General features: G+C 71.4%; 52 protein-coding genes. 27 read left to right on the forward strand and 25 right to left on the reverse strand.

The features are described 5' to 3' along the window. Positions 1 to 800 (reverse strand): ATP-binding protein (locus ACZ607_RS13765; RefSeq protein ID WP_469734930.1); only part of this gene is annotated, 800 nt, incomplete at its 3' end. Between the two features lie 378 nt (positions 801 to 1,178). On the opposite strand from ACZ607_RS13765, the gene ACZ607_RS13770 reads away from it, so the two are divergent. Then, positions 1,179 to 1,619 carry a hypothetical protein gene (locus ACZ607_RS13770; RefSeq protein ID WP_469734931.1) on the forward strand — a complete coding sequence of 147 codons (441 nt, stop codon included), beginning with the start codon at positions 1,179 to 1,181 and terminating at the stop codon, positions 1,617 to 1,619. Positions 1,620 to 1,629: 10 nt separating this feature from the next. On the opposite strand, the gene ACZ607_RS13775 is transcribed toward ACZ607_RS13770, so the two are convergent. The 4 genes from ACZ607_RS13775 to ACZ607_RS13790 all read right to left on the reverse strand — a co-directional run bounded on the left by ACZ607_RS13775 (position 1,630) and on the right by ACZ607_RS13790 (position 4,283). Continuing rightward, positions 1,630 to 2,241, reverse strand: a complete 612-nt coding sequence (locus tag ACZ607_RS13775) for a Maf family protein (RefSeq protein ID WP_469734932.1) — start codon at positions 2,239 to 2,241, stop codon at positions 1,630 to 1,632. Between the two features lie 31 nt (positions 2,242 to 2,272). Continuing rightward, positions 2,273 to 2,401 carry a morphogenic membrane protein MmpB gene (mmpB, locus tag ACZ607_RS13780; protein WP_099174806.1) on the reverse strand — a complete coding sequence of 43 codons (129 nt, stop codon included), beginning with the start codon at positions 2,399 to 2,401 and terminating at the stop codon, positions 2,273 to 2,275. Positions 2,402 to 2,471: 70 nt separating this feature from the next. After that, a complete protein-coding gene (locus tag ACZ607_RS13785) occupies positions 2,472 to 2,678 on the reverse strand; it encodes an acyl-CoA carboxylase subunit epsilon (protein WP_099174805.1) in 207 nt (68 codons plus the stop codon). Positions 2,679 to 2,693: 15 nt separating this feature from the next. Then, the gene (locus ACZ607_RS13790) at positions 2,694 to 4,283 is read right to left on the reverse strand and encodes an acyl-CoA carboxylase subunit beta (protein WP_469734933.1); all 1,590 of its coding nucleotides are present in this window, start codon (positions 4,281 to 4,283) and stop codon (positions 2,694 to 2,696) included. A 166-nt stretch (positions 4,284 to 4,449) separates the two neighbouring features. Between ACZ607_RS13790 and ACZ607_RS13795 the strand changes: the two genes are divergently transcribed. From ACZ607_RS13795 to hutH, 5 genes are all read left to right on the forward strand, one after another. After that, positions 4,450 to 5,319, forward strand: coding sequence for a biotin--[acetyl-CoA-carboxylase] ligase (locus tag ACZ607_RS13795; protein ID WP_469734934.1), 870 nt, complete (start codon positions 4,450 to 4,452; stop codon positions 5,317 to 5,319). A gap of 165 nt (positions 5,320 to 5,484) precedes the next feature. Next, positions 5,485 to 6,675 (forward strand): adenylate/guanylate cyclase domain-containing protein, encoded by a 1,191-nt coding sequence (locus tag ACZ607_RS13800; RefSeq protein WP_469734935.1) that lies wholly within the window; start codon positions 5,485 to 5,487, stop codon positions 6,673 to 6,675. Positions 6,676 to 6,743: 68 nt separating this feature from the next. Next, positions 6,744 to 7,556 (forward strand): enoyl-CoA hydratase/isomerase family protein, encoded by an 813-nt coding sequence (locus ACZ607_RS13805; protein ID WP_469734936.1) that lies wholly within the window; start codon positions 6,744 to 6,746, stop codon positions 7,554 to 7,556. A gap of 73 nt (positions 7,557 to 7,629) precedes the next feature. Continuing rightward, positions 7,630 to 8,796 carry a GGDEF domain-containing protein gene (locus tag ACZ607_RS13810; RefSeq protein WP_469734937.1) on the forward strand — a complete coding sequence of 389 codons (1,167 nt, stop codon included), beginning with the start codon at positions 7,630 to 7,632 and terminating at the stop codon, positions 8,794 to 8,796. Positions 8,797 to 8,854: 58 nt separating this feature from the next. Then, positions 8,855 to 10,405, forward strand: a complete 1,551-nt coding sequence (gene hutH, locus ACZ607_RS13815) for a histidine ammonia-lyase (protein WP_469734938.1) — start codon at positions 8,855 to 8,857, stop codon at positions 10,403 to 10,405. A 63-nt stretch (positions 10,406 to 10,468) separates the two neighbouring features. On the opposite strand, the gene ACZ607_RS13820 is transcribed toward hutH, so the two are convergent. Beyond that, on the reverse strand, positions 10,469 to 10,789 hold the full coding sequence (locus ACZ607_RS13820; protein WP_469734939.1) for a hypothetical protein: 321 nt from the start codon (positions 10,787 to 10,789) through the stop codon (positions 10,469 to 10,471). A gap of 146 nt (positions 10,790 to 10,935) precedes the next feature. Between ACZ607_RS13820 and ACZ607_RS13825 the strand changes: the two genes are divergently transcribed. The 6 genes from ACZ607_RS13825 (at position 10,936) to ACZ607_RS13850 (ending at position 17,362) form a co-directional block, all read left to right on the forward strand. After that, the gene (locus ACZ607_RS13825) at positions 10,936 to 11,337 is read left to right on the forward strand and encodes a hypothetical protein (protein ID WP_469734940.1); all 402 of its coding nucleotides are present in this window, start codon (positions 10,936 to 10,938) and stop codon (positions 11,335 to 11,337) included. 181 nt (positions 11,338 to 11,518) lie between these two features. After that, a complete protein-coding gene (locus ACZ607_RS13830; RefSeq protein WP_469734941.1) occupies positions 11,519 to 12,787 on the forward strand; it encodes a L,D-transpeptidase in 1,269 nt (422 codons plus the stop codon). Between the two features lie 149 nt (positions 12,788 to 12,936). Continuing rightward, a complete protein-coding gene (locus tag ACZ607_RS13835; RefSeq protein ID WP_469734942.1) occupies positions 12,937 to 14,406 on the forward strand; it encodes an ABC transporter permease in 1,470 nt (489 codons plus the stop codon). A gap of 40 nt (positions 14,407 to 14,446) precedes the next feature. Then, positions 14,447 to 15,130, forward strand: a complete 684-nt coding sequence (locus ACZ607_RS13840) for an ABC transporter ATP-binding protein (protein ID WP_469734943.1) — start codon at positions 14,447 to 14,449, stop codon at positions 15,128 to 15,130. Between the two features lie 293 nt (positions 15,131 to 15,423). After that, on the forward strand, positions 15,424 to 16,803 hold the full coding sequence (gdhA, locus tag ACZ607_RS13845; RefSeq protein WP_469734944.1) for an NADP-specific glutamate dehydrogenase: 1,380 nt from the start codon (positions 15,424 to 15,426) through the stop codon (positions 16,801 to 16,803). Between the two features lie 190 nt (positions 16,804 to 16,993). After that, positions 16,994 to 17,362 carry a helix-turn-helix domain-containing protein gene (locus ACZ607_RS13850; protein ID WP_469734945.1) on the forward strand — a complete coding sequence of 123 codons (369 nt, stop codon included), beginning with the start codon at positions 16,994 to 16,996 and terminating at the stop codon, positions 17,360 to 17,362. Positions 17,363 to 17,410: 48 nt separating this feature from the next. Here the strand turns inward: ACZ607_RS13850 and ACZ607_RS13855 are convergent, their stop codons facing one another. The 5 genes from ACZ607_RS13855 to ACZ607_RS13875 all read right to left on the reverse strand — a co-directional run bounded on the left by ACZ607_RS13855 (position 17,411) and on the right by ACZ607_RS13875 (position 20,860). Further along, positions 17,411 to 18,016, reverse strand: coding sequence for a ClpP family protease (locus tag ACZ607_RS13855; protein WP_469734946.1), 606 nt, complete (start codon positions 18,014 to 18,016; stop codon positions 17,411 to 17,413). A gap of 1 nt (position 18,017) precedes the next feature. Further along, positions 18,018 to 18,656 (reverse strand): ClpP family protease, encoded by a 639-nt coding sequence (locus ACZ607_RS13860; RefSeq protein ID WP_469734947.1) that lies wholly within the window; start codon positions 18,654 to 18,656, stop codon positions 18,018 to 18,020. A 118-nt stretch (positions 18,657 to 18,774) separates the two neighbouring features. Further along, positions 18,775 to 19,485, reverse strand: a complete 711-nt coding sequence (msrA, locus tag ACZ607_RS13865; protein ID WP_469734948.1) for a peptide-methionine (S)-S-oxide reductase MsrA — start codon at positions 19,483 to 19,485, stop codon at positions 18,775 to 18,777. A gap of 67 nt (positions 19,486 to 19,552) precedes the next feature. After that, positions 19,553 to 19,711: a hypothetical protein gene (locus ACZ607_RS13870; RefSeq protein WP_469734949.1), complete on the reverse strand. Its 159-nt coding sequence runs from the start codon at positions 19,709 to 19,711 to the stop codon at positions 19,553 to 19,555. Positions 19,712 to 19,756: 45 nt separating this feature from the next. Then, a complete protein-coding gene (locus ACZ607_RS13875) occupies positions 19,757 to 20,860 on the reverse strand; it encodes a hypothetical protein (RefSeq protein ID WP_469734950.1) in 1,104 nt (367 codons plus the stop codon). A gap of 79 nt (positions 20,861 to 20,939) precedes the next feature. On the opposite strand from ACZ607_RS13875, the gene ACZ607_RS13880 reads away from it, so the two are divergent. Next, positions 20,940 to 22,085, forward strand: a complete 1,146-nt coding sequence (locus ACZ607_RS13880) for a cystathionine gamma-synthase (protein ID WP_469734951.1) — start codon at positions 20,940 to 20,942, stop codon at positions 22,083 to 22,085. A gap of 59 nt (positions 22,086 to 22,144) precedes the next feature. Here the strand turns inward: ACZ607_RS13880 and ACZ607_RS13885 are convergent, their stop codons facing one another. Both ACZ607_RS13885 and ACZ607_RS13890 read right to left on the reverse strand, forming a co-directional pair. After that, complete coding sequence (locus ACZ607_RS13885; RefSeq protein WP_469734952.1) at positions 22,145 to 22,336, reverse strand: DUF1059 domain-containing protein; 192 nt, start codon at positions 22,334 to 22,336, stop codon at positions 22,145 to 22,147. An 81-nt stretch (positions 22,337 to 22,417) separates the two neighbouring features. Further along, positions 22,418 to 22,948 carry a MarR family winged helix-turn-helix transcriptional regulator gene (locus ACZ607_RS13890; protein WP_129265204.1) on the reverse strand — a complete coding sequence of 177 codons (531 nt, stop codon included), beginning with the start codon at positions 22,946 to 22,948 and terminating at the stop codon, positions 22,418 to 22,420. Positions 22,949 to 23,105: 157 nt separating this feature from the next. Between ACZ607_RS13890 and ilvA the strand changes: the two genes are divergently transcribed. The 3 genes from ilvA to ACZ607_RS13905 all read left to right on the forward strand — a co-directional run bounded on the left by ilvA (position 23,106) and on the right by ACZ607_RS13905 (position 26,342). Beyond that, positions 23,106 to 24,335, forward strand: a complete 1,230-nt coding sequence (ilvA, locus tag ACZ607_RS13895; protein ID WP_469734953.1) for a threonine ammonia-lyase — start codon at positions 23,106 to 23,108, stop codon at positions 24,333 to 24,335. A gap of 148 nt (positions 24,336 to 24,483) precedes the next feature. Then, positions 24,484 to 25,488 carry an ATP-binding cassette domain-containing protein gene (locus tag ACZ607_RS13900; RefSeq protein ID WP_469734954.1) on the forward strand — a complete coding sequence of 335 codons (1,005 nt, stop codon included), beginning with the start codon at positions 24,484 to 24,486 and terminating at the stop codon, positions 25,486 to 25,488. After that, complete coding sequence (locus ACZ607_RS13905) at positions 25,485 to 26,342, forward strand: ABC transporter permease (protein WP_469734955.1); 858 nt, start codon at positions 25,485 to 25,487, stop codon at positions 26,340 to 26,342. The genes ACZ607_RS13900 and ACZ607_RS13905 overlap by 4 nt, the downstream gene beginning before the upstream one ends. A gap of 66 nt (positions 26,343 to 26,408) precedes the next feature. On the opposite strand, the gene greA is transcribed toward ACZ607_RS13905, so the two are convergent. After that, complete coding sequence (greA, locus tag ACZ607_RS13910) at positions 26,409 to 26,906, reverse strand: transcription elongation factor GreA (RefSeq protein WP_403998705.1); 498 nt, start codon at positions 26,904 to 26,906, stop codon at positions 26,409 to 26,411. Between the two features lie 214 nt (positions 26,907 to 27,120). Continuing rightward, entirely contained in the window at positions 27,121 to 27,525 is a 405-nt protein-coding gene (locus tag ACZ607_RS13915; RefSeq protein ID WP_469734956.1) for a DUF4307 domain-containing protein, read from the reverse strand. A 97-nt stretch (positions 27,526 to 27,622) separates the two neighbouring features. Here ACZ607_RS13915 and mca point away from each other — a divergent pair, with 97 nt between their 5' ends. After that, complete coding sequence (gene mca / locus ACZ607_RS13920; protein ID WP_469734957.1) at positions 27,623 to 28,504, forward strand: mycothiol conjugate amidase Mca; 882 nt, start codon at positions 27,623 to 27,625, stop codon at positions 28,502 to 28,504. Between the two features lies 1 nt (position 28,505). Further along, positions 28,506 to 28,805: a hypothetical protein gene (locus tag ACZ607_RS13925; protein WP_469734958.1), complete on the forward strand. Its 300-nt coding sequence runs from the start codon at positions 28,506 to 28,508 to the stop codon at positions 28,803 to 28,805. A gap of 72 nt (positions 28,806 to 28,877) precedes the next feature. On the opposite strand, the gene ACZ607_RS13930 is transcribed toward ACZ607_RS13925, so the two are convergent. Continuing rightward, positions 28,878 to 32,141, reverse strand: coding sequence for a tetratricopeptide repeat protein (locus tag ACZ607_RS13930; RefSeq protein ID WP_469734959.1), 3,264 nt, complete (start codon positions 32,139 to 32,141; stop codon positions 28,878 to 28,880). A gap of 420 nt (positions 32,142 to 32,561) precedes the next feature. Here ACZ607_RS13930 and ACZ607_RS13935 point away from each other — a divergent pair, with 420 nt between their 5' ends. Then, positions 32,562 to 34,586 (forward strand): thioredoxin domain-containing protein, encoded by a 2,025-nt coding sequence (locus tag ACZ607_RS13935; RefSeq protein ID WP_469734960.1) that lies wholly within the window; start codon positions 32,562 to 32,564, stop codon positions 34,584 to 34,586. Positions 34,587 to 34,648: 62 nt separating this feature from the next. On the opposite strand, the gene trhA is transcribed toward ACZ607_RS13935, so the two are convergent. Next, positions 34,649 to 35,332 carry a PAQR family membrane homeostasis protein TrhA gene (gene trhA, locus ACZ607_RS13940; RefSeq protein WP_469734961.1) on the reverse strand — a complete coding sequence of 228 codons (684 nt, stop codon included), beginning with the start codon at positions 35,330 to 35,332 and terminating at the stop codon, positions 34,649 to 34,651. Between the two features lie 207 nt (positions 35,333 to 35,539). Here trhA and ACZ607_RS13945 point away from each other — a divergent pair, with 207 nt between their 5' ends. Next, positions 35,540 to 37,375 (forward strand): phosphoenolpyruvate carboxykinase (GTP), encoded by a 1,836-nt coding sequence (locus ACZ607_RS13945; RefSeq protein WP_469734962.1) that lies wholly within the window; start codon positions 35,540 to 35,542, stop codon positions 37,373 to 37,375. Positions 37,376 to 37,573: 198 nt separating this feature from the next. Here ACZ607_RS13945 and ACZ607_RS13950 read toward each other — a convergent pair whose 3' ends face one another. From ACZ607_RS13950 to ACZ607_RS13960, 3 genes are all read right to left on the reverse strand, one after another. Continuing rightward, entirely contained in the window at positions 37,574 to 37,972 is a 399-nt protein-coding gene (locus tag ACZ607_RS13950; protein ID WP_469734963.1) for an SCO4983 family protein, read from the reverse strand. Between the two features lie 82 nt (positions 37,973 to 38,054). Beyond that, positions 38,055 to 39,266, reverse strand: a complete 1,212-nt coding sequence (locus ACZ607_RS13955) for a pyridoxal phosphate-dependent aminotransferase (protein ID WP_469734964.1) — start codon at positions 39,264 to 39,266, stop codon at positions 38,055 to 38,057. 248 nt (positions 39,267 to 39,514) lie between these two features. After that, positions 39,515 to 40,333 (reverse strand): arylamine N-acetyltransferase family protein, encoded by an 819-nt coding sequence (locus ACZ607_RS13960; protein ID WP_469734965.1) that lies wholly within the window; start codon positions 40,331 to 40,333, stop codon positions 39,515 to 39,517. 229 nt (positions 40,334 to 40,562) lie between these two features. Between ACZ607_RS13960 and ACZ607_RS13965 the strand changes: the two genes are divergently transcribed. Together ACZ607_RS13965 and ACZ607_RS13970 are read left to right on the forward strand one after the other, a co-directional pair. Further along, on the forward strand, positions 40,563 to 41,402 hold the full coding sequence (locus ACZ607_RS13965; RefSeq protein WP_469734966.1) for a S1 family peptidase: 840 nt from the start codon (positions 40,563 to 40,565) through the stop codon (positions 41,400 to 41,402). A 181-nt stretch (positions 41,403 to 41,583) separates the two neighbouring features. Next, positions 41,584 to 41,796, forward strand: a complete 213-nt coding sequence (locus ACZ607_RS13970; RefSeq protein ID WP_469734967.1) for a hypothetical protein — start codon at positions 41,584 to 41,586, stop codon at positions 41,794 to 41,796. 80 nt (positions 41,797 to 41,876) lie between these two features. On the opposite strand, the gene ACZ607_RS13975 is transcribed toward ACZ607_RS13970, so the two are convergent. The 3 genes from ACZ607_RS13975 to ACZ607_RS13985 form a co-directional block, all read right to left on the reverse strand. Continuing rightward, the gene (locus ACZ607_RS13975) at positions 41,877 to 42,884 is read right to left on the reverse strand and encodes a helix-turn-helix transcriptional regulator (RefSeq protein ID WP_469734968.1); all 1,008 of its coding nucleotides are present in this window, start codon (positions 42,882 to 42,884) and stop codon (positions 41,877 to 41,879) included. A 224-nt stretch (positions 42,885 to 43,108) separates the two neighbouring features. Beyond that, a complete protein-coding gene (locus ACZ607_RS13980; RefSeq protein ID WP_469734969.1) occupies positions 43,109 to 44,731 on the reverse strand; it encodes an N-acyl-D-amino-acid deacylase family protein in 1,623 nt (540 codons plus the stop codon). Between the two features lie 40 nt (positions 44,732 to 44,771). Then, on the reverse strand, positions 44,772 to 46,103 hold the full coding sequence (locus ACZ607_RS13985; RefSeq protein ID WP_469734970.1) for an alanine racemase: 1,332 nt from the start codon (positions 46,101 to 46,103) through the stop codon (positions 44,772 to 44,774). Between the two features lie 107 nt (positions 46,104 to 46,210). Between ACZ607_RS13985 and ACZ607_RS13990 the strand changes: the two genes are divergently transcribed. The 4 genes from ACZ607_RS13990 (at position 46,211) to ACZ607_RS14005 (ending at position 50,068) form a co-directional block, all read left to right on the forward strand. Beyond that, positions 46,211 to 47,269: a sugar kinase gene (locus ACZ607_RS13990; RefSeq protein WP_469734971.1), complete on the forward strand. Its 1,059-nt coding sequence runs from the start codon at positions 46,211 to 46,213 to the stop codon at positions 47,267 to 47,269. Beyond that, on the forward strand, positions 47,266 to 48,024 hold the full coding sequence (locus tag ACZ607_RS13995; protein ID WP_469734972.1) for an IclR family transcriptional regulator: 759 nt from the start codon (positions 47,266 to 47,268) through the stop codon (positions 48,022 to 48,024). The genes ACZ607_RS13990 and ACZ607_RS13995 overlap by 4 nt, the downstream gene beginning before the upstream one ends. Positions 48,025 to 48,030: 6 nt before the next feature. Continuing rightward, positions 48,031 to 48,441: a RidA family protein gene (locus tag ACZ607_RS14000; protein ID WP_099174748.1), complete on the forward strand. Its 411-nt coding sequence runs from the start codon at positions 48,031 to 48,033 to the stop codon at positions 48,439 to 48,441. Between the two features lie 154 nt (positions 48,442 to 48,595). Continuing rightward, a complete protein-coding gene (locus tag ACZ607_RS14005; RefSeq protein ID WP_469734973.1) occupies positions 48,596 to 50,068 on the forward strand; it encodes a GntP family permease in 1,473 nt (490 codons plus the stop codon). Between the two features lie 49 nt (positions 50,069 to 50,117). On the opposite strand, the gene ACZ607_RS14010 is transcribed toward ACZ607_RS14005, so the two are convergent. Next, positions 50,118 to 52,085 (reverse strand): serine/threonine protein kinase, encoded by a 1,968-nt coding sequence (locus tag ACZ607_RS14010; protein WP_469734974.1) that lies wholly within the window; start codon positions 52,083 to 52,085, stop codon positions 50,118 to 50,120. A 179-nt stretch (positions 52,086 to 52,264) separates the two neighbouring features. On the opposite strand from ACZ607_RS14010, the gene ACZ607_RS14015 reads away from it, so the two are divergent. Beyond that, complete coding sequence (locus ACZ607_RS14015; RefSeq protein ID WP_469734975.1) at positions 52,265 to 53,584, forward strand: Nramp family divalent metal transporter; 1,320 nt, start codon at positions 52,265 to 52,267, stop codon at positions 53,582 to 53,584. 90 nt (positions 53,585 to 53,674) lie between these two features. Here ACZ607_RS14015 and ACZ607_RS14020 read toward each other — a convergent pair whose 3' ends face one another. Further along, positions 53,675 to 55,405 carry a chitinase gene (locus ACZ607_RS14020; RefSeq protein WP_469734976.1) on the reverse strand — a complete coding sequence of 577 codons (1,731 nt, stop codon included), beginning with the start codon at positions 55,403 to 55,405 and terminating at the stop codon, positions 53,675 to 53,677. Positions 55,406 to 55,875 lie beyond the last annotated feature (470 nt).

The raw sequence follows: 55,875 nt of genomic DNA on the forward strand, positions 1-55,875 counted from the left end.
TAGCCGGCTTCCTTCAGGATCGCCTTCGACGCCGCGTAGAGCTGCTCGTTCTGCTCCGCGGACAGGAACGGGGCCGGCGCCTCCTCCACCAGCTTCTGATGACGGCGCTGGAGCGAGCAGTCACGGGTGGAGACCACCACCACATTGCCGTGGGTGTCCGCCAGGCACTGCGTCTCCACATGGCGGGGCTTGTCGAGGTAGCGCTCCACGAAGCACTCACCGCGGCCGAACGCCGCGACGGCCTCACGGACCGCCGAGTCGTACAGCTCCGGGATCTCCTCCATGGTGCGGGCCACCTTCAACCCACGCCCGCCCCCACCGAACGCCGCCTTGATCGCGATCGGCAGACCGTTCTTCTCCGCGAACTCCACGACCTCCGCCGACCCCGACACCGGATCCGGCGTACCGGCCACCAAAGGGGCCCCGGCCCGCTGCGCGATATGACGCGCGGCGACCTTGTCACCCAGATCCCGGATCGCGTGCGGCGGCGGACCGATCCACGTCAGACCCGCATCCAGCACCGCCTGCGCGAACTCCGCGTTCTCCGACAGGAAGCCATACCCCGGATGCACCGCGTCCGCACCCGAATCCTTCGCCGCCCCCAACACCTTGGCGATGTCCAGATAGCTCGCCGCCGGAGTGTCACCGCCCAGAGCGAACGCCTCGTCCGCCGCGCGCACATGCAGAGCATCCCGGTCCGGATCGGCGTAGACAGCAACGCTCCCGATCCCGGCATCCCGGCAAGCCCGAGCAACACGGACAGCGATTTCACCACGGTTGGCGATGAGCACCTTGCGCACGATGACTCCCTCCTTGAGAACAAGCTGAGTTTAGGGACTACCGACACGGCCGTACGACCCGTCCCCAATAGTGAACTTGCCCACACGGAGTGTGATCCGAGGCTAGCTCGGGTCGCGAAATCCCTTGTCGCACCACGGTACGCCGCGATCCTCAACCGCACAGTAGCCACGAGGTGTGGCCCAAGTCTCTGTTCGTACGGTCAACGCCGCGCGGCGTTTCTTTGTGGAGTCCCTACGAACGGACGAGGGAATCTTTGCCGCCGCGCCGAAGCGGCGGTACGGGCGTGCGAAGTGTGCGCGAACTCTTGTCCCTGCCATTACCGGTTAGTAGGGTCCGCGCTGTACCGGACGTACTACAGGTAACAAGGGGTGGGTGCCGTGGTGCGCAGACCAGTGGCCTTCGTGACCGCGATCGTTCTGTTCGTGGAAGCCGTGGGCATCGTGCTCGTCAACGGCGTCCTCGCGACGGTCGCCGACAACCAGAGCATGTCCCTGGCCGGGATGGACCCGGACGCCATGGTCACCGGCACCTGGGTGATGGGCGGCGTCTCCGGCGTCCTGCTGGTGCTCTGCGGGCTGATACCGCTGCTGGCGGGGATACGCGACCGGTCGCCGGGCCGCTTCGGCAGGATCGCCCTGATCGCCTGCGCGGTCGTCCACGGGGTGCTGGGTGCCCTGGCGGTGGGACTGATCGGCTGGGCGGCGTTCGCGTTCCTGATGGTCGTCCTGGCGCTGATCGTGCTGACCCTCGTCGCCTTCGACCGGCGTGAGCCGGAAGCGGAGAAGCCCGGCGCGGGGGAGGCCCCCGCACCGGCGTGACCCCGGCCGCTCAGACCCACAAGTCGGTGACCGAGACGCCCAGTTCGCCGAGGAGCCGGCGCAGCAGCGGCAGCGAGAGCCCGATGACGTTGCCGTGATCGCCCTCGATCGACTCGACGAACGGTGCCGAGCGGCCGTCCAGGGTGAACGCCCCGGCGACGTGCAGCGGCTCACCCGAGGCGACGTAGGCCGCCACCTCGGCGTCCGTGGGCTCGCCGAACCTGACGACGGTGGACGCGGTCGCCGACGCCGTGCGGCCGGTGGCCGTGTCGATGACGCTGTGCCCCGTCTGCAGGATCCCCGACCGGCCGCGCATGGACTTCCAGCGGGCGGTGGCCTCCTCGCTGTCGGCGGGCTTGCCGAGCGCCTCGCCGTCCAGCTCCAGCACCGAGTCGCAGCCGATGACGAGCGCGCCCGAGGCCTCCGGACGGCCCGCCACCGTGGCGGCCTTCGCCTCGGCCAGGACGAGCGCCAGCTCACCCGGGGTCGGAGCGGTCAGCGCGTCCTCGTCCACCCCGCTGACGATCACCTCGGGGGCGAATCCGGCCTGCCGCAGGAGGCCGAGACGGGCGGGGGAGGCGGAGGCGAGCACGAGGCGGCGCTGATCAGTCATACCCGCCATCGTAGGCGCGGCCGGAGGGGCTCCCGCGCCCTCAGCGGGTGCCCAGGACGAACATCGCGACGACCATGGCCAGCGCGAGCAGCAGCCCCGCGCGGCGCATCATGTCCTGGGCGTCGCGCAGTTCCTTGGGCGGCTTGTTCTCGGGGTCGGACCACAGCATGCTTCCGATGGTGCTCCGGGGACGGCTGCGGCGCCTGAGTACGCGTACTCAAGCGCCGCCGGGCCCGCTCTCAGGAGGGCCAGTACGTCCGTGCCCACGAGCGGGGCCCCGGCCGGAGCGCGCCCCTGCGGGCGATCCGACCCGGGTCCGACCACTGCTCGGGCGGCAGCGGGGCCCCGGACGGCTCGGCGGTCACCGCCGCCGCGCGGGCCCGGACCACGGCGAGGGCCGCGGCGAGCTCCTCCGGCGTCGGGTTGCCCCGTACGACCTTGATCATGGTGGCTCCCGGTGGTTAGAGGGGGATGTTGCCGTGCTTCTTCGGCGGCAGCGACTCGCGCTTCGTACGGAGCTGGCGCAGGCCCTTCACGAGGTGCGCCCGGGTGTCGGACGGCATGATCACCGCGTCGACGTAGCCCCGCTCGGCCGCGACGTACGGGTTGAGGAGCGCGTCCTCGTAGTCCGCCATCAGTTCGGCCCGGGTGGCGTCGCGCTCGTCGGCATCCGCAACGGCGGCGATCGTGCGCCGGTGCAGGATGTTGACCGCGCCCTGCGCGCCCATCACGGCGATCTGCGCGGTCGGCCAGGCCAGGTTCAGGTCGGCGCCCAGGTGCTTGGACCCCATGACGTCGTACGCCCCGCCGAACGCCTTGCGCGTGATCACCGTGATCAGCGGGACGGTCGCCTCCGCGTACGCGTAGATCAGCTTGGCGCCGCGCCGGATGATGCCGCCGTACTCCTGGTCGACGCCCGGCAGGAAACCCGGCACGTCGACGAAGGTGAGGACCGGCACGTTGAACGCGTCGCACGTACGGACGAAGCGTGAGGCCTTCTCGCTCGCGTCGATGTCCAGACAGCCGGCGAGCTGCATCGGCTGGTTGGCGACGATGCCGACCGGGTGGCCCTCGATGCGTCCGAAGCCGGTGAGGATGTTCGGCGCGAACAGGGCCTGGGTCTCCAGGAACTCACCGTCGTCGAGCACGTGCTCGATGGCGGTGTGCATGTCGTACGGCTGGTTCGCCGAGTCCGGGATGAGGGTGTCGAGCTCGCGGTCCTCGTCCGTGGTCTCCAGGTCGGCCTCCTCCGGGAAGGCCGGGGCCTCGGAGAGGTTGTTCGACGGGAGGTAGGACAGCAGGGACTTGACGTACTCGATGGCGTCCTTCTCGTCGCCCGCCATGTGGTGGGCCACGCCGGACGTGGTGTTGTGCGTACGGGCGCCGCCCAGCTCCTCGAAGCCGACGTCCTCACCGGTGACCGTCTTGATGACGTCCGGGCCGGTGATGAACATGTGCGAGGTCTGGTCGACCATGACCGTGAAGTCGGTGATCGCGGGGGAGTAGACCGCGCCGCCCGCGCAGGGCCCGACGATCAGGGAGATCTGGGGGATGACACCCGAGGCGTGGACGTTGCGGCGGAAGATCTCCGCGAACAGCCCGAGGGCGGCCACACCCTCCTGGATACGCGCGCCGCCGCCGTCGTTGATGCCGATGACCGGGCAGCCGGTCTTCATCGCGAAGTCCATGACCTTGACGATCTTCTCGCCGTAGACCTCGCCGAGCGAGCCGCCGAAGATCGTGAAGTCCTGCGAGTACACGCAGACGGGGCGGCCGTCGACCGTGCCGTAGCCGGTGACCACGCCGTCCCCGTAAGGGCGGTTCTTCTCGATGCCGAAATTGGTGGACCGGTGCCGTGCGAACTCGTCGAGCTCCACGAAGGAACCTTCGTCGAGCAGGAGATCGACCCGCTCCCGGGCGGTCAACTTGCCCTTGGCGTGCTGCTTTTCGACGGCACGGGCGGAACCTGCGTGTGTGGCCTCTTCGATACGGCGCTGCAGGTCCGCGATCTTGCCCGCGGTGGTGTGGATGTCGCTCTGCGGCTCGGACATCGGGTGGCGGCTCCCTGCCTGGTCACGGGGACGGCTGGTACATCTGGTACATCCGGTGGACGCTCGACGGCTGTCCGCTCGTCGGCCCTGGTTGCTACTGATCCGTAGCGTATCGGCGCGGATACGGTTCGGCAGTGCGTCGTTGGACACACCTAATGTGGGTTGCATGACACCTCCGGATGCGCCGCACAACCGCTGGTCGGACCTCGACAGGCCGCCCCTGAACGTCGCCGCGCTGCGTCGCGGGCTCCTGAAGCCCGAGAGCCTGTGGACCTCGCTCGACGTCGTCGAGGCGACCGGTTCCACCAACTCCGACCTCGCGGCACTGGCCTCCGGCGGCGGCCTTGCCGAGGGCGCCGTGCTCGTCGCGGAGGAGCAGACCGCGGGCCGCGGGCGGCTCGACCGGAGCTGGACGGCTCCGCCCCGCTCGGGCCTCTTCCTCTCCGTCTACCTCACCCCCGGCGACGTACCCGCCGAGCGGTGGGGCTGGCTGCCGCTGCTGACCGGCGTCGCCGCCGCCACCGGCCTCGCGCAGTCGGCGGGCGTGGACATGGCACTGAAATGGCCCAACGACCTCCTGGTGACCATCGGCGGCGCCGAGCGCAAGACCGGCGGCATCCTCGCCGAGCGCGCCGGCGACGGGGTCGTCATCGGCATCGGCCTCAACGTGTCGCTGCGCGCGGCCGAGCTGCCCGCCCCGCACGCCGGTTCGCTGGCGCTCGCCGGAGCCGTCTCCACCGATCGCGAGACCTTGCTCCGGGCCGTCCTGCGTTCACTGGAACAGTGGTACGGGCAGTGGCGCGACGCGAACGGCGACGCCGCCGAGAGCGGCCTCCAGGCCGCCTACGCGGCGGGCTGCGCCACGCTCGACCGGACCGTGCGGGCCCAGCTGCCCGGCGACCGCTCCCTCGTCGGCGAGGCCGTGGCGATCGACGGAGACGGGCGGCTCGTGCTGGCCACGGGCGACGGCCTCCAGGAGCCCGTGTCGGCCGGGGACATCGTCCACCTGCGCGGGGAGGAGGGCGGTCTCACCTGATCGACCGCTCCCGCGCACACGTGTGGTGCCACACGTGTGCGCTACGCCGGATCAGGTGAGACCGCGCCACCGGGGACGTGAGCCAGGGCACACCTGCCGTATCGTTGAGGCGATCCAGCGACAGATCGGCAGGGCAGTGCGCAGGGAACGGGCAGGAGGCGGCCGGTGACCGTCGACGACACGAACTCCGACGACGGCGCGGAGCCCTCGTCGGGACCGTCCGTCCACTCGACACCGCATCACGAGGTCGACCACACGGCCGAACCGACCGACGACCCTCTCGCGATCAGGCTGGAACAGCTGATCCTGGGGGCCGACCGTCGCTACACGCCGTTCCAGGCGGCCAGGACCGCCGGGGTCTCCATGGACCTGGCGTCCCGCTTCTGGCGCGCGATGGGGTTCGCCGACATCGGGCAGGCCAAGGCGCTGACCGAGGCCGACGTCCTGGCGCTGCGCCGCCTCGCCGGACTCGTCGAGGCCGGCCTGCTCAGCGAGCCGATGGCGATCCAGGTGGCCCGGTCGACCGGGCAGACCACCGCCCGGCTCGCGGAGTGGCAGATCGACTCGTTCCTGGCGGGGCTGACCGAGCCCCCCGAGCCCGGTATGACCCGCACCGAGGTCACGTATCCGCTGATCGAGCTGCTCCTGCCCGAGCTGCAGGAGTTCCTGGTCTACGTGTGGCGGCGCCAGCTCGCCGCCGCCACCGGCCGGGTCGTGCAGACCGGGGACGACGAGGAGATGGTCGACCGGCGGCTCGCCGTGGGCTTCGCCGACCTCGTCGGCTTCACCCGGCTGACCCGGCGGCTGGAGGAGGAGGAGCTCGGCGAGCTGGTCGAGGCCTTCGAGACGACCTCGGCGGACCTGGTTGCCGCGCACGGCGGGCGGCTCATCAAGACCCTGGGCGACGAGGTCCTCTTCGCCGCGGACGACGCGGGCACGGCGGGCGAGATAGCGCTCCGGCTGGTCGAGGTGATGGCCCAGGACACGACGATGCCCTCGCTGCGGGTCGGTATCGCGTTCGGCACGGTCACCACGCGCATGGGCGACGTGTTCGGTACGACGGTGAACCTGGCCAGCCGGCTCACGTCGATAGCGCCCAAGGACGCGGTGCTCGTCGACGGCGCCTTCGCCGCGGAGCTGATCAGGAACGGCGACGCCCCCGCGTCCGAGGCCGAGGAGACCGCCGCGGCGGCCGAGCGGGCCCGGCTGGCGGAGAAGGAGGACCACCGCCCCGACGAGGAGCCCCCGCACCCGTCGTACCGCTTCGGGCTGCAGCCCATGTGGCAGCGGCCGGTGCGCGGACTGGGCGTGGTGGAGCCGTGGCTGCTGGCCCGGCGGGGCAAGCCCTCGACCTGACGGACGGCGTTACTTTCAAAACACGCCCTAGGATTCCGGTAACGCTCGTTAACCGGAGGGGTGCAGTCATGGGTGTCGCGTCGGAGCAGAGGTTCGGGGAGTTCGTCGTCGTACGGCGGCACGAGGGCCAGGACCACGTCGCGGAGCTGGTGCTCGACCGGCCCGAGGCGATGAACGCCGTGAGCACCGCGATGGCGCGCTCCGTCGCGGAGGCCTGCGCCGCGCTCGCCGCCGATCAGGGGGTGCGGGCCACGGTGCTCACCTCCAGCCACGAGCGGGCCTTCTGCGTGGGCGCCGACCTCAAGGAGCGGAACTCCTTCACCGACGCCGAGCTGGTGCGGCAGCGGCCCACGGCCCGGGCCGCTTACACCGGCGTGCTGGAACTCCCCATGCCGGTCGTCGCCGCCGTGCACGGCTTCGCCCTCGGCGGCGGCTTCGAGCTCGCGCTGGCCTGCGACGTGATCGTGGCCGACCGCACGGCCGTGGTCGGTCTGCCCGAGGTGTCCGTCGGCGTCATCCCCGGCGGCGGCGGTACGCAGCTGCTGCCCCGCCGCATCGGGGCGGCCCGCGCCGCCGAGCTGGTCTTCACGGCCCGGCGGGTGGAGGCGGCCGAGGCCCGTGAGCTGGGCCTGGTCGACGAGCTGGTCGAGGCGGGCCGGGACCGTGAGGAGGCGCTGGCGCTCGGCGCCCGGATCGCGGCGAACTCGCCGGTGGGGCTGCGGGCCGCCAAGCGGGCCCTGCGGCTTGGGCAGGGCCTCGACCTGCGGGCCGGCCTGGAGGTGGAGGACGCCGCCTGGCGTTCCGTGGCCTTCTCCGGGGACCGGGCCGAGGGGGTCGCCGCGTTCAACGAGAAGCGGAAGCCGAGCTGGCCCGGCGAATGAGCCGGGGAACGTTCTGAAGATCATCAGCGCTGCCAACTGATCAAATCGTCACAAACCTCCCTAAGCTGGGGCGATGGGCGGTGATGATGCGCGGCTGCGCGCCGTGGTGGCGCTGGCACAGACGATGGCGGCGGCCTACACCCCGCACGAGTCCTGGCACGCCGCGGCGGAGGGGGCGTGCGAGGCGCTGGGGGGCAGCTTCGCCGCCCTCTCCGTGTGGGAGCGGGACCAGGGCAGGCTGCGCGTACTGGTGAACGCGGGGGAGCGGGCCGAGGGGGAGGAGGAGTTCCCCGAGAACGAGGCCTACCCGGTGCACCAGTTCCCGGAGATCACCGAGTTCCTGCACGAGCGCTGGGCGGGCGGCGGTGAGCCCGACGCCTGGGTGGAGACCGCCGACGGCGGCCCGGCCGCCGGGGCGCCGGCTCGGGGCGCCCGCCCGTACTGCCACCAGCGGGTCGCCGCGCTGCGCCGGCGCGGGCGGGGCTGCTGCGTGGTGGCGCCGATCGTGCTGCACGGCCGGGCCTGGGGCGAGCTGTACGTGGCCCGCCCCGCCGGGGCCCCGGTCTTCGACCGGGACGACGCGGACTTCGCGACCGTGCTGGCCGCGGTCGTCGCGGCGGGCATCGCGCAGACCGAGCGGCTGGAGGAGGTCCGCAAGCTGGCCTTCACGGACCCGCTGACCGGCCTGGCGAACCGCAGGGCCGTCGATCTCCGCCTCGACGAGGCGGTGGACCGGTACCGCGCCGAAGGGGTCGTGGTCAGCCTGGTGGTGTGCGATCTGAACGGCCTCAAGACGGTCAACGACACCCACGGCCACGCGGTCGGCGACCGTCTGCTGGAACGTTTCGGCTCCGTGCTCTCGCTCTGCGGCGCGATGCTCCCCGGCGCGCTGGCCGCACGCCTGGGCGGTGACGAGTTCTGCCTGCTGGCCGTGGGGCCCCCGGCGGACGAGGTGGTCCGGGTCTCCGAGGAGCTCTGCGCGCGGGCCGTGGCCCTGGAGCCCGGCGACGGCGTCGCCTGCGGGGTCGCGTCCACCGGCGACGACATCGGCCCGGTCCAGTCCGCACGCCGGCTCTTCCGGCTGGCGGACGCCGCCCAGTACCAGGCGAAGGCCGCGCACTCCCGGCGGCCGGTGGTCGCCGGGCGCGACGGCGACGTGATCCGGCTCGCGGACTCCCCGCCCCGGTCCCCCCACGACCGCCGCAGGCTGCGCGGCAATCCGCCCGGCGGCGATCGGTAAGGGGTCAACCCGGCGACCACTGGTGACATGACGGCTTTCAGTCCGTACGCTTCTGAATATGGATATGCATACAGTCGTGGTGGGGACGTCCGGAACCACCGCCGAGGACGTCGTCGCCGTGGCCCGCCGGGACGCCAGGGTCGAGCTCTCGCCGGCCGCCGTCGAGGCGCTCGCCGCCGCCCGGGGGATCGTCGACGCCCTCGCCGCCAAGCCCGAGCCGGTCTACGGCGTCTCCACCGGCTTCGGAGCCCTGGCCAGCCGGCACATCAGCCCCGGTCTGCGGGCCCAGCTGCAGCGCAACATCGTCCGCTCGCACGCGGCGGGCATGGGCCCCCGCGTGGAGCGCGAGGTCGTCCGGGCCCTGATGTTCCTGCGGCTGAAGACGCTCGCCTCCGGCCACACCGGCGTACGCCCCGAGGTCGCGCAGACCATGGCGGACGTGCTCAACGCGGGCATCACCCCCGTCGTGCACGAGTACGGCTCGCTCGGCTGCTCCGGCGACCTCGCCCCGCTCTCGCACTGCGCCCTGACGCTGATGGGCGAGGGCGACGCGGAGGGCCCCGACGGCGTCGTACGCCCCGCCGGTGAGCTCCTCGCGGCGCACGGCATCACCCCCGTCGAGCTGCGCGAGAAGGAGGGCCTCGCCCTCCTCAACGGCACCGACGGCATGCTGGGCATGCTCGTGATGGCCCTGGCCGACCTCAGGAACCTCTACACCAGCGCGGACATCACCGCCGCGCTCTCCCTGGAGGCCCTCCTCGGCACGGACCGGGTCCTCGCCCCGGAGCTGCACGCCATCCGCCCGCACCCCGGCCAGGGCGCCTCCGCCGACAACATGCTGCGGGTGCTCGCCGGGTCGGGCCTCACGGGCCACCACCAGGACGACGCCCCCCGGGTCCAGGACGCCTACTCCGTGCGCTGCGCGCCCCAGGTCAACGGCGCGGGCCGGGACACCCTCGCGCACGGTGCGCTCGTCGCCGACCGTGAGCTGGCCTCGGCGGTGGACAACCCGGTCGTGCTTCCGGACGGCAGGGTCGAGTCCAACGGGAACTTCCACGGCGCGCCCGTCGCGTACGTCCTCGACTTCCTGGCGATCGTCGCCGCCGACCTCGGCTCGATCACCGAGCGCCGCACGGACCGGCTGCTGGACAAGAACCGCTCGCACGGACTGCCGCCGTTCCTCGCCGACGACGCCGGGGTCGACTCCGGGCTGATGATCGCCCAGTACACGCAGGCCGCCCTGGTCAGCGAGCTGAAGCGGCTCGCCGTACCGGCGTCCGCCGACTCGATCCCGTCCTCCGCGATGCAGGAGGACCACGTCTCCATGGGCTGGTCGGCCGCGCGGAAGCTCCGTACCGCCGTCACCAACCTCGCGCGGATCGTCGCCGTCGAGCTGTACGCCGCCACCCGCGCCGTCGAGCTGCGGGCCGCCGAGGGGCTGACCCCCGGGCCCGCGTCCGAGGCCGCCATCGGCGCCCTGCGCGCCGCCGGTGTCCAGGGACCGGGCCCCGACCGCTTCCTCTCCCCGGACCTGGAGGCCGCCGACGCCTTCGTACGGGAGGGGAAGCTGGTCGCGGCCGTGGAGACGGTGACCGGCCCGCTGGCCTGAGCGGCCGGGCCCGTACGCGTGAGGGCTGCCGCACCCCGGGGGATGCGGCAGCCCTCACGTACCTCAGAAGCCGGTGCCCCGCACCGAGCCGCGGCGCACCGAGTACACGACGAACCCCGCGCCGACGCACAGGGAGGCCGTGCCGCCGAGCAGGTAGGGCGTCGTGTCGATGCCCGTCCCGGTGTCGGCGAGCGTGTCCTCGGAGGTGAACTCCCCCGTGGCGGAGGCCTGGCGGACCTCGGTGGAGGAACCGGCGGACGAGCCGGCCGTACCGCTCCGTGCGTCTGTTCCGCCCGTCGCGTTCGCGGAGGGGACGAACCAGAGAGCACAGAGCAGGGTGCCTGCCGCTGTGGTGGTCAGCAGCGTGCGACGAGCGATGGACACAGAATCGATCCCCTTGCGACAGCCATCAGTTGAGGCCACTCGTTCGGATCAGGCCGGACGAAAGGCCTTTGCCCCGTGGGCCGATGCTAAGCAAAGCAGCGGGTCGGTGGAAAGCCGCGGGTCCCGGGAGCCTTACGCTCCGGCGTATGAGCACTTCGGAGACACCCTCATTTGTTCGGCTTCGCGTGGAGATGGTGCTGGAGATCAGCGACGCGGACGCCCTGACCGGCACGGCGCTGGAGAGCATCGCCGCCGACCACACCGCCACCGGCGCCGCCGCCGAGGAGTCGGCCGAGGAACGCACGCATGCCGAGGAGACGGTCAGGGAAGACGCAGCGGAGGCCCTCGCCTCGCTGATCGACCCGTTCGATCTGGTGAGCCAGGTGCCCGGGGTCGAGCTCGCCCAGGCCTCCTGGAGCAGCGAGACGATCGACTACGACCCCGACGCCGAGGACTGGACCGCCGGAGAGGACGGGGACGGGGCGTACTACGGGATCGAGGACAATGAGACGGACGACGAAGAAGGCGGCGGAAACACGGAACGCTGACACTGCCGGAGCACTCCTCACAGAGGGCGGGAACCGCCGCCGTTCCGGGTGCGTCGATGAGTGGTGTTCCCCACATCCACGGCGGATGTGGAACGGAAGACCCGGTCGCGGTGTTCTTGGAACATTGACGGGGAATCGCCGTCGGGCGACCCTGTCCGGGGATCTTGGGGAATCGGCAACGATGGAGAAGCTTGTGATGACGGACAGCAAGCGGCGCAGGGGCCTCATGGCCGCGTCCGCACTGCTCGGCGGCGTGCTGGTGCTTTCGGCCTGTAGCGACGACGGCGGAAACTCGGGCGCGAGCGCCGACAGCTCGAAGACGTCACAGGCGCAGGTCGACGAAGCGGCCGCCAAGGACACCTCCGAGGCGCAGATAACGATCGCGCCGAAGAACGGTGCCACCAACGCGAGCATCAACAACGCCGCGATGGTCACCGTCGCCAAGGGCAAGCTGACCGAGGTCACCATGACCACGGCGGACGGCGACGCCGTCGAGGGCACCCTCGCGGCCGACGGCTCCAGCTGGAAGCCCAGCGGCCAGCTCGAGCGCTCCACGACGTACAAGATCAGCGCCACCGCGGCCGACTCCAAGGGGCGCGAGGCCCACGGCAACAGCTCCTTCACCACGGTCTCCCCGGAGAACAGCTTCATCGGAAACTTCACCCCCGAGGACGGCTCCACCGTCGGCGTCGGCATGCCCGTCTCGATCAACTTCAACAAGGCGATCACCAACAAGAAGGCCGTTCAGGACGGCATCAAGGTGACGTCCAGCAGCGGCCAGGAAGTCGTCGGCCACTGGTTCAACAACCAGCGCCTCGACCTGCGCCCCGAGGACTACTGGCAGGGCGGCTCCACCGTCACCCTGAAGCTGGCCCTGGACGGCGTCGAGGGCGCCGACGGCGTCGTCGGCGTGCAGCAGAAGACGGTCACCTTCAAGATCGGCCGCAACCAGGTCTCCACCGTGGACGCCAAGGCGCACACCATGACGGTCACCCGGGACGGCAAGACCGTGAAGACCATCCCGATCTCCGCCGGATCCTCCGACAACCCGACGTACAACGGCCAGATGGTGATCTCCGAGAAGTTCAAGGAGACCCGCATGGACGGTTCGACGGTCGGCTTCACGGACGACGACGGCAAGGGCGAGTACGACATCAAGGACGTGCCGCACGCCATGCGGCTCTCCACGTCGGGCACCTTCATCCACGGCAACTACTGGGGCGCCAAGTCGATCTTCGGCAGCGCGAACACCAGCCACGGCTGTGTCGGCCTGTCCGACACCAAGGGCGCCGACGACCCCAACACGCCGGCCGCCTGGCTGTACAACAACTCGATGGTCGGTGACCTGGTCATCGTCACGAACTCCCCGGACAAGACGATCTCTCCGGACAACGGCCTCAACGGCTGGAACATGAGCTGGTCGGAGTGGACGGCGGGCTCCGCCGCCTGACGCCGACCGCGCCCCTTCCCCTTCGAAGGCGGCGGCACCCGGATCCTTCCGGGCGCCGCCGCCTTCGGCGTATGCGCGCCGCAGGCGTTCTCATCCAGCTCTCATCAGAGACTTAACTCCTCATCACACCCGGTCCATATCTTCGCGCCATGTTCTTCACCTACCTCCGGCGCGAGCTGCGCCGCCGCAGAAAGGCGGCGCTCGTCGTCGCCTCGGGGCTGGCCCTCGGCATTGCGCTCGTCATCATCGTCAGCTCGGTCTCCTCGGGCATGAGCAAGGCCCAGGACAAGGTCCTCGAATCGCTGTACGGCCTCGGCACGGACATGACGGTGACCAAGGCCGCGGCCGCCCCCGGTTCCGGCGGCACCGAGCGGCCCCGGTTCGAGTTCGACGCCAAGGACGACGACGAGGCGACCCAGAGCACGGACCGCGTCATGGTCCAGGGCTTCCAGACGCTGGCCTCCAGCACCGTCGACAAGGTGGGACAGCAGGACGGCGTCGCGGACGCGGTGGGCGGGCTGAGCCTGACCGTCATGAAGGTCGACGGCCAGTTCAAGCGCGGCGAGTTCAAGCAGGACGAGAGCGCGTCCCAGGGCGGCCCCGGCGGCCGGGGCGGCAGCGGCGGCGGCCAGCCGCAGGGTGAGGTCCAGGGCGGCGGGGCATCCTTCGACGTCAACTCCTTCACCGTGTACGGCACCGACGTCACCCAGCAGAACCTCGGCCCGCTGACCTCCTCCAAGATCACCAAGGGCCGTACCTTCAAGGCCGCCGAGACCGACGCCAAGGTCGCGGTCGTCGACTCCGCCTACGCCAAGGAGAAGGAGCTCGCGGTCGGCAAGACCGTCACCGTCTCCGGCACCGCGTACACGATCGTGGGCGTCTCCACGGCGGACAGCGGCGACGCGGCCGCCAACGTCTACATCCCGCTGAAGCAGGCGCAGACCGTCGCCGACTCCAAGGACAAGGTCACCACGGTCTACGTCCAGGCCGCCGACTCGCAGAAGATCGACACCGTCAAGGCCGCCATCCAGAAGAACATCTCGGGCACGACGGTCACCACCTCCGCCGACCTCGCCGACACGGTGTCCGGCTCCCTCTCCACCGCCTCCGACCTGGCCTCCAGCGTCGGCAAGTGGCTCTCCATCGCGGTCCTGGTCGCCGCGTTCCTCGTCGCCGGCCTGCTGACGTCCTCCGCGGTCAGCCGCCGGGTGCGGGAGTTCGGCACGCTCAAGGCCCTCGGCTGGAAGAGCGGACGGGTCACCCGCCAGGTCGTCGGCGAGGCCCTCGTCAACGGCCTGATGGGCGGCGTCCTCGGCATCGCCGTCGGTGTCGCCGGCGCCTATGTCGTGACCGCCATCAGCCCCACCCTCACCGCGCAGCTCGGCTCCACCGGCGGAGGCCGCGGAGGCGGCATGGGCGGCGGCCCGATGGGCGGCGGCGGAGGCGGCCGTCAGACCGCGTCCAAGACCCTGGACATCGCCCTGACCGCGCCCGTCTCCCTCACCACGATCCTCATCGCCGTCGCCCTGGCGGTGGCGGGCGGGCTCATCGCGGGAGCCTTCGGCGGCTGGCGTGCCTCCCGGCTGCGGCCGGCCGACGCGCTGCGCCGCGTCGCGTAGCCCCTTCCTCCCCTCCCGTACGTACAGCAGGAGTCCACACGTGTACCAGCTCAAGGGCGTCACCAAGCGCTACATGCGCGGCAAGAATCCCGTCGACGCGCTCGCCGGAGTCGATCTGACCATCGAGGACGGCGGGCGGCTCGTCATCCAGGGCCCCACCGGCGGGGGCAAGTCCACGCTCCTGCAGATGCTCGGCGGGCTGGACCGGCCGACCTCCGGCACCATCGAGCTCGACGGTGTCGACCTGGCCAAGCTCCCCGAGTCCCGGCTCACCAAGGTCCGGGCCGAGTCCATCGGATTCGTCTTCCAGAGCTTCAACCTGATCCCGACGCTCACCGCCCAGGAGAACGTCGAGACGGCGCTCGTCCCCCTCGGCCTCGGCGCGAGGACCCGCCGCGAGCGGGCCGCGGAGGCCCTGGAGTCGGTGGGCCTCGGCGACCGCCCCACCCACCTGCCGAGCGAGATGTCCGGCGGCCAGCAGCAGCGCGTCGCGATCGCCCGGGCGCTGGTGAAGCGGCCCAAGGTGCTGCTCGCCGACGAACCGACCGGCAACCTCGACGAGTCCATGCGCGACGAGATCATGGAGCTGCTCGACGGGCTGTGGAAGGAGCACGGGCTCACCTTCGTGATGGTCACCCACGACAGCTCCCTCGCCCGTAAGGCGCCCAGGGTGGCGACCATCCGCAAGGGCAAGGTCACCGTGACGGAGAACGCGGCGGCCTGACCCGGGCACCGCCGGACCTCACAGCCGTCCTCCTCCGACTGTGAGGTTCGCCACCCGCGCCGCCCCACGGCGCGGGTGGCGTGCGGCCCGTCCGCCCCGGAGGGAACGGGTGTACGGGGCCAGAACCGCCCGTACCGGACGGGCCCCCATGGCCACTATGTGGATGTCGCCTGAGCGCGAAGGGGCCGCGCTGCGAGACTTGCGGGGTGCAAACGGTCCCCACGGGCCGGTGGCGCCTCCGGGGACAGGGAGCGCCGACGCGCATGAGCCCACCCACGGAAGGTCTTGATCAGATGCCGGCCAGCTCCGACTCCCTCACCCCGCGCACCGCCGAGAACCGTGTCATCGAGCCGCTGTACGCGGAGATCCTCCGGCGCAACCAGGGCGAGAACGAGTTCCACCAGGCGGTGCGCGAGGTCCTCGAAACCCTGGGCCCCGTGCTGGCGCAGCGACCGGAGTTCGTCGACGCCCGGATCATCGAGCGCGTCTGCGAGCCCGAGCGGCAGCTCATCTTCCGGGTGCCGTGGGCGGACGACGCCGGCGACATCCACGTCAACCGCGGCTTCCGCGTCGAGTTCTCCAGCTCGCTCGGCCCGTACAAGGGCGGACTGCGCTTCCACCCCTCCGTCAACCTCGGCATCGTGAAGTTCCTCGGCTTCGAGCAGATCTTCAAGAACGCCCTCACCGGCATGCCGATCGGCGGCGGCAAGGGCGGCGCGGACTTCGACCCCAAGGGCCGGTCCGACGCCGAGGTCATGCGGTTCTGCCAGTCGTTCATGACGGAACTCCACCGTCACCTGGGCGAGTACACCGACGTGCCCGCCGGTGACATCGGTGTCGGCGGCCGGGAGATCGGCTACCTCTTCGGCCAGTACAAGCGGATCACCAACCGCTACGAGTCCGGTGTGCTCACCGGCAAGGGCCTCGGCTGGGGCGGCGCCCAGGCCCGCACCGAGGCGACCGGCTACGGCTGCGTCCTGTTCACCGCCGAGATGCTCCGCGTGCGCGGTGAGACCCTCGAAGGCCAGCGCATCGCGGTCTCCGGCTCCGGCAACGTGGCCATCTACGCCATCGAGAAGGCCCAGCAGCTCGGCGCGACCGTCGTGACCTGCTCCGACTCGGGCGGCTACGTCGTCGACGAGAAGGGCATCGACCTCGCGCTGCTCAAGGAGGTCAAGGAGGACGGCCGCGGCCGGATCTCCGAGTACGCCGAGCGGCGCGGCGACCATGTGCGCTACGTCCCCGGGACCGGCGTGTGGAGCGTCCCGGCGGACGTGGCCCTGCCCTGCGCCACCCAGAACGAACTCCACGAGGAGGATGCGCTGACCCTCGTACGCAACGGGGTCAAGGCGGTCGCCGAGGGCGCCAACATGCCCACCACCCCCGAGGCCGTCCACGTCTTCCAGGACGCGGGCGTCGCCTTCGCCCCCGGCAAGGCGGCCAACGCCGGCGGGGTGGCCACCAGCGCGCTGGAGATGCAGCAGAACGCCTCCCGCGACTCCTGGACGTTCTCCCACACCGAGGAGCGGCTCGCGGAGATCATGCGCCACATCCACGACTCCTGCTACACCACCGCCGAGAAGTACGGCAGCCCCGGCAACTACGTGGTGGGCGCGAACATCGCGGGCTTCGAACTCGTCGCGGACGCCATGCTGGCGCAGGGCCTGATCTGACCCCGCCCGGCGGGCCGGGGGCGACCGGCCTCCGGCCCTGCCGGCGCCGGAAGCACTCCGCGCGGAGCGTGTGCGCCGGCCGGAGCGGTTCGGGGGCGACCGGCAACCGCCGTTCTGCCGACAGCAGATCCGCCCCGCGCGGACGGCTTTCCTCTCCCGCTCCGGGCGTCCTCGTCCCTACGCTCGGACGATGAGCAGCTACGCGTCGAACCAAGCCCGCGTCATCCCCCTGCGCCCCGTCCGCACGGCACCGGCCCCCGCCGTCAGGGAGCCTCTCTGGAGGGACGTCGTCGGCGATGTCCTGCGCCGCGAGCGCACCGCCCAGCAGCGGACGCTCAAGGACGTGGCCGAGGCCGCCCGCATCTCCATGCCGTACCTCTCCGAGATCGAGCGCGGCCGCAAGGAGGCCTCGTCGGAGGTGCTCGCCGCCGCGGCCCGCTCGCTCGGACTCGGGCTGGCCGACGTGCTGTCCCTGGCCCAGGGGGAGATCGCCCGCCGCACACCGTCCCGTACGGCTCCGGGCCGCGCACCGATGGGCGAGGTGCGCCTGGCCGCCTGACCCGGCGGCATCCGGTCGGGCGCCGTACGTCCAGGGGGCGGCGTACGGTCAGGCGGCGGCCGGGACCCGGCGGCTGAGGATCTCGTCCGCCAGGCCGTACGCCACCGCCTCCTCGGCGGTGAAGACCCGGTCCCGGTCGGTGTCGGCCCGCAGGGTCGCGACGTCATGGGGCGTGTGACGGGCCAGGACCTCCTCGACCTGCGAGCGGATCCTCAGCATCTCCCGGGCGTGGAGCCGCAGATCGGAGACCGTGCCCTGCTGTCCGCCGCTGGCCGGCTGGCCCAGCAGCACCCGGGAGTGCTCCAGGACGAACCGCCGCCCCGGGTCACCGCCGGCCAGGAGGACCGCCGCGGTCGAGGCGGCCTGGCCGACGCAGAACGTCGCGATGGGCGCCGAGACGAAGCTCATCGTGTCGTAGATGGCCATGAGCGAAGTGAACGAGCCGCCGGGCGAGTTGAGATAGACCGCGATCTCGCCCCCGGGGTTCGACGACTCCAGGTGGAGCAGCTGGGCGATGACGACGTTGGCGACCCCGTCGTCGATCTCCGTACCGATGAAGATGATGCGCTCGGACAGGAGCCGGCTGAACACGTCGTAGGACCGCTCACCCTGCGGGGTGCGCTCGACGACGTTCGGAATCGTGTACTGGCCCATGTCAGAGTCCCATCCGTCGACGCGAACCGGCCGGGCGCACGTCGTCGAGCGACTCGACGACGTGGTCGACCATGCCGTACGCCTTCGCCTGCGCGGCCGTGAACCAGCGGTCCCGGTCGCCGTCCCGGGAGATCGTCTCCTCGGACTGCCCGGTGTGCGCCGCGGTGATCCGCTCGACCGCCTGCTTCGTGAAGTCGAGGTTCTCCGCCTGGATCGCGATGTCGGCGGCCGTGCCGCCGATGCCCGCCGACGGCTGATGCATCATGATCCGCGCGTTCGGCAGGGCGTACCTCTTGCCCGGGGCCCCGACGGTGAGCAGGAACTGCCCCATCGAGGCGGCGAATCCCATGGCGAGGGTGGAGACGTCGTTCGGGATGAGCTGCATCGTGTCGTAGATGGCCAGCCCCGCCGTCACCGAGCCGCCGGGGCTGTTGATGTACAGGCTGATGTCGGTGCGCGGTTCCTCGGCGGACAGCAGCAGCAGCTGGGCGCAGACCCGGTTCGCGGAGACCTCGTCCACCTGGGTGCCCAGGAAGACGATCCGCTGGGCGAGGAGCTGGGCGGCGAGGTGGTCGTCGAACCGTGTCGACGGCGTGTCCTCGTCGGCGGCGCGTGGGACGGCGGCGGGGTGGGGCGACATGGGACCTCCCGGTGAGGGGCGGCGGCCTGGGCGACCGCGTTCCCTCCACTCTTGGCCCACCCGGGCCGCCGCATCACCCTTCTCTGCCCGCGGCAGATACGCCGCGGGCAGAGCCCGGTCACTCCCCGGCGGACGGGGCCGGGGCGATGCCCGTCGGGCAGGCGCGGCCCCAGTTGGTCTCCGAGGGGGACTCCAGCGTGGCGCCCGTGCCGCCGATGCCACAGTAGCCGTCGGGGTTCTTGTCGAGGTACTGCTGGTGGTACGGCTCGGCGGGCCAGAAGGTGCGGCCCTCGGCCGGCAGGATCTCCGTGGTGATCTCCTTGAAGCCCGCGCCCGTCAGCACCTGCTGGTACGCCTCGCGGGACGCCTGCGCGGCCTCCGCCTGCTCGGGGGAGTGGGTGTAGAGAGCCGAGCGGTACTGCGTACCCACGTCGTTGCCCTGCCGGAAGCCCTGGGTCGGGTTGTGGGACTCCCAGAAGACCTTCAGCAGGTCCGCGTAGCCGACGACCTTCGGGTCGAAGACGACACGGACCGCCTCCGTGTGGCCGGTCAGACCCGAGCAGGTCTCCTCGTACGAGGGATTCTCGGTGTAGCCGCCCTGGTAGCCGACGAGCGTCGTCCAGACGCCCTCCGTCTGCCAGAACTTGCGCTCGGCACCCCAGAAACAGCCCAGCGCGAAGTCGGCGACCTCCAGGCCCTGCGGATAGGGGCCGGTCAGCGGGTTGCCGAGGACGGTGTGGCGGGACGGCACGGTGAACTCGGGGGTGGGACGACCGCGCAGGGCCTCCTCCGGGGTGGGGAGCTGCGGGGTGCGGTGGGTCAGGAACATGCGGGGGCTCCTCCGGGGTCGGGGTTCGCTCCGTACAACGCCGTGGGGGCGCCGTGGATTCCGGGTCTCAGGCCGCCGGGGCCGGGGGATCGCGGCGCTCGCCGGCCTCGCGGTCACCGCCGGCCGGCGACTCGTAGGAGGCCATGTACGAGGCGGTCTTCCTGCGGGCCCGCAGCCAGAACCAGACGGCGAGGGCTATCAGGATCAGGGGGATCAGTCGTGCCATGGGTGTGCCGGTCCAATCCGGAGGGGGCGGTCGTGCCGGGGTCGGTCAGTGGAGCAGCGTCGCGGGGCTGCCGCCGTTCGCCTCGTACCCGGCGACGGCCAGCGCCCGGTACACCGTGTACTCGGCGGCCGGGTCGGAGCTCTGGGTCCAGGGCAGCGCGCCCACGTGGCCGTCGATGTGGACGAGCTGGTGCATCGCCTCCGACCAGCGTTCCATGCGGACCAGGAAGAGGACCAGCAGGTGCCGGACGTGGGCGAGCACCGGGTCGTCCGCGCGCGCCGCGTGCACCGCGAACATCGCGCCCTCGACCGCCTTCGTGACGACGACGCCCCGGTAGAAGCCCTGCACCAGATTGACCTCGGGCAGGTGCTCGTACACCGCGAACAGCGGCAGCGCGGCGAGCAGCGAGCCCTGCGGGGCGCGGGCGGCGGCCGTCGTCGCGAAGCGGTCGGCCTCCTCGCGCGAGCCGTGCCACTTCTCGCACCAGAAGTGCAGGGCCGCGATGTGCGCGCCCATGTGCGCCGGGGCCCGGTCGATGATCTTCGCCCAGAGCTGGTCGAACTCCTCGTGGGAGTACCCCAGTCCACGGGCGACGGCCAGCTCCACGATGTACGGGACGGGGTCGCCCGGGGCCAGCAGGGCCGCCTCGCCGCAGACCGTACGGGCCTCCTCCAGGATGATCCGGAAGTCGTCCGTGCCCACCGTGCCGGTACGCCACGCCTGCTGCACCAGGAACTCCGCGTGCACCGCCGCCGCGCCCGCGTCCTTCGGGGCCTCGGCCCGCCACGCCCTCAGCCACGCCCCGCCTGCGCCGGGCTGCCGTGCCAGCTCCAGGGAGGCCGCCCCGGCGAACGCCTGCACCCGCTGCCAGCGGATCTCGCTCTCCTTGGGCGTGCCGGCGAGCAGCTGCGAGGCTGCCTTCCAGCTCCCGGTCCCCTGGACGACGTCGAGCACGTCGAGGAGGTCCTGGTCGGGGCCCGGCATCCGGACGTCCAGCTCCTCCTGGCGTGCGAACCCGTACGTGTCCGGGTCGGCGGCGTCGGGCGAACCGGGCGCGACCTGGCGGATACCGCCACGGCGCCGCAGCATGAGCGGGCCGACGACGGCGACGAGCATGCACACGGCGAGCAGGAACCACAGAATCTCCATGCGGTCCATTGTCCCCGGACGGGTATCGGGGCGGCGAGTGGCCCGTAACCACCCTCCCGACGAACTACGCTCGGGCCCCATGAGCGACCAGCACAGCTTCGAGACCCTTGCGATCCACGCCGGCAACACGGCGGATCCCCTCACCGGCGCCGTGGTCCCGCCGATCTACCAGGTGTCCACGTACAAGCAGGACGGCGTCGGCGGGCTGCGCGGCGGTTACGAGTACAGCCGCAGCGCCAACCCCACCCGCACCGCACTGGAGGAGAACCTCGCGGCACTGGAGGGCGGCCGCCGCGGACTCGCCTTCGCGTCAGGCCTCGCCGCCGAGGACTGCCTCCTGCGTACGCTGCTGACCCCCGGCGACCACGTGGTCATCCCGAACGACGCGTACGGCGGCACGTTCCGGCTGTTCGCGAAGGTCGCCTCGCGCTGGGGCGTGGAGTTCTCGGTCGCCGACACCTCGGACGTGAGCGCGGTACGGGCGGCGCTCACCCCGCGCACCAAGGCGATCTGGGTGGAGACCCCGTCGAACCCGCTGCTCGGCATCACCGACATCGCCGCCGTCGCCGGCGTGGCCCGGCAGGCGGGCGTGCGGCTGGTCGTCGACAACACCTTCGCCAGCCCGTACCTCCAGCAGCCGCTCTCGCTCGGCGCGGACGTCGTCGTGCACTCCACCACCAAGTACATGGGCGGCCACTCGGACGTCGTCGGCGGCGCGCTCGTCGTCAGCGATCCGGAGCTGGCCGAGGAACTGGCGTACCACCAGAACGCGATGGGCGCCGTCGCCGGGCCGTTCGACGCGTGGCTGGTGCTGCGCGGGATCAAGACCCTCGCGGTCCGCATGGACCGTCACGACGCGAACGCCACCAAGGTGGCCGACCTGCTGACCCGGCACCCGAAGGTCACCCAGGTCCTCTACCCGGGGCTGCCGGAGCACCCCGGCCACGAGGTCGCCGCCAAGCAGATGAAGGCGTTCGGCGGGATGGTGTCGTTCCGGGTCGCGGGCGGCGAGGAGGCGGCGGTCGAGGTCTGCAACCGGGCGAAGCTCTTCACGCTCGGGGAGTCGCTCGGCGGTGTGGAGTCGCTGATCGAGCACCCGGGCCGGATGACGCACGCGTCCACCGCCGGATCCCTGCTGGAGGTCCCGGCCGACCTGGTCCGGCTGTCCGTCGGCATCGAGAACGCCGACGACCTGCTGGCCGACCTGACGCAGGCACTGGGCTGACACGCCTCCGTCCGGCGGCCGGGACCCGTCCCCGCCGCCGGACGGCGCACGCACGGTGGTCAGACAGCGGCCTTCTCGTCCTCCAGCGAGCCCCTGATCTGCTCACGCAGCTCCGGGCCGTCCGTGTGCTCATGGACCGATACCGCGTGTTCGGCGGCTGCCCGGACGACCTCGTCCTCCTCACCGGAGATGGTGAGGGTGCAGTTCATGACGCTCGGGTACCTACGGCAGTCGGCGGTCTTCCGTGTCATGGCGGGCCTCCTCGACTCGCGAGTGCAGGCACTTCCAGGATAGATCCGCGGGGCCGGACGGACAGGCCGGGGAGAGTCCGGTCAGTTCTCCTGCGCCGACTGGTGCGCCGACTGCCGGGCCGCCAGTGAGCCGTTGAACCGGGTCAGCAGCGCACAGAACGTGTCGCGCTCCTCCTCGGTCCACCCGTCGGTCACCTGCGACATCAGCTCACGCCGCGAGGCGCGGACCTCCTCGAGACGGGACTGGCCGCGCGGCGACAGCTGCAGCACGACGGCGCGCCCGTCCTCCGGGTGCGAGGTGCGCTTGACCAGACCGGTGTCGACGAGCGGCGCGACCTGCCGGGTCACGGTCGACGAGTCGATCCCCATGCCCGCGGCCAGCGCCTTGACGCCCATGGGGCCTTCCACGTCGAGCCGGTTGAGCAGCAGATAGGCCGCCCGGTCCATCGAGTTGCGGACCTGGCCGACACCGCCGAGGCGGGTCTGCTCGGCACGGCGGGCGAAGACGGCCACCTGGTGCTGGAGAGCGTCGAGCAGGTGGTCGGTTCCCGGATGTCCGGGGGTCGCGCCCCCGGAAGGAGACGCAGCAGTCGTCATGTCCTGAGGGGGCATGGCTGGAGGCTCTCTTCGTGCGGTGTCGGATGGGTGGGGGACAGAGTACGCGGCCACGGGGCAACGTGTACCAGCGCTGCACAAACCTGTGGACACCACCGCAGGCCGCCATGAGATGCGACGGCCCCGACCGCTCCGAGCTGCAAGACTTGCTGCCATGAGCTTCCGTACGTCAGGTCCCTTCCCGCCGCTGATCCTCGACGACATCAGAGGGGCGCAGAAGATGCTGTCCGGGGTGGCCAGAACGACCGGGATGGAAGGGAGCCGGCACCTCAGCTCCCTCGTCGGCGCACCGGTCCACCTCAAGTGCGAGAACCTCCAGCGCACCGGGTCGTTCAAACTGCGGGGCGCGTACGTACGGATCGCCGGGCTCAGCCCCGTCGAAAGGGCGGCCGGAGTGGTGGCCGCGAGTGCCGGAAACCATGCGCAGGGTGTCGCACTCGCCTCTTCGCTGCTCGGCGTACGCTCCACGGTCTTCATGCCCGTCGGCGCCCCCCTGCCGAAGGTCGCGGCGACCCGGGAGTACGGCGCGGAGGTCCGGCTCCAGGGCCACGTCGTCGACGAGACGCTCGCCGCCGCCCAGGAGTACGCCGAGCAGACCGGCGCCGTCTTTATCCACCCCTTCGACCACCCCGACATCATCGCGGGCCAGGGCACCGTCGGCCTGGAGATCCTCGAACAGTGCCCGGAGGTCCGCACGGTCGTCGTCGGCATCGGCGGGGGCGGCCTGGCCGCCGGCATCGCGGTCGCGGTGAAGGCGATGCGCCCCGACGTCAAGGTCGTCGGCGTCCAGGCGGCGGGGGCGGCCGCCTTCCCGCCCTCGCTGTCCGCCGGGCACCCGGTGGCGCTCGGCTCGGTGCAGACCATGGCCGACGGGATCAAGGTGGGCCGCCCCGGCGACCTCACGTTCCCGCTGGTCCAGGAGCTGGTGGACGAGGTCCGTACGGTCTCCGAGGACGAGCTCTCCAGCGCGCTGCTGCTCTGCCTGGAGCGCGCCAAGATGGTCGTCGAACCGGCCGGGGCGAGCCCGGTCGCCGCCCTCCTGAGCGACCCGAAGGCGTTCCGCGGGCCCGTCGTCGCCGTGCTGTCGGGCGGCAACGTCGACCCCCTGCTGATGCAGCGCATCCTGACCCACGGCATGGTCGCCGCCGGCCGCTACCTCAGCCTGCGGCTGCGGCTCACCGACCGCCCGGGGGCGCTCGCCGCGATGCTCGCCACCCTGTCCGTCGCCGACGCCAACGTGCTCGACATCCAGCACGTACGGACCGACCCCCGGCTCGGGCTCACCGAGGCGGAGGTGGAACTGCACCTGGAGACCAAGGGCCCGGAGCACTGCGAGGAGGTCGCCTCCGCACTGAGGGCCGCGGGGTACCTCGTGCGGGCCTGAGCGACGGCGCCCCGGGAAAACCTGTTGTGGGTCGCGATGTATCGCGTTACCGTGCATCGCCGAACAACCCCGTGGTCCCGGCCCGGAGAGGCCGGAAACCCTACGATCCGCTCAGGAATTCACGCGAAAGCAACTGGGGGAATCCCGTATGCCAGGCGCCATTTACGCCGAAGGCCTGGTGAAGACCTTCGGCGATGTACGAGCACTGGACGGCGTCGACCTCGACGTACCCGAAGGCACCGTCCTCGGCCTGCTGGGGCCCAACGGCGCCGGCAAGACGACCGCCGTCCGCGTCCTGACCACCCTGATCCGGCCGGACAGCGGTCAGGCCGTCGTGGCGGGCATCGACGTCCTGAAGAACCCCGACGAGGTACGCCGCTCGATCGGCCTCTCCGGCCAGTTCGCGGCCGTCGACGAATACCTCACGGGCCGCGAGAACCTCCAGATGGTCGGCCAGCTCTACCAGATGGGCGCACGCGACGCGAAGAAGCGGGCGGGGGAGCTCCTGGAGAAGTTCCACCTCGCCGACGCCGCCGACCGCACCGCGAAGACGTACTCCGGGGGCATGCGCCGCCGCCTCGACCTGGCGGCGGCGCTCGTCGTCTCCCCGCCGGTGATGTTCATGGACGAGCCCACCACCGGGCTCGACCCGCGCAACCGGCAGCAGCTCTGGGAGGTCATCGAGGAGCTCGTCGCGGGCGGTACGACACTGCTGCTGACCACGCAGTACCTGGAGGAGGCTGACCACCTGGCGCACGACATCTGCGTCATCGACCACGGCAAGGTCATCGCCCGAGGCACCTCCGACCAGCTCAAGGCCCGCACGGGCGGCGAACGCGTCGAGGTCGTCGTGCACCGGCCCGACGAGATCGGACCGGCCCGCTCGGTGCTCGCCACCTACGGCAAGGGGGAGATCTCCGTCGCCGAGCACACCCGCAAGCTGACCGTCCCGGTCACCGGCGGGGCCAAGCTGCTCGCCGAGGTCATCCGCGACCTCGACGCCCACGGCGTGGAGATCGACGACATCGGACTGCGCCGCCCCACCCTCGACGACGTCTTCATCTCGCTCACCGGCCACGCCGCCGAGCTGGGGAAGAACGGCGCCGACGCATCGACAGAGGCCGCTGACGGCCGGAAGGAGGACGGCCGGTGACCGCCGTCACTGACACCCCGGGCGTCGTGCCGCTCAAGAAGCGGGGGGCGATCGGCCGGTCCGTCGCCGACTCCCTCGTCGTCGCCAGACGCAACCTGATCCGCATGGCCAGGATCCCCGAGATGGTGATCTTCGGACTGGTCCAGCCGATCATGTTCGTGGTGCTGTTCACCTACGTGTTCGGCGGGTCCATCAAGGTCGGCGGTTCGCTCTCGTCGACGGACTACAAGGAATTCCTGATGGCCGGGATCTTCGCCCAGACCGTCACCTTCGCCACCGCCGGCGCCGGAGCGGGCATCGCGGACGACATGCACAAGGGGCTGATCGACCGCTTCAGGTCGCTGCCGATGGCCCGCGGCGCCGTCCTCACCGGACGTACGCTCGCCGACCTCGTCCAGACCGCGCTCACCCTCGTCGTCCTCGCCGGGGTCGCGCTGATCATCGGCTGGCGGGCCCACGAGAACATCGGCAGGGTGCTCCTCGGCTTCCTGCTGCTGCTCCTGCTCGGCTACGCCTTCTCCTGGATCGGCGCGATGATCGGCCTGATCGTGCGCACCCCGGAGGCGGCCACGTCCGGCGGACTGATCTGGCTCTTCCCGCTGACGTTCATCTCGAACGCCTTCGTGGACGCCAACCAGATGCCGACGGTCCTGCGCCACATCGCGGAGTGGAACCCCTTCAGCGCCACCGTGCAGGCCTGCCGCGAGCTGTTCGGCAACCTGCCGCCGGGATTCGTCACCCCCGACGCCTGGCCGATGCAGCACCCGATCCTCGCCTCGGTGATCTGGTCGGTCGTGATCGTCGCGGTCTTCCGCACCCTGGCGGTCCGCAGGTACCGCTCGGCCACGGCCTGATCCGCACACGACGGAGCCCCGGCCGCGTGTACGGCCGGGGCTCCGTGCGTATGTGTGGGGGCCGGGTCAGCCCTGGTAGGGCTTCGCCGAGACGATCTTCACCGTGGCCTTCTTGCCGTTCGGCAGCTCGTACTCCGCGTCCTCGCCCATCCGCTTGCCGTTCACGCCGGTGCCGAGCGGGGACTGGGGGGAGTAGGTCTCGATGTCGGCGCTCGCGTACTCACGGGAGGCGAGCAGGAAGGTGACCGTGTCGTCGGGGTCGCCGTCGAAGGCGATGGTCACGACCATGCCGGGCTCGACCACGCCGTCGTCGGCAGGTGCCTCGCCGACCTTCGCGTGCTCCAGGAGCTGGGTCAGCTGGCGGACCCGGAGCTCCATCTTGCCCTGCTCCTCCTTGGCCGCGTGGTACCCGCCGTTCTCACGGAGGTCACCCTCCTCCCGGGCCGCCGCGATCTTGACGGAGATCTCCGTGCGCGCGGGACCAGACAGGTACTCCAGCTCCGCCTTCAGCTGGTTGTACGCCTCCGGCGTGAGCCAGGTGACGTTATCGCTGGTCTGGGTCACAGGGTGCTCCTCGTCGGTGCTGGGAATACAAAGCAACGCCCTACCCCAAGCATGCGCTGCCACGGGTGGGCGAAACAACGAGCCTAACAATTCCGCGCGAAAAGGGGGAGAAGGTAAAACGTCACACGCGCATCCGCGCAGGTCAGCCCCAAATCTGGGGGGTGAGGACGGCGCGCGCCCCGGCGCACGGCCGGCCGGCGGCGTCGAGGTGCGGTCAGCCGCCCGCGGCGCACCCCTTGAGTTCCACCGCGGTGGCCCTGGAGGTGGTGCGCAGGGTGACGACCTCGTCGATCCGGTCGGACCGCTCGTCGAACCGGAAGTCCGCCCGGCCGACCTCCCCGCCGTCCTCGCTCAGGGCGCGGAGCGTGCAGTGGCCGTCGGCGTCCCGGTCCTTGCGGACCTCCAGGTGGGCCTCGGCGCGGCTGTCGGAGACGATCCTGGACTTGATCAGCTCGGCGCTGACGTCCGTACCGGCGACGTAGGAGTAGCCGAACCAGCCGATCACGGCGAGGAAGGCCACACCCAGGACCGAGCCGATGATCTTCAGCTTGCGGTCCGCGCGTTCGTCCTGCGACCGGCCGTAGCGCCCCTCGGGCAAGGCCTCGCGCACCGCTGCCATGATCGTTCCTCCCGTACCGGGGATCGAGGAATTTTCCACCCCCCGGTTCAGTCACTATAGAAGCCGACCACTGCGACCAATCACTGAGGACCGAGTCTTGACCGAGCAGCTGAGACTGATGGCCGTCCACGCCCACCCCGACGACGAGTCGAGCAAGGGCGCGGCCACCATGGCCAAGTACGTGTCCGAGGGGGTGGACGTCCTGGTCGTCACCTGCACAGGGGGCGAACGGGGATCCATCCTCAACCCGAAGCTCCAGGGGGACGCGTACATCGAGGCGAACATCCACGAGGTGCGCAAGAAGGAGATGGACGAGGCCCGGGAGATCCTGGGTGTCAAGCAGGAGTGGCTCGGCTTCGTCGACTCGGGTCTGCCCGAGGGCGATCCGCTGCCCCCGCTGCCCGAGGGCTGCTTCGCCCTGGAGGACGACGAGACGGCGGCGGGGCGTCTCGTCGCGAAGATCCGCGTGTTCCGGCCGCAGGTGATCACCACCTACGACGAGAACGGCGGGTACCCGCACCCCGACCACATCAAGACCCACACGATCTCGATGATCGCGTTCGAGGCGGCCGGGGACACCGACCGGTTCCCCGAGGCGGAGTTCGGCCCGGCCTGGCAGCCGCAGAAGCTCTACTACAACCAGGGCTTCAACAAGCCGCGCACGGTCGCCCTGCACGAGGCGCTGCTCGCCCGGGGACTGGAGTCCCCGTACGGCGACTGGCTGGAGCGCTGGAAGCAGTTCGAGCGCGCCGAACGCACGCTGACCACGCACATCCCGTGCGACGACTTCTTCGAGATCCGTGACAAGGCGCTGATCGCGCACGCCACGCAGATCGATCCGGACGGCGGCTGGTTCCGGGTGCCGATGGACGTCCAGCGGGAGGTCTGGCCGACCGAGGAGTACGAGCTCGCCAAGTCTCTGGTCGACACCTCCCTCCCCGAGAGCGACCTCTTCGCGGGCATCCGCGACAATGCCTGATATGTACGCGACCCAGGCACTGACGCAGCTCGTTCCGCTCGCCGCCGATGAGCTCGACAAGAACAAGGTGACCCCCGGAGTCCTCGGCTTCCTCGTCTTCGCGGCTCTCGCCGTGGGAACGTGGTTCCTGATGAAGTCGATGAACCGCCACATGGGCAAGGTCGACTTCGAGGAGGCCCCGGACCCGGCGGCCGAGGCCGGCGACACCGATGGCGAGCCGACGGCCTCCTCCGGCACCGGTACGAAGGCGACAGGCACGAAGGCGACCGGGACGAAGGCGACCGCTTCGGGCAAGGGCTGACACCGCGGGCCGCCCCCTTCCCCCTGCGGGGGCGGAGGTGGCCCGCGTCGCTTCTCAGGCCCCGCCCCGCCTCTACGGCCGTACGCCCACCGCGACGCCCATCACCTCGCGGGCGTGCCGGGACGGTGTCAGGCCGAGGCGCCACGCCTGCCACCCGTCGTCCAGGTCCACCCCGCGGTTCAGGACCACACCGAACGCCTCCGCGCAGTCCTCCAGCCCGGGGTCGCGCAGCGGGTGGGCGGCCTCCACCAGATCGGCCAGCTCCTGCTGCGCCACCGCCGTGCCCACCTCGCTGCCGCCCGGTGAGGCGTACGGCAGCAGCGTGCAGCGCAGGAACGCCGCCCAGTCGCCGCCCCGGGCGTCGCCGTACGAGGCGAACAGGGTGATCGCCTCGCCGCAGAGCTCCAGCGCCTGCGCGGCGCGGTTGTTCCCGCCGTCGATCAGGGCGAGTTCCAGGCAGGTCCAGGCCTCGCCGTGGGCCACCCCGATCCGCCGGAAGTCGGCGCGGGCGTCCACCAGGAGCTGCCGCGCGAAACCGGAGTTGCGCAGGTTGCCGGTCTGCGCGGCCCGCTGGTCACGGGTGACGCGCCCCGAGTGGTGACGGGCGCAGGCCAGCCCGTACACGTCGCGCATCCGGGAGAACATCGTGCGGGCCCGCTCCAGCTCCCGTACTGCCTGATCGGTGTCGCCGTCCTCCTCCAGTGCCTGCCCCAGGTAGTACCGCGTCCAGGCCTCGCCCCGCGCGTCCTCGTTGCCCCGGTGCCGGGCGAGGGCCCCGCGCAGCTCCTCCACGGCAGCCGCCGCGGAGCTGTCCCCGTCCATCAGCCGGGCGCGGGCCAGCTGGGTCAGCGCCCACGCCTCCCCGCGCTCGTCCCGGGTGCGGCCGTACAGGTCCAGGGCGGAGGACAGCTCCTCCTCGGCCCTGGCGACCTCGCCGAGGCGCAGACAGACCTGGCCGAGCTGGAAGTGCGACCAGGCCTCGCCGTGCAGCGACTCGCCCTCGCGGTGCAGGGCCAGCGCGGTGTCCAGCAGGCTCAGGGCCTCGGGCAGATTGGCCCGGTCGCGTTCGACGGCGGCCAGGGCGTGCAGGGACCAGGCCCGGTCCTCGGCCTGCTCCGGGGAGGCCTGCAGGGCGAGCGCCTCCCGCAGCCGGGCCGACGCCTCGCCGAGATTGCCCTGGTGGTGCAGGGTGATGCCCAGCGAGCACAGCGCCAGCGCGGCGCCCGCGTCGTTCTGCGCCTCACGGTAGAGGCCGACGACCGAGGACAGCGTGGTGCGGGCCTTGTCGAGCTCACCGAGCTGCCGGGCCGCGATCCCCGTACGCCACTGCACCGACCGCTCCAGCAGCCCCTGGTCGACGGCCTGCGTCAACTCGCTGATCTCACCCAGCCGGTAGAGGTCGCCGCGCAGCAGGCAGTAGTCGCAGAGCGCGCCCAGCAGATGGAGCACCGCCGCCTGGTCGACGCCCTCGGCGTGCCGCAGGGCCGAGGTGATGAAGCTCGACTCGTCGTCCAGCCAGCGCAGCGCGGCGTCCAGCGAGCTGAAGCCGTGCGAGCCGAACTGCCCCGCGCGGGTGGACATCTTGCCGTCGACCATGCGGATCACGGCGTCGGCGAGCTCCGCGTAGTTCTGGATGAGGCGTTCCTGCGCGGCCGTACGGTCGGCCGCCGGCTCCTCGTCGAGCAGCCGGGCCAGCGCGAAGTCCCGTACGAGGTCGTGCAGCCGGTAGCGCGTGCCCCGCACATGCACCAGGAGCCCGGCCCTGGCCAGGGCCTCCAGCAGCCGGCCGGCCTCCTGCTCGTCCGAGGAGAGCAGCGACGCCGCGGCGGCGGCCCCGAGGCTCGCCCGTCCGGCCAGGGCGAGCCGCCGCAGCAGCCGGCGGGCCGCCTCGGACTGGTCGGTGTAGCGCAGCCACAGGGCCCGCTCGACGGGCGCGACCGGGCCGTACGCCCCCAGAGCGGCGGCGAGTTCGGCCCGGGAACGCTCACCGAGGGCGGAGCCCACGACCCGCAGCGCGAGCGGCAGCCCGCCGCACAGCTCGACGACGGTGTCCGTCGACGCATAGTCGTACGGACCGGCCTCCGCAGGGGCCTCCCCTGCGCGAGGGGAGTCGAGACCCTGGGGAACCAGGGCCGACTCCCGCAGCACCTCCTCGGCGCCCGCCGCGTCCAGACCGCCGACCGGCAGCTGGTACACCCGGGCCGGGAGGCCGTCGGGCAGCTCCAGGGGCTCGCGGGCCGTGACCAGGACCAGGCTGTCGGAGCGCTCGGGCACCAGCGTGCGGACCTGCGCCGCGTCCGTGGCGTCGTCCAGGACGATCGTGACGGGCGTACCCGTCAGATGCTGGTGGTAGAGCTCGCTGAGGCGCCGCACCTGCTGCTCGGCGGACGACCCCTCCCGGAAGAGCAGCTGCTCGCGCGGCGCACCCAGCCGGTTGAGCAGGTGCAGCAGCGCGTCCCGCGTCGGCAGCGGCGTCTCGCCGGAGACACCGCCCCGCAGATCGACCACGCACGCCCCGCGGAACTGGTCCTTCAGCGCGTGCGCGGCCCGTACGGCCAGTGTGGTGCGCCCGGAGCCCGGCGTGCCGTGCAGGACGACGACGGTCGGCAGGGTCTCGGTCGCCGCGCGCGCCGCGTGCACCCACTGGGCGATCCGGGCCAGTTCGGCGCGGCGGCCCGCGAACGGGCCGTCCGCGGCGGGCAGATGTCCGAAGGACTGTTCGAGGAGTGAGCGGGTGCGTGCGGCCGCGCTGCGGTCACCCCCGCGCAGCTGCGCCACCACGGAGGCGCCGGCCTTCTTCGGCATACGGGTGGAGGCGGTCAGCACGCGCTGCTGGTCGAGGAACGGGCGGATGCCCCGTACCTCCAGGGCCGTCAGCCACTCCAGCCGCAACTGCTCGGGGCCGCCCGGCTGGTTCCGCTCACCCGCCCTGCGATGGGCGGCGGGCCAGTGCGAGGCGGTCACCCGCGCCACGGTCGCGGTCGTCCCGGCGGCGGCGACGACGGCGCCGGCGCCCAGGGCGAGGCCCGTCGCGGTGCCGAGTGCCAGATCCGCGCCGAAGGCGGCCGCCGCGGCAACTCCCGTCACGATCAGGGGCGTTCCGAGCGTCGCTCTGCTGAAGCGTGCGGACAGCGGCTGCTGGCCGGCCCCCGCCGCGTCCAGCGCCCGGGTGTAGGCGGCGTACTCGTCGGCCGCGCCCGCCGCCATGGTGTCGAGCGCGCCCCGCGCCCGCGCCAGCAGCGCCCCGGAGTCCGTACGGCCCCCTGTCCGCCGTGCCTCCTCCTCCACGGCACGTACCAACAGCCGTTCGGCTTCCGCCCGATGGCTGTCCCGCATGCGTCCCCCTCGTTGCGCGCGTCGCCGGCCGCGACCGGATCCGTTCGTGTGGACCCCCCAGTCTCCAGGGTCCGGAGCCCCGGCGACAGGGCGTCTGCCGGACTGCGCGCCGACAGCCGTACGGATGCGGAGCGCGGGAACATGAACGACCGTGGCACCACCGACCGGACGCGGACCGGCACCGCCGCCGGCCGGCGCCGGGCGCGCACCGGCCTGTCGGGAGTCGTCGGCGGTGCTTACACGCCCTTGGTGATCACGCGCTTCCCCAGAGCTTCGAGTCGGACGGTTCCCAGGTCCACGGTGACGGAGAGGTGACGGAGAAGGGCGCAGCAGTCTTGATCGCGGTGTCCGGTTCGGCCGAGTGAGCGGGAGTCCGTGCGGTCTCCACGGTGAGGACAAGCCCTGTGAGAGGCTGGCCGTATGAACCGGTTGGCTGGTGTGACCTCGCCGTATCTGCTTCAGCATGCTGACAATCCGGTCGACTGGTGGCCCTGGTCGCCCGAGGCGTTCGAGGAGGCCCGCAGGCGGGACGTGCCCGTGCTGCTCAGCGTCGGGTACGCCAGCTGCCACTGGTGCCACGTGATGGCCCACGAGTCGTTCGAGGACGCAGCCGTCGCCGAGTACCTCAACGCGCACTTCGTGCCGGTGAAGGTCGACCGCGAGGAGCGGCCCGACGTCGACGCCGTGTACATGGAGGCGGTGCAGGCCGCGACCGGTCAGGGCGGGTGGCCGATGACCGTCTTCCTGACCGCCGACGCCGAACCCTTCTACTTCGGCACGTACTTCCCGCCCGAGCCGCGCCACGGCATGCCCGCCTTCCGGCAGGTGCTCGAAGGGGTCGTCGCCGCCTGGTCCGACCGGCGTGAGGAGGTCGCCGAGGTCGCCGGGCGCATCGTCCGCGACCTCGCCGGCCGTTCCCTGGCCGCCGGTGAGGGGGGCCTGCCGGGCGAGGCCGAGTCGGCACAGGCCCTGCTGCGGCTCACCCGGGACTACGACGAGAAGTACGGCGGATTCGGCGGCGCGCCCAAGTTCCCGCCGTCCATGGTCATCGAGTTCCTGCTGCGCCACCACGCCCGTACGGGGGCCGAGGGCGCCCTGCAGATGGCCGCCGACAGCTGCGCGGCCATGGCGCACGGCGGGATCTACGACCAGCTCGGCGGCGGCTTCGCCCGGTACTCCGTGGACCGGGAATGGATCGTCCCGCACTTCGAGAAGATGCTCTACGACAACGCGCTGCTCTGCCGCGTGTACGCCCATCTCTGGCGCGCCACCGGGTCGGACCTGGCACGCCGGGTGGCCCTGGAGACGGCCGACTTCATGGTCCGCGAGCTGCGGACCGCCGAGGGCGGCTTCGCCTCCGCGCTGGACGCCGACAGCGAGGACGCGCAGGGGCGCCACGTCGAGGGCGCCTACTACGTGTGGACGCCCGCGCAGCTGCGCGAGGTGCTGGGGGAGGCGGACGCCGCCTTCGCCGCCGGGTACTTCGGGGTGACCGACGAGGGCACCTTCGAGGAGGGTTCCTCCGTGCTGCGGCTCCTGCGGAACGGGGAGCCCGAGGAGCAGGAGGAGGCCCGGGTCGCCGATGTGCGGGCCCGGCTGCTGGCCGCACGTGAGCTGCGGGCCCGCCCCGAGCGCGACGACAAGGTCGTGGCCGCCTGGAACGGGCTGGCGATCGCCGCGCTCGCCGAGACCGGGGCGTACTTCGACCGCCCGGATCTGGTCGAGCGGGCCACCGAGGCCGCCGACCTGCTCGTACGGGTGCACATGGGCGAGGCCGCCCGGCTCTGCCGCACGTCGAGGGACGGCCGTGCCGGGGACAACTCCGGGGTCCTGGAAGACTACGGCGATGTCGCCGAGGGCTTCCTCGCGCTGGCCTCCGTCACCGGCGAGGGCGCCTGGCTGGACTTCGCCGGCTTCCTGCTGGACATCGTGCTGGAGCGCTTCACCGGCGAGGGCGGGCAGCTGTTCGACACCGCTGATGACGCGGAGCGGCTGATCCGCCGCCCCCAGGACCCCACCGACAGCGCCACCCCGGCCGGCTGGACCGCGGCCGCCGGCGCGCTGCTCTCGTACGCCGCGCACACCGGTTCCGAGGCGCACCGTACGGCGGCCGAGGGCGCCCTCGGGATCGTCGGGGCGCTCGGCCCGAAGGCGCCCCGGTTCATCGGCTGGGGCCTCGCGGTCGCCGAGGCGCTGCTGGACGGCCCGCGCGAGGTTGCGGTGGCCGGCCCCGTCGGCGGCGAGCTGCACCGGACGGCGCTGCTGGGGCGGGCGCCCGGCGCGGTCGTCGCGGCGGGCGAGGAGGCGGACGCGGGCACCGAGTTCCCGCTGCTGGTGGACCGGCCGCTGGTGGGCGGCGAGCCGACCGCGTACGTCTGCCGGCACTTCGTCTGCGACGCGCCGACGACGGACGCGGGGGAGCTGGCCGCGAAGCTGGGCGGCTGACGGAGCCGCGCGCGTACGGCGAAGGGCCCGGCCGGGGTGGCCGGGCCCTTCGCCGTACGCGGTCACTTCTGGTAGGCGACCAGGGATATGCCGACGTAGTGCACGATGAACGCGGCCAGCGTCAGCGAGTGGAACACCTCGTGGAAGCCGAACCAGCGCGGTGACGGGTTGGGGCGCTTGATCCCGTAGATGACGCCGCCGGCGCTGTAGAGCAGCCCGCCGACGACGACGAGGACCAGTACGGCGATGCCGCCCGCCCGCATGAAGTCCGGCAGGAAGAACACCGCGGCCCAGCCCATGGCGATGTAGCACGGGGTGTAGAGCCAGCGCGGGGCGCCGACCCAGAAGACGCGGAAGGCTATGCCGGCCGCCGCGGCGCCCCAGATCGCCCACATGAGCGGGCGGCTGGTGGACTCGGGCAGCAGGAGGAGCGTCAGCGGCGTGTAGGTGCCCGCGATGATCAGGAAGATGTTGGCGTGGTCGAGTCTGCGCAGCACGGCTTCGCCGCGCGGGCCCCAGGTGCCCCGGTGGTAGATGCCGCTCACACCGAAGAGCAGGCAGGCGCTGAGTACGTAGACCGCGCAGGCGATCCGGGCGCGTGTGCTGTCGGCCAGGGCGATCAGGGTGATTCCGGCGATGACGACCGCGGGGAACATCCCCGCGTGCAGCCACCCGCGCATCCGTGGCTTGACCGGTACGGGGTCGGTGAGCTCCACGGGTCCGGACCCGGAGGCGGCAGAAGTCATATCGGCATGCTACCTACGCTCCCGTAGGTAACCCCCAGCAGTGGCGATGCTCACGTGTGCGGCCCTCTGGACATATGGGCGGGATGGTCGGATGATCAAATGAGTGCGGTCGGCACCGGATGAGCGCCAGGGGAATTCGAAGGGGTCAGCATCCGGGTCGCAGCCCCCACGGGGCCGGACAACACACCCTCTCTCCAAGGAGCGATCGTGGCGCGAGACATCGCGGCTCCCCTCACTGTTCCCACTCGGCACCAGGAGCTCGTCTCCTGGGTGGACGAGATCGCCGCCCTCACCCAGCCGGACCGTGTGGTCTGGTGCGACGGTTCCGAGGCCGAGTACGAGCGCCTGTGCGAGGAGCTCGTCGCCAAGGGCACCTTCACGAAGCTCGACCCGGTCAAGCGCCCCAACTCCTACTACGCCGCCTCCGACCCGAGCGATGTCGCCCGCGTCGAGGACCGCACCTTCATCTGCTCCGAGAAGGAGGAGGACGCGGGCCCGACCAACCACTGGAAGGCCCCCGCCGAGATGCGGGACATCTTCACGGGCGAGAAGGGCGTCTTCCGCGGCTCCATGCGCGGCCGCACGATGTACGTCGTCCCGTTCTGCATGGGCCCCGTCGGCTCCCCGCTCTCCGCGATCGGCGTCGAGATCACCGACTCCGCGTACGTCGCCGTGTCGATGCGCACGATGACGCGCATGGGCCAGGACGTCCTGGACGAGCTCGGCACCGACGGCTTCTTCGTGAAGGCCGTCCACACGCTGGGCGCCCCCCTCGCCGACGGCGAGGCCGACGTGCCGTGGCCGTGCAACTCCACCAAGTACATCTCGCACTTCCCCGAGGACCGCGAGATCTGGTCCTACGGCTCCGGCTACGGCGGCAACGCCCTGCTCGGCAAGAAGTGCTACGCCCTGCGCATCGCCTCCGTCATGGCCCGTGACGAGGGCTGGCTCGCCGAGCACATGCTGATCCTCAAGCTGACCCCGCCGCGCGGGGAGGCGGAGGCCATCAAGTACGTCGCCGCGGCCTTCCCCAGCGCCTGCGGCAAGACCAACCTCGCCATGCTGGAGCCCACGATCTCCGGCTGGACCGTCGAGACCATCGGCGACGACATCGCCTGGATGCGGTTCGGCGAGGACGGCCAGCTGTACGCGATCAACCCGGAGGCCGGATTCTTCGGCGTCGCGCCCGGCACCGGCGAGCACACCAACGCCAACGCCATGAAGACCATGTGGGGCAACTCCGTCTTCACGAACGTCGCGCTCACCGACGACGGCGACGTGTGGTGGGAGGGCATGACCGAGGAGGCCCCCGCGCACCTCACGGACTGGAAGGGCAACGACTGGACCCCGGAGTCCGGCACGCCCGCCGCCCACCCCAACGCCCGCTTCACCGTCCCGGCCGGGCAGTGCCCGATCATCGCGCCGGAGTGGGAGGACCCGAAGGGCGTGCCGATCTCGGCGATTCTCTTCGGCGGCCGCCGCGCTTCCGCCGTCCCGCTGGTCACCGAGTCCTTCACCTGGCAGCACGGCGTCTTCCTCGGCGCCAACGTCGCCTCCGAGAAGACCGCCGCCGCCGAGGGCAAGGTCGGCGAGCTGCGCCGCGACCCCTTCGCCATGCTGCCGTTCTGCGGGTACAACATGGGCGACTACATGAAGCACTGGGTCGAGGTCGGCGCCGACAAGGCCGACCAGTCGAAGCTCCCGAAGATCTACTACGTGAACTGGTTCCGCAAGAACGACGCCGGACAGTTCGTCTGGCCCGGCTTCGGCGAGAACAGCCGCGTCCTGAAGTGGATCGTGGAGCGGCTGGAGGGCACGGCCGAGGGCGTCGAGACCCCGATCGGCATCCTGCCGGCCAAGGGCTCGCTGGACACCGAGGGACTGGAGCTCTCCGGGTCCGACCTCGACTTCCTGCTCACCGTGGACAAGGAGGTCTGGCGCGAGGAGGCCGCGCTGATCCCCGAGCACCTCAACACCTTCGGCGACCACACGCCGAAGGAGCTGTGGGACGAGTACCACGCGCTGGTCCGGCGCCTGGGCTGACCCCGCCCCCGAACCCCGCGGCCGGGCCTTCCGACATCCGCCCTGACCTGTGGGGTCAACGGCCCGCCGCGGCACGGCACCCGGAGCCCCCTCATGGCTCCGGGTGCCGCTTCGTTCCGGGCCGCCCCGTGAGCGGGCGGCCCGGCCGGGTGTGTGGCACCCGGTCCACGCGTCTTCGCGACCCGTGGACCGGGGCCGTCAGGGGGCGCCGACCAGGACGGTCGGCGCGGTGGGGGCGGACAGGGCCGCGGCGTGCGCGTCCATGGCCTCGGCCGCGAGGATCGCCACGGCGGTGTCCGCGCGGGACGCGGCCACCACGAGGACCCGGCCCGCGAGGGCGTGGGCGCGGCGGTGAAGAGCGGCCGGGGACGCGTCGCTCCGGCCCGCGTGCCGTGCGGGCGGCGCCGAGCGCAGCCGGGCGACCTGCCCGGCGATGCGGTCGCCCATGGTGTCGAGACCCAGCTCGTCGGTGACGGCGAGCAGGGCCGCGAGATGCCCGGCGAGCTGGATGTCCAGCTCGTCCTCGCGGCTGCGGTGGGGGAAATCGGCGTCGTCGGCCGATGTGTGGACCGACTTGGTGCGGATCGGCTCGTACATGGATGGCCTCCAGATCGTGCAGTAAAGCCATCCTATCTTGGATTCAGTCTAAAGTTGTGCCGGATCCGAAAATCTTGGTCGCTCAGGGCTGGCTGTAACCGTCCAGGAAGTTCCCGATCCGCGTCACCGCGTCCGTCAGATCCTTGGCCGGCGGCAGCGTGACCACCCGGAAGTGATCCGGCTCCGGCCAGTTGAAGCCCGTACCCTGCACCACCATGATCTTCTCGGCCCGCAGCAGATCGAGGACCATCTGCCGGTCGTCCTTGATCTTGAAGACCTTGGGGTCGAGCCTCGGAAAGAGGTACAGCGCCCCCTTCGGCTTCACACAGGTCACCCCGGGAATCCGCGTCAGCAGGTCGTACGCCACGTCACGCTGCTCCAGGATCCGTCCGCCCGGCAGCACCAGCTCGTTGATCGACTGCCGCCCGCCGAGCGCGGTCGCCACCGCGTGCTGCGCGGGCATGTTGGCGCACAGCCGCATGTTGGCCAGGACCGTCAGGCCCTCGATGTACGAGGAGGCGTGCGCCTTCGGGCCGCAGACCGCCATCCAGCCCGAGCGGTACCCCGCGATCCGGTAGTTCTTCGAGAGCCCGTTGAAGGTCAGCACCATCAGATCGGGGGCGATGGCGGCGGTCGGGGTGTGCGTCGCGCCGTCGTAGAGGATCCGGTCGTAGATCTCGTCCGAGCAGACGACCAGGTTGTGGCGCCGGGCGATCTCCGTCAGCCCGCGCAGCATCTCGTCGTCGTAGACCGCGCCCGTAGGGTTGTTCGGGTTGATGATCACGAGCGCCTTGGTGCGGTCGGTGATCTTCCGCTCGATGTCCGCGAGGTCGGGCATCCAGTCGGCCTGCTCGTCGCACCGGTAGTGCACCGCCGTACCGCCGGCCAGCGAGACCGAGGCCGTCCACAGCGGATAGTCCGGAGCGGGGACGAGCACCTCGTCACCGTCGTCGAGCAGCGCCTGCATCGACATCTGGATCAGCTCGGAGACCCCGTTGCCCAGGTAGATGTCCTCGACGTCGAGGTCGATCCCCTTGGTCTGGTAGTGCTGCATCACCGCGCGGCGCGCGGACAGCAGCCCCTTCGCGTCGCCGTAGCCGTGCGCCCCGGAGAGGTTGCGCAGGATGTCCTCGAGGATCTCCGGCGGACATTCGAAACCGAACGCCGCGGGGTTGCCCGTGTTGAGCTTGAGGATGCGATGACCTGCGGCTTCGAGCCGCATCGCTTCCTCGAGCACGGGGCCGCGGATTTCGTAACAGACGCCGGCGAGCTTCGTGGACTGGATGACCTGCATGTCTGCGAGCTTACGGCCGTGTTTCCCGCGCTGCGCCCGGTTCGCGCACCGGTTGCTCCCTCCGGGGGTGCGCGCCGGCGCGCCGGGTCTTCCATCGGCATGCCGCCCCGCCCGCGGACCGTGGGAACGGCCGGTCGGGGCGGGGCCGCGGCTTGGAAACCGGGCGTGGGCACGCGGCCGGGTGAGATGCGCCACCCGCCACCCGCCACCCGCCACCCGCCACCCGCCACCCACCGCCCGCCAACCGGTCAGTCCGGCAGGACGGTCCCCTCGGGGAGGCGTACGCCGAAGTCCTCGGCCAGCACCCGCACCACCTCGGCGGAGTCGCTCAGCTCCCGCTCGGTGACCGTGCCGTCGTCGGCGGTCTCCACCAGCGTCCGGCCGGACAGCGACCGGTGCAGGCCCGGCAGGGTGCGCTGGGCGTACAGGGCCTGCCGGAACGGCGAGCGCGGGTTCGTCGCGATGTGCCAGTTGATGACGTCGTAGTCCGGGGCCTCGAAGGGCTCCAGGGTGAACTCGTACTGCGGCTCCCAGTAGCCGCCCTTGTCCGTCTGCAGCTCCCACATCTCCAGCGGCCCGTCGTGCGGGGCGTGGACGAGCCGGTGGCGGCGCGGGGTGTCGAGCAGCTCGGTGTCCACCACCAGCGGGATCGGCTCCAGCAGCGCGCCGTGCGACCCGAAGCCGACATCGGCCAGCCACGGGGTGGACTCACCCTCCACGTCCACCTGCATCAGCATGTGCGTACGGGGCCTGATGTCACCGGGCGCGGCCCCCACCACCACCCGCGCGGTCAGCAGCGTCACCCGGAACCCGAGCTGGGTGAGGACGGCGGCGAGAAGGGTGTTGTGCTCGTAGCAGTACCCGCCGCGCTCACCGCGCACGAGCTTCCTCTCCAGGTCGGGGAGCGCGAGGGACGGGGCGCTGCCGAGGAGGGGCTCCAGATTCTCGAACGGGATGCCCAGCATGTGGGCGCGGTGCACGGACCGCAGCACCTCCACCGTGGGGCGGCGGTCCGTGTCTCCCGCCCAGCCGATGCGGGCGAAATAGGCGTCGAGGTCGAGTGTCATACCCCGACAGTACGCAGACGTTTCAAGGGTTTCTCACATGCCCCGGCAGCACAGAAGAGAGGGGAACACGGCCCCCTTACGCCCTCGGCGCGTGCGGACGGTGCGTCAGGGCGCGGATCCTCACGCGGCTTGAATTCGCCCCTTGTGGGGACCCTCCCCGTACGCAAACATGCGCATGTCAAAAACCGGAAGAACTCCGGTCACACGCAATGCGGAGGGGACCCCCCACATGAAGAAGCCTCTCATCGGTGCGCTTTTTGCTGTCCTGTTCCTCGGTGCGGGCATCGCACCCGCAACCGCGGCCACCGGCCCGGACACCGCAGACGTCCGGGTGAAGGCCGTCGATCTCGCCGGGACGGTCGCGCTCAGCAACTGTTCCGGATCGGTCGTCCGGGCACCGTCCTCGCAGCCCGGCGACCGCGCCCTCGTCCTGTCCAACGGGCACTGCCTGGAGTCCGGCTTCCCCGGCCCCGGCGAGGTCGTGCTCGACCAGGCCTCGACCCGGAGCTTCACCCTGCTGAACGGCTCGGGCAGCGGCGTCGGCACCCTGCGCGCCGACAAGGTGGCGTACGGGACCATGACCGACACGGACGTCTCGCTCTACCGGCTCACCAGCACGTACGCCCAGATCGAGAGCAGCTACGGCATCGAGGCCCTGGAGCTCGACGCAGGGCGCCCGGCCCAGGGCACCGCCATCACGGTCGCCTCCGGCTACTGGAAGCGCACCTACAGCTGCGCCGTCGACGGCTTCGCCTACCGGCTGAAGGAGGGCGCCTGGACCTGGAAGGACTCGGTCCGCTACACCTCCGCCTGCCAGACCATCGGCGGCACGTCCGGATCCCCGGTGATCGACGACGCGACCGGCAAGGTGGTCGCCGTCAACAACACCGGTAACGAGGACGGGCAGCAGTGCACGGACAACAACCCGTGCGAGGTCGACGAGAGCGGCACCGTGACCGTCCGCGAGGGCATCAACTACGCCCAGCAGACGTATGGCATCGTTCCGTGCATCGGCAGCGGCAACGAGATCGACCTGGACCTGGCCGGGTGCGCGCTGCCCAAGCCCTGACCCCTGGCGGCCTTTCGGGACGGCCTCCGGCCAACGGCAGGATCCTGCCTACCGGTTGGCAGGAGGCTGCCTCGCGGGGCCGCCCCGCGCGGGTCCCCCGGGTGCCAGACTGACGGCTGTTCACCCGGGACGCCCCAGCTGTACGGGGACTGGGGCGCCGGGCGGGGTGCGAGGAAACAGGATGCGTGTGATCTTCGGCGGTACGCGTGGAGCCATGGCGGGAGCGGCTCTCGTGGTCCTCACGCTGGCCGGGTCGTCCTGGGCGACGGCAGGCCAGGCGGGCGTGGCGGACAGAGGTGTGCGGCAGGTCGCCGACTCACCCCTGGACGACCCCTGCCGCGGCCCGATCAACGGCTGGCAGGGGAAGCCGCCCGCCAGCTGCTCCGGCAAGTGACGGTCCGGCGCCGGGGCTGAGGCCCGACCGGGACCGAGGCGTCGGATTCCCCCGGCACGTACGGGGGAGCCGGCGGCTCCTCAGATCCAGTGGCGTTCGCGGGCGAGCAGCGCCGCGTGGGCGCGGTTCTCCGCGCCCAGCAGCTGCATCAGGTCCGAGATGTGACGGCGGTAGGTGCGCAGGGCGATGCCCGCCTCTCGGGCGCCGATCTCGTCCTTGCCGACCGTGCACATCAGGCGCAGCACCTTCCCCTGGATCTCGGTGGGCCCGGGGCCGTCGGCGCCGCCGAGCCGGCCGGCCAGGGTGGCGAAGTCCTCCGCGCCCGCCCAGAGCCGCTCGAAGTTGTTGACGACGGTGGTGACGATGCCCTCCTCCCGCGAACACAGCGCTCCCTTGGCCGTGTTGGCGGGGTCCAGCGGCACCAGCGCGGTGTGCCGGTCGTAGACCAGCATCAGTTCGTCCAGCTCGTCCAGGACCCTGATGTGCGCGCCCGCGGCGGTGAGCTCCTGAAGGTAGGCGAAGGTCGGGCCGTCCTCCATGGCCACGCGGCGGATCAGGCTGCGGCAGCTGACCCCGCGGCGCAGGCAACGCAGGTCCAGAGGACGGGAGTTCTCGATGTTCTCGGGTGTGAGCGCGTCGTACGGTTCGGCGGCGAGCACTTCCTCCCGGGCGAAGAACGCCAGCTCGTCCAGGCGGGTGCGGATGGCCTCCAGGCCGGTGATCCGCTCGACGGGCTTCTCGTCCTCGTCCAGTTCGGGTTCGGGGATCTCCCGCCCCAGCGAGTCCACGAGGGGCCGCAGATGGGTGAGCGAGCGAATGTCGTCGTACAGCTCCTCCAGCCGCCGTTCGGCGAGACGGGCCACCACGAGCTCGGGCTCGCAGGCCCGGGTCTGGCCGTCGACCTGCTGGATGATCTTCAGCTCGCGCAGCCTCCGGATGGACCGCCGGGTCGGCTCGGCCTCGTGGCGGAGCAGGACGTGGATGTCGTCCACCTCGATGCCGGGGTTGCGGAGCAGGTGCCGGTAGATGTCTTCCTCGATGTGCGACAACCCGAGTACGAACATTTTGTGCTCAGGCAATGGGGACACTCCGTTGTGAACGGTCCGGTGCGACCGAGTGATCTCCAGGTCTTCGACGGAGTGTAGGAGCGGCGTGACTTCCTGGTAAAGCATTCGCGGGGCGTGGTGGAGGGACGGGGACCGGATGCGAACGGTTCGCGGACATAGGCGAGTTGGAGCCGTGACGTACCTCGGCCCGCCGGGGTCGGGGCCGGCGGGCCGAGGTGGCTGGGTGCCCCGGGGAGGCGGCGGTCTCAGCTCCCGGAGCCGCCCGTGCCGCGTACCGACCGGCCGGCCAGGGTGGAGGTCCGCCTGCCGTCCTCGACGACGAACCGGCCGTCGATGAGGACGTGCGGGATGCCCACGGGGAGGGTGCGCGGCTCCTCGAAGGTCGACCCCGCGGCCACCGTGGCCGGGTCGAAGAGGACCAGGTCCGCGCGGTAGCCCTCGCGGACGTACCCGCGGTCGGGCAGGCGCAGCCGGGCCGCCGGGCGGGACGTGAGGTGGGCGACGCACTCCTCCAGCGAGAGGATGCCCAGCTCCCGGACGTACCGCCCGAGGTACTGGGGGAACGTGCCGTACGCGCGCGGGTGCGGCTTGTCGCCCTGGAGGATGCCGTCGCTGCCGCCGGTGTGCACCCGGTGGCGCATGATCCGGCGGACGTTCTCCTCGTGGCCGACGTGCTGGAGGATCGTCGTGCCCAGCCGGTCCTCGACCAGCAGCCGGCGGGCCGTCACCCAGGGCTCCTCGCCGCGCAGCCGGGCGGACTCGGCCACCGTACGGCCGACGTATCCGGCCAGCTCGGGGGAGCCGACGCCGGAGATCTCGATCCGGTCCCACTCGATCGGGACGCCGTGACAGCCGTCGGAGCCCACGACCTCGACGTCGTGACGCATCCGTGCGGCCGTCGCCTCGTCGGCGAGCCGGGTCAGGACCGACTCCGGGCCGCCCTCGTTCGCCCAGCTGGGCAGCATCGCCACGAGGGTCGTGCAGCCCGGCGTGTACGGATAGGTGTCGAGGGTGATGTCCGACCCCGACGCGAGCGCGTCGTCCAGGAGGGCGAGCAGCTCCGGCGCCTTGCCCTTGTTCACACCGAAGTTCATCGTGGCGTGGGCGAGGTGGAGGGCGCACCCGGCGTCCCGGGTGAGCTGCACCATCTCCTCGTACGCCCGGAGGGCGCCCGCCCCGTACGAGCGGTGGTGCGGGCAGTAGTAGCCGCCGTGGTCGGCCACCACCCGGCACAGCTCGGTGAGTTCGGCGTCCTTCGCGTACATCCCGGGGGTGTACGTCAGACCCGACGACATGCCGACCGCGCCCTCGGCCATGCCCTGGGCGACGAGCTCCCTCATGCGGTCCAGCTCGGCGTCGGTGGCGGGGCGGTCGTCCCAGCCGACGGCGAGCATCCGCACGGTGCCCTGCGGGATGAGGTAGGCGGCGTTGACGGCGATGCCCTGGCCGCCGAAGTTGCGGTCGAGGCGGTCCAGATAGCCGCCGACGGTGCGCCAGTCGAAGTCGATGTCGCTGCCGTCGCCGTTCCACCCGGCGATGGAACGGCGGACCTCGGCCAGGGTGCGGTCGTCGGCGGGGGCGTACGACAGGCCGTCCTGGCCGAGGACCTCCAGGGTGACGCCCTGGGCGGCCTTCGCGCTGTGGTCGGGGTCGCGCAGCAGGGCGAGGTCGCTGTGCGCGTGCATGTCGATGAAGCCCGGCGAGAGCGCGAGGCCGTCGGCGTCCAGGGTGCGGGTGGCGCTGGGGCGGGGGCCGTCGCCCTCACCGCGGATCTCGGTGATCCGGCCGTCCGTGATGCCGACGTCGGCGCGGTAGGAGGGGGCACCGGTGCCGTCGACGACGGACGCGTTGCGAATGACCAGGTCCATGGTGTGGCTTGCCTTTCAGGGGGAGCGGCCCCCCGGGGGATCAGAAGAACGTGCGGATGTAGTCCGTGACCGTGCCGTCCGCCTCCACCAGCGGGATCAGCTGCCACTTGTCGAACGACGTGCAGGGGTGCGAGAGCCCCATGCCGATCCAGTCACCGACCTCCAGCTCCGCCCCCGCCTCCGTACGCACCCACCCGTGCTGGTCGGAGAGCCCGGTGACCGTGATGCCGGTGGCCGGCCGGACCGAGCCGTCGCGTGCGGAGCGCACGACCTGCGCCTCGGGGAGGTCCAGGTCGTAGGCCGCGTCGCGCTTGCCCGCGTTGACGAAGGCCTGCTCCGGGGTGGGCCGGGAGACGACCTGGGCCCAGAGGCGGAAGGCGGGCAGCAGCGTGCCCTCCTCGGGGATCCGGTTGAAGGGGGTGAGGTGGCGGTAGTGGCCGTCGTCGTGGCTGACGTACGCCCCGGAGCGCAGCAGCTTGAGGACGGGACGGCTCAGCGCGGGGATGCCGGCGAAGACATCGGCGACCGCGTCGAACCAGGCGCTGCCGCCCGCGCTGACCAGGATCTCCTCGCCGTCGGCGAGCGCGGCGAAGCGCCCGGCCGCGTCGAGGTCCGCCGCCAGCGCGACGAGCCGGCGCAGCCACTCGCGGACCCGCTCGGGTGAGGCGTCCGGCACCTCGCCCTCGTATCCCGCGACACCCACCAGCCGCAGGGTCGACGTGGCCGCCACCGCGTCGGCGACGGCCGCGCAGTCCGCCTCCGTACGGGCGCCGGTGCGGGCGCCGTCGCCGGCACCCAGCTCGATCACGACGTCCACGGGGCGTACGGCGCCCGCCGCGCGCAGGGCCTCGTCCATCAGCTCGACGCCGCGCACCGAGTCCACGTAACAGGCGAACGTGAAACCGGGGTCGGCGTCCAGCTCACCGGCGAGCCAGCGCAGCGCCACCGCGTCGACGAGCTCGTTGGCGAGGAAGATCCGCCCGATGCCGTACGCGCGGTACACCCGGGCCTGGTGGGGGACGGCGGCGGTGATGCCCCACGCGCCGTACTCCAGCTGGCGGGCGAAGAGCTGCGGGGACATCGACGTCTTGCCGTGCGGCGCGAACGCCAGACCGTGCCGCTCCGCGTACGTCTCCAGCAGCGCGAGGTTGGCCTCGACCGACTCGGCGGACAGGGCCAGCACGGGCGTGGTGAACCCGCCCGTGAAGAGGTTGCGGCGCTCGGCCGCCAGCGCGCCCACGGTCAGCCCCTCCGCGTCGGGCGGCAGCGCCTTGAAGCGGTGGTCGACCCGTTCGCCGGCGAGTGCCGTCACGGACTGTTCGGGGGACTGCTCGGCGGCCAAGGGGGTCTCCTCGGAAACTAGTCGTTGCATTGTGTGCAACAGGCGTTGCGTATATCGCTCAGGGCTGTCTAACATCCGAGCCGATGCCGGGTCAATGGTGGACACCGGCGCCCACGGCCGACCACGAGGAGCCCAGAGTGCCCGGATCCGCAGCCAGGACAGCCACCGCGGACGTGGTCTGCCTCGGCGAGTCCATGGTGACGTTCCTGCCCTCGCAGCCGGGCCGCCTCGCCGACGTCCCCTCCTTCGGCCGGGGCATCGGCGGCGCCGAGTCCAACGTCGCCTGTGCCCTCGCCGCCGCGGGCCACCGCGCGAAATGGGTCGGCCGCGTCGGCGCCGACGGCTTCGGCGACCACCTCGTCGACACCATCGCCGGCTACGGGGTCGACACCTCCGCCGTCCGCCGCGACCCCGCCCGCCCCACCGGCATCTACTTCCGCACCGCGACGGACCGGGCCACCGACACCCACGAGGTGGCGTACTACCGGGCCGGCTCCGCGGCCTCCGCGATGTCCCCGCACAACGTGCCGTACGAGGACCTCCTCGACACCCGCGTCCTGCACCTGTCCGGCATCACCGCCGCGCTCTCCGCCGACTGCCTGTCCCTCCTCCACAACCTCACCGCACCCCGCGAACAGCGCCCCCTGATCTCCTTCGACGTCAACCACCGCCCCGGTCTGTGGCGCGAGGGAGAGGCCGGCCCCGAGGTGCTGCTCGACCTCGCCCGCCGCGCCGACCTCGTCTTCGTCGGGGAGGACGAGGCCGAGGAGGCGTGGGGGATCGTGGGAGCCGAGGCGATCCGCGCGGCCCTTCCGGAGCCGGACGTGCTGGTCGTGAAGCGGGGATCCGACGGCGTCACCGTCTTCTCCCGCACCGGCGCCGGCACGGCACAGGACACCGTCACCACCGCCCCCTCCCTGCGGGTCGACGTCGTCGCCGCCGTCGGCGCGGGCGACGCCTTCGCCGCCGGATTCCTCTCCGCCACCCTGCGCGACCTGCCCGTACGCGACCGCGCCCGGCACGGCCACCTCATGGCCGCCGCCGTCCTCACCGTCCCCGGCGACCTCACCGGCCCCCCGCCCCGCGCGTACGCCGACCGGCTCGCCGCCCTCGACGACGAGGCCTGGGGCACACTTCGTCTCGGCCCCGGCTGGACCGTCACCGCCGGGGCGAACGAGGAGGTACGAGTCACATGAGCCAGACCGTCGACCGCGCGCTGAGCATCCTGCCGCTGCTCGCCCAGGGCCCCGCCGACCTCGGCCAGGTCGCCGACCGGCTCGGCGTCCACAAGTCCACGGCGCTGCGCCTGCTCCGTACGCTCCATGAACACGGCCTGGTCTACCGCCAGGAGGACCAGCGCTACCGCCTCGGCGCACGGCTCTTCGCCCTCGCGCAGGAAGCCGTCGAGAACCTCGACGTACGCGAGATCGCCCACAGCCACCTCGTCGCCCTCAACGAACAGTGCGGGCACACCGTCCACCTCGCCGTGTACGAGGAGAACGAGGTCCTCTACATCGACAAGGTCGAGAGCCGCTACCCGGTCCGGATGTACTCACGGATCGGCAAACCCGTCGCGATCACCGTCGCCGCGGTCGCCAAGCTGCTCCTCGCCGACCTCCCCGAGCCCGAACGGCGCGCCATCGCCGAACGGCTCGACTACCCCATGTACACGTCCCGTTCGCTCCCGAACGCCGGCGCCTTCCTCAAGGAACTCGCCGTCGTACGCGAACAGGGCTGGGCCACCGACCTCGGAGGCCACGAGGAGTCCATCAACTGCGTCGGCGCCCCCATCCGGGGAGCCGACGGGCGGGTCGTCGCCGCCATGTCGGTGTCCGCACCGAACGTGGTCGTCACCGCCGAGGAACTCCTCACCCTGCTCCCCCTGGTACGCCGCACCGCGGACACCATCAGCCGGGAGTACTCCGGAACCACCCCCACCAAGAAAGCCTGAACCGCCATGACCGAGAAGACCGCCCTCACCCCCAGCACCCACACCACCCCGCCGGCCAAGTTCTCGCACGGCGTGAAGAAGGGGAACATCCTCCAGGTCGCCGGTCAGGTCGGCTTCCTGCCCGCCGTCGAGGGCCAGGCGCCCACCCCGGCCGGCCCGACCCTGCGCGAGCAGACCCTGCAGACCTTCGCCAACGTCAAGGCGATCCTGGAGGAGGGCGGCGCGAGCTGGGACGACGTCATGATGATGCGCGTCTACCTCACGGACGTCGACCACTTCGCCGAGATGAACGCGATCTACAACGAGTACTTCGAGGAGCAGGGCCTCAAGGCACCCGCCTCCGCACGTACGACGGTGTACGTCGGCCTGCCCAAGGGCCTCCTCATCGAGATCGACGCACTCGCGGTGCTCGGCTGATCACCTGATCCGCCGGGCCGGCACTCCGCCCCCGGAGAGCCGGCTCCCCGAACCGCTCACTGACGGCACGGCGCCCCGCCCCTTCCCCCGAGGGGCGCCGTACCGCGCTCCCCCCTGCCCCGAAGGACCCCGTCACCAACGGAGTTGACCGCTCATGCTGCTCGCCGCCGCCCCCGCCCCCGAGGCGCCACCCCACACCGGTGGACTGCTCCTCCTGATCGGCGGAACGCCCGGTCTGCTGACCGTCGCCGCCCTCGGGATCGCGCTCCTGCTCGTCCTGATCATCAAGGTCAGGCTCCAGCCGTTCGTCGCGCTGCTCGCCGTATCCATAGCCGTCGGCCTGGGTGCCGGTCTCTCCGTCACCGAACTCTTCGGCACGGTCCAGAAGTCGGCCGCCGTCTCGGTCATCGAGTCCGGCATGGGCGGCATCCTGGGACACGTCGCGATCATCATCGGCCTCGGCACGATGCTCGGCGCGATCCTGGAGGTGTCCGGCGGGGCCGAGGTCCTCAGCGCCCGCCTGCTGAACCTCTTCGGCGAGAAGCGCGCCCCGCTCGCCATGGGCCTCACCGGCCTCATCTTCGGCATCCCGGTCTTCTTCGACGTCGGCATCTTCGTCCTCGCGCCGATCGTGTACGCCGCCGCCAAGCGCTCCGGCAAGTCGATCATCCTCTACGCGATGCCGCTGCTGGCCGGGCTCTCCATGACCCACGCGTTCCTGCCGCCGCACCCCGGACCGGTCGCCGCCGCCGGCCTCTTCAACGTCTCCCTCGGCTGGGTCATCCTGATGGGCGCCCTCGTCGGCATCCCGTCCGTCCTCGCCGCCTGGGGGTACGCCGCCTGGATCGGCAAGCGCATCTTCGTCGACGTACCGCAGGACATGGTCGAGGCGGCCGCCGAGGCCAAGGCCGCCGTCGTCGCCGAGCAGCGCGCCGCCGGTGTCACCCCGCACGAGAAGCCCGTCCCGCTCGGCACCGTCCTCGCGATCATCGGCACACCGCTGATCCTCATCCTGGCCGCGACGTTCTCCTCCATCGCGCTGGACCCCTCCACCCTGCGCTCCGTCATCGAGTTCTTCGGCAACCCGTTCGTCGCGCTGACGATCGCCCTGCTGCTCGCCTACTACCTGCTGGGCATCCGGCGGGGCTGGTCGCGCAAGTCCCTGGAGTCGGTCTCGACGTCCTCGCTGAAGCCCGTCGGCAACATCCTGCTGGTCGTCGGCGCGGGCGGCATCTTCGGAGCCGTGCTCAAGGGCAGCGGCATCGCCGACGCGCTCGCCGACACCTTCAACGACGTGGGCCTGCCCGTCATCCTGCTCGCCTGGCTGATCTCCGTCGTCCTGCGCGTCGCCCAGGGCTCCGCGACGGTCGCGATCGTCACCACCGCCGGCATCGTCGTCCCCCTCGTCGACGGCCAGGACATGTCGCAGGCCCACCTGGCGCTGATCATCATGGCGATCTCGGCGGGCTCCATCTTCGCCTCGCACGTCAACGACGGCGGGTTCTGGATGGTCTCGAAGTACTTCGGCATCTCCGAGCGCGACACCCTGAAGACCTGGACGGTCCTGGAGACCGTCCTCTCGGTCGCCGGCTTCGTCGTCGCCGCCGCGCTGAGCCTGGTGATCTAGCGACTCCCTGTCGGGGCCGGGTCCCCGGTCCGGCCCCGACAGGTCCGTCTCACACCCACTTGACGCAGAGCACCGTCTTGTCGTCGTTCACCTCGTAACGCCAGTAGTCCTCCTGGTCGTCACGGTTCTCGGAGCAGTAGCCGGGCGGGTACGTCGACTCCGCGCGCCAGCGGCCCGTGATCTGGAGTATCACGTCGTAGCCCTCGGGGACGGTGTCCTTGCTGCAGCTCCACACCGTCATGAGCCGGGCATCCACCATCCGGTCACCCTTGCGCTTGGACACGAAGCACTGGCCCACCCGGAACTGACGCTCGACGCAGAGCGTGGTGCCGAACTCCGGCTCGGAACCCGAGTGGGTCCAGTACGACTCGCCGGAGCCGGACGGACAGTCGGAGGCACCGTCCTCCGTCGAGGTCACCCGCAGATAGGCGTCGGCCGCATCGCAGTCCACGGTCACCGGTGTGTCCGTCGACCAGTCGTCGTACCCGTCGTCGAAGGCGGTGAGGCAGTCCCCGGCCGACACCGCGGCGAACGCCTCGTCCTCCTCGTCGGGCGTGGGCTCCGGGGTCGGCTCGGGCGAGTCGTACTCGGTGCCCGTGTCCGTGTCCGTGTCCGAGCCGGACCCGCTCTGTGCGGTCGCGCTGCTGCTCGCCCCCGTGCTGCCGTGGGAACCCGTGTCGGAGTCCGGCTTGTCGACCTGCCAGATCACCAGGGCGATGACGGCCAGTACCACCAGCCACACCAGGCCCGAGTACGACTTCTTGGGGGAGGGTGAGGACGAGGGAGTACGGGCCGGAGTGGTGCGCGGTGTCCCGGACGGCGCCGAGCCGGCCGAGGCAGCCTGGGAGCGCCGGGCCAGTGCATCGGCGACCTTCGCCCGGGCGGCCTGCTTCTCGGCCCGCGCCCGCTCCTGCTCCTTCTCCCGTTCCTGCTCCTTCTCCCGCTGGACGCGTGCCTGCTCGGCCTGTTGCTCCTTCTCGCGTGCGGCCCGTTCGGCCCGTTCGCGATCCTCCGTGAGCACCCGGGTCGGGTCCGGCGGCGGCACCATCCCGGTGCGCTGGTCGACCGTGAGGCCCTCCGGGTCCACTCCGCCGCCGACGCCCGCGCCCCGCGCGAGGTCCCGGCCGTGCCGCTCGTACGCGCCGATGAGGTCGGTCCAGCGCTGCGGAAGCCAGCGGCGCCCGCCCTGCGACACCGGAAGCCCGGACAGCGACCGCCGGAAACGGTCCAGCATCTCGGCCGGGACCGGTCGCCGCGCGGGGTCGGCCTCCAGACAGGGGCGGATCAGCGTGGTCAGTTCCTTGGGCAGGCCGTCGAGGTCGAGCTCGCCCCGCTGCACCTGCGCCAGCAGGGCGAGCGTGTCGCTGTCGGCCCGGTACGGAGGCCTGCCGAGCGCCAGATGGAAGAGGGTCGCTCCGAGCGAGTACACGTCCGACGCCTCCGTCGACGGCTCGCCCCGCGCCTGCTCCGGCGAGGTGAAGGCGATCGTGCCCAGCGTGAGACTGGTCCGGGTGATGTCGTTGGCGTGCGAGATGCCGAAGTCGATCACCCGTGGGCCGGCCAGCGGCAGCAGAATGTTCTGCGGCTTGAGGTCGCGGTGGATGATGCCCTCGCCGTGCAGCGTGACCAGCGCCTCCGCCGTGCCCGCCGCCAGCCAGCGGACCGCCGACGCGGGGAGCACCCCCGCGGAACGCACCAGCTCGGACAGCGGCGGCGCGGCGATGTAGTCGATCGCCATCCAGGGCCGCTCCGCCCGCGGGTCGGCGTCCCGTACCCGTGCCGTGAACGCGCTGTCGACGCGCTGGGCCAGCTCCACCTCCCGGGTGAAGCGGCGCCGGTCGACGTCACTGACGACTCCCTCGGCGAGGAGCGTCTTCACCGCCACCAGCTGTCCCTCGGCACTTCTGGCGAGATAGATCCTCCCCATCCCGCCGGAGGCGAGCCTCCCGAGCAGTTCATATCTGCCGAGCGTCGCCGGATCACCGCTTCCCAACGGCTCAACTCGCGCGCCTGTCATGCGACTTCCCCCGTCCAGCGCCCTACCGTCCAGCAGGCCAAGCGTCCCACGGTGAGTCGGGCAGTGCACCACCCTCTCCTGTCACGGAACATCCACAGCTGTCGGCGACCCGAGGGGGCCTGACGGCGTTATGACGCGCCCCCTTGTGCGATCCGGCACGATGCGCTTCGTTGATCGACATGGCGGAGACAAGCGAGACCACAGGAGCGGGGGAGCTGGGCTCCCCACCACGTAAGTCCAGTTGGCGCTACATCGGACCCGGCATCGTCGTCGCGGCCACCGGTGTCGGCGCCGGAGACCTGGTCGCGACGCTCATCGCGGGCAGCAAGTTCGGCTACACCCTCATGTGGGCGGCCGTCATCGGCTGCCTCGTGAAGATCTCCCTCGCGGAGGCGGTCGGCCGCTGGCACCTCGCGACGGGCCGCACCCTCTTCGACGGCTGGCGCACCCTCGGCGGCTGGACCACGGGCTACTTCGCCGTGTACGTCGTCGTCTGGGGCTTCGTGTACGGCGCCACGGCCATGTCCTCCAGCGCCCTGCCCATCGTGGCGCTCTTCCCCGACGGACCGGGCCTGAAGACCTGGGCGATCATCACCGGGCTGATCGGCCTGGTCTTCGTCTGGTTCAACCAGTACGCCGTCTTCGAGAAGGTCATGACGGTCCTGATCGGCGTGATGTTCGTCGTCGTGGTCTACGTCGCGATCCGGGTGTCCCCGGACATCGGCGCCTCCTTCGCGGGGCTGCTCCCCGTCCTCCCCGACGGCTCGCTGATCTACACGCTCGGGCTGATCGGCGGGGTCGGCGGCACCATCACCATGGCGGCGTACGGGTACTGGGTGAACGCCAAGGGCTGGTCCGACACCTCATGGATGAAGGTGATGCGGATCGACAACCGGGCCGCCTACATCACCACCGGCATCTTCGTCGTCGCGATGCTCGTCGTCGGCGCGGAGCTGCTGCACTCCTCGAACATCGCCCTGACGCAGGGCGACCGCGGGCTCGTCGATCTCGGCAAGGTCCTGGAGGACCGCTTCGGGGCGGGCACCGCGAAGCTGTTCCTGGTCGGCTTCTTCGCCACGTCGTTCTCGTCGCTCATCGGTGTGTGGCACGGCGTGAGCCTGATGTTCGCCGACTTCGTGGAGCGCATCCGGGCGGCCCGCACTGCCACCGGCACGGAGGGGCCGGACGGCGGGAAGGCGGGCAGCGAGACGGTCGGCCGGCAGGAGCGGTCCGTGCCCTTCCGCGCGTATCTGCTCTGGCTGACGTTCCCGCCGATGACCCTGCTGTGGCTGGACGAGCCCTTCGGGCTGGTCATCGGCTACGGGGTCCTGGGCGCGTTCTTCATGCCGTTCCTGGCCCTGACCCTGCTCTGGCTGCTCAACTCCTCCCGTACGCCCAGGGAGTGGCGCAACGGCTGGCTCAGCAACGGGATGCTCGGCGCGGCGGGCCTGCTGTTCATCGTGCTGTGCGTCCAGCAGGTGCGCGAACTCCCCTGGTGACGGCGGCGTAGACCTCCTCACGCACGCAGCACGCACGCAGCAGCGCCGCCGGGGGAGCGGCGGCGCTGCTGGACCGGAGGGGCCTTCGCGTTACGGGAGGCCGTGCACGTGCGGGCCGACCGCGCCGGACCAGGCGTTGCCGGCCGTGGCGTCCCAGTTCGTGGACCAGGTCATCGCGCCGCGCAGGCCCGGGTAGGTCCTGGAGGGCTTGAAGGAGCCGCAGCCCGTGCCCTTGGCCAGGCAGTCCAGGGCCGCGTTCACGACGGACGGGGCGACGTAGCCGCTGCCCGCGCCACGGGTGGAGGCGGGGACCCCGAGGCCGACCTGGGACGGGTCGAGACCGCCCTCCAGCTGGATGCAGGCGAGCGCGGTGAGGAAGTCCACCGAGCCCTGCGAGTAGACCTTGCCGTCGCAGCCCAGCATCGAACCGCTGTTGTAGTACTGCATGTTGACGACGGTCAGGATGTCCTTGATGTTGAGCGCCGTCTTGAAGTACTCACCGGACGTCGACTGCATGTCGATGGTCTGCGGGGCCATCGTGATGACGAGACCGGAGCCCGTCTTCGACGACAGGGAGCGCAGGGCCTTCGTCATGTAGGTGGAGTTGAGGCCGTTCTCCAGGTCGATGTCGACCCCGTTGAAGCCGTACTCCTGGATCAGCGCGTACACCGAGTCGGCGAAGGCGGTGGCGGAGGCGTCGCTGTTGACGGCGACCGCGCCCTTCTCGCCGCCCACGGAGATGATGACGTTCTTCCCGGCGGCCTGCTTGGCCTTGATGTCGGCCTTGAACTGGGCGACGGTGTAGCCGTTGAGGCCCGCCGAGTCCAGGTTGAAGGTGACGGCACCGGGCGTGGCCGTGGCGTCCGCGAAGGAGACGGCGATGATGTCGTAGTCCGCGGGGACGTCGCTGAGCTTCTGGACGGCAGCGCCGTTGTTGAAGTTCTGCCAGTAGCCGGTCACCGCGTGCTTGGGCACCGACGTCGTCGGGCCGGGGCCCGTCGCGGCCTTCGCCGTACGGCCGCTGACGACCGCCGACTTGACCGACTCACCGGCGGCGTTCGTGGCGCTGACGGAGAACTGGTAGGCGGTGTCCGCGGCGAGGCCGGTCACCGTCGCGGAGGTGCCGGTCGAGGTGGTCGCCTTCGCGCCGTCGCGGTAGACGGTGTAGCCGGTGGCGCCGGAGACGGAGTTCCAGGTCAGGGCGACCGAGGAGCTGGTCGTCGTGCCGACGGCCAGCCCGGCCGGGGCGCCGGGGATCGAGGGACCCGGGTCGGTGCCACCGCCACCGTCCGGACCGGTCACCTCGACGTCGTCCGCGAGGTAGGCGGCCTGGCCGTACCAGCCGTGGGTGTAGACGGTCACCGAGGTGGTGGAGGGGCCGGTGGTGAAGGTGGTCCGCAGCTGGGTCCAGGCGCTGGAGCCGGGCGACCAGGTGGAGACGTCCGTGGTCCCCGTACCGCTGGCGCCGAGATAGGCGTAACCGCCCTGCACCCAGGAGCTCAGCGCGTAGGTGGAGTTCGGCTTCACGGCCACGCTCTGCGTGCACTTGGCGTTGTCCTGGCCGGCCGGGGTGGCCTTCAGCGCGGAGGAGCCGCCGTGCACGGGGGAGGAGACGGTGGTGCCGGAGCCGCCGGAACAGGTCCAGCCGGTGAGCCCCGATTCGAACCCGGCGTTCCTGGCCACGTTGATGTCGGCGGCCTGCGCGGTGCTGACGAGCCCGGTGACGCCCAGCGCCCCGGCCGCCATGACGGCGACGGCCCCGCCGAGGAGAGGCCGGACGCGGCGCCTTCTGTGCCTGCTGCTGCCTGCGGAGCGTTCCACTTGCTGCCTCCGGTGGGGGAGTTGGGGTGCTGGCGGGAACGGTGGCCACCGTTGGCCGATAAACTGGTCCAGACCAATCGAGTTGTCAAGACCTCTGGCGGTCCGGATGCCGGTGGGGGGTGCGTGCGTGCCTTCGGGTGAACGTCCCCGGGCTCTCCCGCGTGCACTCGCACGGGTGACAGCGCGGGGGTGGCGCGGGGGTGGCCGGAACGTGACGGAGTGGATATCGCGGAGACCTCCGGAAAGGAGCGTAAATCCGTTCTGACGTGGGTTGATTAATTCCCGCCGATTTCAAACCCCGTAGGCCGGGGTAACTCTGCGCAGTGGTGCAGCAGTTAACCACTTTGCTTTTCGTCCGATTTCGTACGGAGGCGTAGCGAACGCCTGTGCAGCACGTCTTCGTACTGGGTTCCGATATCTGTTCTCTGCCTGGTCCGACGTGGCTAAAGTGCTGGGGAAGAAGCACGGAG

This window comes from Streptomyces sp. NPDC104381 (assembly GCF_055583745.1).

Bases quoted from the DNA above. Each gene is read 5' to 3' on its own strand.
- ACZ607_RS13775 (WP_469734932.1), bottom strand. From the start codon at position 2,241: ATGGCGGGTATGACTGATCAGCGCCGCCTCGTGCTCGCCTCCGCCTCC.
- mmpB (WP_099174806.1), bottom strand. From the start codon at position 2,401: ATGCTGTGGTCCGACCCCGAGAACAAGCCGCCCAAGGAACTGCGCGAC.
- ACZ607_RS13785 (WP_099174805.1), bottom strand. From the start codon at position 2,678: ATGATCAAGGTCGTACGGGGCAACCCGACGCCGGAGGAGCTCGCCGCG.
- ACZ607_RS13790 (WP_469734933.1), bottom strand. From the start codon at position 4,283: ATGTCCGAGCCGCAGAGCGACATCCACACCACCGCGGGCAAGATCGCG.
- ACZ607_RS13795 (WP_469734934.1), top strand. From the start codon at position 4,450: ATGACACCTCCGGATGCGCCGCACAACCGCTGGTCGGACCTCGACAGG.
- ACZ607_RS13805 (WP_469734936.1), top strand. From the start codon at position 6,744: ATGGGTGTCGCGTCGGAGCAGAGGTTCGGGGAGTTCGTCGTCGTACGG.
- ACZ607_RS13810 (WP_469734937.1), top strand. From the start codon at position 7,630: ATGGGCGGTGATGATGCGCGGCTGCGCGCCGTGGTGGCGCTGGCACAG.
- hutH (WP_469734938.1), top strand. From the start codon at position 8,855: ATGGATATGCATACAGTCGTGGTGGGGACGTCCGGAACCACCGCCGAG.
- ACZ607_RS13825 (WP_469734940.1), top strand. From the start codon at position 10,936: ATGAGCACTTCGGAGACACCCTCATTTGTTCGGCTTCGCGTGGAGATG.
- ACZ607_RS13830 (WP_469734941.1), top strand. From the start codon at position 11,519: ATGGAGAAGCTTGTGATGACGGACAGCAAGCGGCGCAGGGGCCTCATG.
- ACZ607_RS13835 (WP_469734942.1), top strand. From the start codon at position 12,937: ATGTTCTTCACCTACCTCCGGCGCGAGCTGCGCCGCCGCAGAAAGGCG.
- gdhA (WP_469734944.1), top strand. From the start codon at position 15,424: ATGCCGGCCAGCTCCGACTCCCTCACCCCGCGCACCGCCGAGAACCGT.
- ACZ607_RS13850 (WP_469734945.1), top strand. From the start codon at position 16,994: ATGAGCAGCTACGCGTCGAACCAAGCCCGCGTCATCCCCCTGCGCCCC.
- ACZ607_RS13855 (WP_469734946.1), bottom strand. From the start codon at position 18,016: ATGGGCCAGTACACGATTCCGAACGTCGTCGAGCGCACCCCGCAGGGT.
- ACZ607_RS13860 (WP_469734947.1), bottom strand. From the start codon at position 18,656: ATGTCGCCCCACCCCGCCGCCGTCCCACGCGCCGCCGACGAGGACACG.
- msrA (WP_469734948.1), bottom strand. From the start codon at position 19,485: ATGTTCCTGACCCACCGCACCCCGCAGCTCCCCACCCCGGAGGAGGCC.
- ACZ607_RS13870 (WP_469734949.1), bottom strand. From the start codon at position 19,711: ATGGCACGACTGATCCCCCTGATCCTGATAGCCCTCGCCGTCTGGTTC.
- ACZ607_RS13875 (WP_469734950.1), bottom strand. From the start codon at position 20,860: ATGGAGATTCTGTGGTTCCTGCTCGCCGTGTGCATGCTCGTCGCCGTC.
- ACZ607_RS13880 (WP_469734951.1), top strand. From the start codon at position 20,940: ATGAGCGACCAGCACAGCTTCGAGACCCTTGCGATCCACGCCGGCAAC.
- ACZ607_RS13885 (WP_469734952.1), bottom strand. From the start codon at position 22,336: ATGACACGGAAGACCGCCGACTGCCGTAGGTACCCGAGCGTCATGAAC.
- ACZ607_RS13890 (WP_129265204.1), bottom strand. From the start codon at position 22,948: ATGCCCCCTCAGGACATGACGACTGCTGCGTCTCCTTCCGGGGGCGCG.
- ilvA (WP_469734953.1), top strand. From the start codon at position 23,106: ATGAGCTTCCGTACGTCAGGTCCCTTCCCGCCGCTGATCCTCGACGAC.
- ACZ607_RS13900 (WP_469734954.1), top strand. From the start codon at position 24,484: ATGCCAGGCGCCATTTACGCCGAAGGCCTGGTGAAGACCTTCGGCGAT.
- ACZ607_RS13915 (WP_469734956.1), bottom strand. From the start codon at position 27,525: ATGGCAGCGGTGCGCGAGGCCTTGCCCGAGGGGCGCTACGGCCGGTCG.
- ACZ607_RS13925 (WP_469734958.1), top strand. From the start codon at position 28,506: ATGTACGCGACCCAGGCACTGACGCAGCTCGTTCCGCTCGCCGCCGAT.
- ACZ607_RS13930 (WP_469734959.1), bottom strand. From the start codon at position 32,141: ATGCGGGACAGCCATCGGGCGGAAGCCGAACGGCTGTTGGTACGTGCC.
- ACZ607_RS13935 (WP_469734960.1), top strand. From the start codon at position 32,562: ATGAACCGGTTGGCTGGTGTGACCTCGCCGTATCTGCTTCAGCATGCT.
- trhA (WP_469734961.1), bottom strand. From the start codon at position 35,332: ATGACTTCTGCCGCCTCCGGGTCCGGACCCGTGGAGCTCACCGACCCC.
- ACZ607_RS13950 (WP_469734963.1), bottom strand. From the start codon at position 37,972: ATGTACGAGCCGATCCGCACCAAGTCGGTCCACACATCGGCCGACGAC.
- ACZ607_RS13955 (WP_469734964.1), bottom strand. From the start codon at position 39,266: ATGCAGGTCATCCAGTCCACGAAGCTCGCCGGCGTCTGTTACGAAATC.
- ACZ607_RS13960 (WP_469734965.1), bottom strand. From the start codon at position 40,333: ATGACACTCGACCTCGACGCCTATTTCGCCCGCATCGGCTGGGCGGGA.
- ACZ607_RS13965 (WP_469734966.1), top strand. From the start codon at position 40,563: ATGAAGAAGCCTCTCATCGGTGCGCTTTTTGCTGTCCTGTTCCTCGGT.
- ACZ607_RS13970 (WP_469734967.1), top strand. From the start codon at position 41,584: ATGCGTGTGATCTTCGGCGGTACGCGTGGAGCCATGGCGGGAGCGGCT.
- ACZ607_RS13980 (WP_469734969.1), bottom strand. From the start codon at position 44,731: ATGGACCTGGTCATTCGCAACGCGTCCGTCGTCGACGGCACCGGTGCC.
- ACZ607_RS13985 (WP_469734970.1), bottom strand. From the start codon at position 46,103: ATGCAACGACTAGTTTCCGAGGAGACCCCCTTGGCCGCCGAGCAGTCC.
- ACZ607_RS13995 (WP_469734972.1), top strand. From the start codon at position 47,266: ATGAGCCAGACCGTCGACCGCGCGCTGAGCATCCTGCCGCTGCTCGCC.
- ACZ607_RS14000 (WP_099174748.1), top strand. From the start codon at position 48,031: ATGACCGAGAAGACCGCCCTCACCCCCAGCACCCACACCACCCCGCCG.
- ACZ607_RS14005 (WP_469734973.1), top strand. From the start codon at position 48,596: ATGCTGCTCGCCGCCGCCCCCGCCCCCGAGGCGCCACCCCACACCGGT.
- ACZ607_RS14010 (WP_469734974.1), bottom strand. From the start codon at position 52,085: ATGACAGGCGCGCGAGTTGAGCCGTTGGGAAGCGGTGATCCGGCGACG.
- ACZ607_RS14015 (WP_469734975.1), top strand. From the start codon at position 52,265: ATGGCGGAGACAAGCGAGACCACAGGAGCGGGGGAGCTGGGCTCCCCA.